The following is a 57,671-nucleotide window of genomic DNA, read 5'->3' on the forward strand; positions in this document are numbered from 1 at the left end:
CCATAAGTAATATTCATGCGTTTGAAGCTGGCTTGCTCCCCCTGCATCACAAAGATCCTTTTGACAGAATGCTGATTGCACAGGCACGCACCGAATCAATGATTATTTTATCCTCTGATTCATGTTTTAATTTTTATGAAGTTAATGTGAAGTGGTAATCTTGGAAAGTTCAAGGAAAGATGATCTGTCAGGCATACAGCGAAGCCCCCGGAGTTTGCAGAGCATCCTCAAAACATAAGGCTTGATAAAAATTGTGGGGAAAGCCCAGCCCCTTTTATTTCATGCCTTTTTTGCTTGACAAGCCAAGCTCGGCACTGGGTTCACACCGTTCCAAGCAACAAAAATTCCACAATATGTGGTGGCTTGCTGGCAATTAAAAGCACACGATATTGTATGCCGGAATGGTATGAGCCCAGTGCCCGGATAGAGGACTTGCACCTCCAATCTCATGACGGCTTATCTTTATCTCGGCGCACTGGGTATCCGATGGTTTCGTTTCAGTCTGCTTGTGGTGTTGTACACGATGGTTTGATAAAATGATTTGGCTCACTTATCCAGCAACCCGCTTGTGGTATATACCCGCCCCCCCCGCATAATCAGCTCACCACCATAGGGATCTTTCGGCAGCGTCTCCAGAAGCCCTTTTACCACCATCCCTTCCCAGCTTTCCGGGTATTTTTTATACTTCCCATAATAAATTTTTATCTGCTCTTCCAGGTAATCCAAGAGCTCCAAAGCCTCAAGCCTTTTTTTCATATGCTGCAAGAGGCTGGGATGCCGTGTTTCTGCAATGGACTGGCGCAAAAGAAAAATGGCGGGTTTGTAGGTTCCCGCATCCGCAGCCAGACGTGTCGCCAGCATGGGAAGGTAAGAGGGCGATCCCTTTTTGTCGGAAGCAAGTCCCATGTAATGGGCACCGCAGGCCGTATCCCCAAGGAAATAAAAACAATTGAAGCCAAGAAAATAGGGAGGCCGCCAGTCCGTATCCTTATGTTTCATGGCCTTTTCAAGAAACATTCTAGCGGTATCAAAATCTTCAAAATCCCAGGTGAGTGTCATTACCGCAAAAAGGTAGGGGTCCCAGAAGCGCGGGTCAAGGTCTGTGACGGTATGGATGGAGGAAACCAGATAATTATGATGCCTTTCTCCAAAGGGAACCTGTTTTCCGATTTCTTCTCCCAAAGTCATAATGGTCTGAAGAAAAACAAAGTTCGACACCAGTCCTTTAAAGCGAAGGCTCATGGGATACAAAACCCTGGAGGGGAGGGTATAGCCCACGGGGGTGTCATGAAGCACACCCGCTCTCTGGCTGTGGCTCCACTGCCATGCAAGGGAAAAGAGAAAAATCAAACAGCAGAATAAAGCCCCCTGCATGAAAAAAGCCCTGATCTTCATGCAAGCTCCCTTCTTTTGAAAAAAAAGGAGGCCAGAAAGAGCAGAATAGCGATGTAGCTTGCCGCATAGACACTGATGGAAGCCACATAGGAAAAGGGCAGGAGAATGCCGTGGGCAGCCTGGGCTTTCAAATCAAAGAGGGCCATATTGGGAAAAACATAACGGGAGATTTCAATGAGAAAATGAACGGGGCCAGACAGGGGAATTTCTGCCGTTGCGGTCTGAAGGTAGCGGTAAACAGTTTCCACATTTTCGCCAACAATATAAATGGATACACTGAAAAGGAGAGTCAAAAATCCCGATGAGCTGAAGGAGGCAAAAAAGACCACAAGGCCGTTAATGAGGGCAAAAACCAGCCATTCGCCCAGAATGGCCAGCAAAAAGGCATCCATCCGGAAGGCCTGGAAATAAGCACTATACATGCTTTTTGCCAGAAGCATACCAGCCAGGGCAAAAAAGGCCAGAATGGCCGTGGCCACTGTCACCAGAAGAAGGATACCCGCATATTTTCCAAGGATGTAATCGGAACGGCTGAAGGGTTTGGCCAACACCACATAGATGGTTTTGCGTTCCAGATCTTTGGCCAGAAGCTGGGGACTGATGAAAAAGGAAAGCAGTAGACCGGCAAAGGCGATGGCCGAAAGCATGAAGTCGCTGGCCACCTTTCCAAGTTCCCGCATGAAAAAGCTCAGGACAATCAGCCCCAGCACCATGACAAAAAGGGAAAAGAGAAAGATACCGTACAGCGCACGGTCCCGTACGCCTTCTTTAAACGTGATGCCCGCCAGTGCGGCAATGCCCCTGATCTTCTCCATGCTTATCCTGCCATTTCTGCGCATGCGTACGTTGACGTGCTTGCAATCACCTGTGAAAAAACAGCTTCCAGGGAGGATTCGGGGCTTTTAATTTCGAGCACCTCCAGACCTTCCCGCCTACACAAATGCAGGAGGTCAGGAAGAGTTTCCGGCAGGCAGCGAACAAGGGAATGTCCGTTTTGAAGGGCCTCAATGGAAGCCCCCTCTGAAGGCGGGAGCTTTCCAGATACAAGTACCCTCAATTCCCCGGAAAGCCCTGCCATTTCTTCTTTTCGGATTTCCTTTGCAATCCGTCCCTGATGCAGAATAACAATGCGATCCGCCATGCGCTCCACATCATTTAAGATGTGGGAACAAAAAAGGATGGTCTTTCCCTTTTGTTTGAGATCCAGCATGAGATCCGCCACCATTTTACGTCCAAAGGGATCAAGGCCGGACATGGGTTCATCCAGAATGAGAATATCCGGATCACTCACCATGGCAAGGGCAAGGCCCGTGCGCTGCACCATGCCCTTGGAGAAGGTACGAAGGCGTTTGCGCGCCGCATGAGCCATACCCACGGCCCTGAGGCAGGAAACGATGCGTTCTTTTTTCTCACTTCGGGAAAGGAATTGGTGGCAGAGGCCAAAGGAAAGGAGTTCTTCAGGGGTAAGGTGATCGTAATAATAGGGATTTTCAGGGAGATAACCCAGGTGCTTTCTGGCTTCGGGCTGGTCTGCTGGAATACCTGCAATGGAAACTGTGCCACTGCTCTGGCGGGTCAGGCCCAGAATGTGTTTGACCAGGGTGGTTTTGCCTGCTCCGTTGAGACCGATGATGCCCAGGACTTTTCCCCGTGAAACGGCAAGGGTGATATTGCTGAGTATGGTGCGCTCATGACGTATCAGAAACTTTTCCTGTGACCGAAGTTTTTTGAAAAGATTTTTAATCTGGATTACGGGGTGAGGCTGGGTCATAGGAATCTCCGGGACTGTATAAAGTACAGGGAATGTTTCCTTTGGGTCAGGAGACATTCCCTGTGGGGATTTAATACTCAGCAGATTTTTAAAAATCAGGAGGAAGAGCCACCCATATATGTCCACTCATCTTCATCTTCAAACACGTCACCTTCTCCATCGAGGTCACCAACTTCACCAGAAGGAGCTTCGTCGTCTTCATCTGTTTTTGCTCTTTGATAGTAGCCTTGTGTATCCGAGAAGATGCCATATACCATACCCTGGGGTACTTTGGCAGAAACGGACATTGCAGTAAGGGCAAAGTAGTGACGCTCTGCATTGACGGACATTGATACGGAGGGGGATGGCTGAAACTCAAAGTCGGCATTTGCTATGCCATCATCATCAGCGAAATGCCCCGCTCCTATTTCAATTTTTTCACCTTCTCCTGTCGTAACTGTATCAGCATAAGCCATGCCTGACAGGGCAACAGCTGCAAAAGCGGTAAGCATATAAAGCCATATTTTTTTCATGTGATCCTCCAGTGTAGAAACTGTCAGTTTTGATAAAATTTAGTTGCCGGGGTAGGTGTTCCAGGTAGCGTGGAAACCTTCCATGTCTGTTCTGAGGTTGCGGGCATCGCTTAATGCCTGGGAATTGTATCCCCTTGCCCGATAACTGGCAAACTGGGGGATGGCCACTGCGGCCAGAATACCGATGATGGCAATAACAATCATCAGCTCGATCAGTGTGAAACCCTTCTGGTCATGTCTGATTCTTACTTTACTGAGCATAGGAAACTCCTTTCATGAAGCCGTTTGGTGTGTATGGGGGAACCTTGCAAGGTTCCTCTAAAAACCCTTTTTTTAAGGATTGTACTGCCTGAAAAAATAAGAAAATTTACTTTTTAGGTTTATGTGCGTAATTTATCCACTCATCACTGCTTTTTCCAGAGGTCGTTTTCTCTTGGTATTCTATAAAGATGTCCGCATCTTTTTCATCCCGTATGTGCTGCACCTTTTCCGTCATTTTTTTAAGATGCTTGCCAATCTGGCTATGCACTGCCTTAAAAAGGTTTGGAGCTGTTATGCTAAGCATAAAGGGCTTCAATATAGGCCCTCTGGTTTTCCTGCGCCATTTTGAGAATCAGTTCATGGGTGGTGAATTTTTCATCCATGGCTGGCAGGGTGTGGCTGAGCGTTTGTAAAAGATCCTGCATCTGAGCTTTCCTTTTATGCTTGGGTGTCAGGTGATTGTTTCTTTCACCTGCTTGCCGAAAATCTTGAATTTAGCTTAATGCATCTTGTGTGCCACAACTTTCATAAATATTGTTTTTCCAATTCTGTCGCAGTCCTGAACCATTTTTAAAATCTTGGGGGCATCCTACAGAAAAAGCTTTGACAAAAAAAGTCATTTTTATGGGGCCGTTTGTGACAAAAAATGGCAAAGCAAAACCGCAACGAAGGAAAACTTCAATCTGAAAAAAGCAGCGTGAACATCAGTCTGAGGCCGGGAACCACCTTGAAGAATCCGGACCCATCCAACCCTACTGATTATCAGCATTCCAGAAAGAACAGAACCAAAACAAAGGATGGTCCCCGTCAAATCGGCAATGATTGAACAATACTTTTTTAGGGGCTGCTTCTCAAAAACTGCCGTGCAGAACATAAAACAAGGCTCAGGCAGTGCCCCCATCTGCCGAAAGAAACTCCGGCCTGATCCCCATTTCCGCCAGCACCCTGTCCCAACAGCGCTCCACAGGTAAAGAAAGAAGGGTCTCCGCAGAAACCGGATGCACCAGCCAGACATTCTCGCATATTTCATTTTCAAGCTGCCCCGGACTCCATCCGGAGCAGCCAAGCATCATTCTATACTGCTGCGGCCCTTCCCCTTCGGCAAGGGCTTCCACAATATCCCTTGAAAAACTAAGGGCAATGGACGAGGTGATGGGAAGACAGCTCTTCCAGTCAAAGGGCGGACCATGGAGAATAAAAAGGCCGTCTTCCCGCACGGGGCCTCCGCAGAAAACCGGAGAAAAACCCCGGCCTCCCTTTGGAAAGATCCCGATGGAACGCATGACATCCGCTTCGGACACCCCCTCCACGGGGTTGTTCACCACAATTCCGAAACTTCCGCCTGCATCGTGAATGGCCATGCATACCACAGCCCGTGTAAACCAGGGATCATCCAGTTTCGGCATGGCCACCAGAGACTGCCCTGCAAAAGGATTGTCCATCACCACCACCTCGCATCACACCTGAAGTCATCCACCTTCATTAAATCCTGAAACGCTGCACCTGAGACTGCACCTCTGCCATCTGTTTTCTCATGGAAGAAGCCTGCTGATTCAGGGTTCGGCTGCTCTGTACCACATCATCGGTGGACCTGTGTACCTCCACAATGTCCTTTGCAATCTCAGAAGCAGCTATGGAAGCTTCTGAAACATTGTGGTTCATTTCCTGAATCCCCTGGGATGCCTGAACCACATTGTCCGCTATTTCCCTTGTGGTATTGCTCTGCTCCTCCACCGCCGTTGCAATGGAAACCACAATGGCATTCACATCCTGTATCACCGTAAGAATTTTTGCAATACGATCCACCGTAAGGGAGGTGGACTGCTGAATGCCGTCAATCTTCTCCCGGATCTCTTCGGTGGCGTTGCCGGTCTGCCTTGCCAGCTCTTTGATTTCATTGGCAACAACCGCAAATCCCTTGCCCGCATCTCCGGCACGGGCAGCCTCTATGGTGGCATTCAGGGCCAGAAGATTGGTCTGGTCAGAAATGTTGTTGATGGTTTCCGTGACCTGCCCCACTTCCCTTGCGGCATTGCCAAGGGTTTCCATCTGACGGGAGGCCTCTTCTGCCTGGGCAACGGCATCTTCGGTGATGGCACGGGCCCGCTCAGAGTTGGAAGCAATCTCATTGATGGTTTCTGTCATCTGTTCTGCGGCCTGAGCCACCATGGAAACATTGGTGGTGGTCTGCTCCACTGCCGCAGCCACGGAATTCATGTTGCTGCTCATTTCCTCACTGGCCGCAGCCACGGAATTGGCCCTTGAGGCGTTTTCTTCGGCATTTTCATTGAGAAGTTCCGAAATCCGGCCAAGGTCATCGGTCATGGACTGCAGCTCAACACCGGATTTTCCAATACTTCCCATCATGGTCCGCAGCTCCGAGGACATGGTATTCATGGCCTTGACCATGCGTCCGAATTCATCTTCTGAATCATATCTTTCCTGACGGGTCAGATCACCGGAAGCAACGGCCTGGGTGATGGATTCTGAAAGGTTCAGAGGCCTCAGAACATTCCGCCGGATCTGCCACCAGCCAAGGCCCACAACCACGGAAAGAATCCCCAGCACCCAGAGGGCAACGGAAATCCTTGCCCGGGCCACGGCCCTGTGGGCATCCTCCAGAGAAGAAATAATCTGAAAGGCACCATGCACCTCACCAACCTTCCATCCCTCACGGATACCGCCCACGGGATCTCTGGTTCCCTTTGGATCGCCATGACAGGCCATACATTCCTGAGTCAGGGTAATGGCCTTGAAATAACGCACCTGATCCTTTTCAAATATTATCTTTTCACTGATCTGCCCTTTTGCCAGCTCCCGGAGTACGGCTTCCTCCACGGCATCCGGTCTGTTTACAGGGTTCCTTGGATTGATTTTAGGGGCCCGGAAACGATACCCCGCTTCTTCGGCATTGCTTGCCGCCATATTTAAGGCTGTAATTACAGGGACAGCCTCCATGATCTGATGGCGCTCCAGTTCTTCATAGGGACGCATGACGCCCATTTCCAGCTTTTTGGCCATCTCGTTCCTTGCGGCTTCCGCCATCAGAACAATGGCCCGGCTTTTCTCAAGAATCCCCTCCTCTGCGCCCCTGCGGATATCTCCCACCCGCATGACAGCCAGAATCAAAGCCACAACCAGAGGGCCAGATGCCACAATGGCCAGAATCTTCCAGCGCACGCTTAAATCCTTAAATTTCATGAAAAACGTCTCCTTGATGGGGTAAAGGCAGGCGGACTCTTTATTTTGGTATCCGTCACCGGATGACAAAGACATCCTTTATTTATACGTGAAAGCCAGCTTCTTGCAAAGCATCAATTCACTCCTTGACAAGCATCCCTGCAAATGTTCTCTATTTCCAGAGAATGACCATCAGCCCAAGCGGTATGCAGTCCGTGAACTGCAAAAACAGCCATCTATCTTTACGGCGGAGAAAAACATGCCCGTTTTTGAATATTCAGCCCTCAATGCCAAAGGAAAGCGCTGTCAGGGCATTATTGATGCCGACAGCATGCAGGTGGCCCGTACCCGCCTCCGGGAACGCAGCCTCTACCCCACAGAAGTACGGGAAGCCCACAGCCGCATTCAGGAAAAAAAAAATATTCTTCACTTTTTTTCCCATGGCAGGCTCCGGCCAAAGGATATCAGCCTGATAACAAGGCAGCTTGCCACCCTGACGGGAGCAGGCTTTCCCCTTGTGTCGGCCTTAGGCTCCGTCATCAGCCAGACCCGTTCAACGCCTGTGAAACGAACCCTTTCCCGCATCAAGGATGCCGTGGAAGGAGGAGCTGGCTTTGCCGATGCTCTGGATGCGGAATCCGGTACCTTTTCCCCGATTTATGTCAATATGGTGCGGTCCGGAGAAAGCTCCGGCACACTGGAGCTGGTGCTGGAAAGGCTTGCGGATCTTCTGGAAAATCAGCAGGCCCTGAAATCAAAGATACAGTCTGCTCTGGCTTACCCCATTCTCATGGCCCTTTTTGGCGGTCTGGTTCTCTTCGCCCTCATGACCTTCATTGTACCGGGGCTGGTGGCTATTTTTGCGGACATGCAGCAGGAGCTTCCCGGCCCCACAAAGCTTCTGCTCAGCACCAGTGAATTCCTCAAAGCCACCTGGTGGCTGCTGCTGCCCCTTCTGATTGCCTTGCCTTTCATTTTCAGACAGGCCCGGAAATCCCGGCGGCTGGGAACACAGGTGGACGCCTTTATCCTGAAAATCCCCATTGCCGGAAGTCTTGCCACCAAGCTGGCCGTCACCCGCTGCTGCAGAACCCTTGGCTCCCTCTTGGCCAATGGTGTTCCCATTCTGACAGCCCTTGGCATCGTGGAAAATGTGGTGGGAAACAAGCTTCTTGCAAAAAGCATTGCCCAGGCAGCGAGGGCCGTGGAAAGGGGGGACGGTCTGGCCGAGTCTCTGGCAGCAGGCAGGGGATTTCCTGACATGGCCCTGCAGATGATTCAGATTGGCGAGCGCAGCGGCAGTCTGGAGGCCATGCTGGAAAAGGTGGCAGACATCTACCAGAATGAAAGCCAGAATACGGTAACGGCCCTCACCTCCATGCTGGAGCCCATTGTGATACTGGTCATGGGAATCAGTGTAGGGCTGATTGTACTGGCCATCTGCCTGCCCATCTTTGAAATGAACCAGCTTATCCGATGACCATTCCACAGGCTCAGGCTTCGGAATCTGTGTTTTTCAGGTAACGGTTCCTTCGTCGCAGGTACCAGAACCCGATGGCAAGCAGCGCCAGTGCAAACATTACGGCTGAAAGCATGCCCCAGTCCTTCTCCAGAAGGGATTCCCCTAAAAGGACAAAGGATGCGGCATAGGCCATGCTGATGGAAAAACTGATGCCGAAATAAATACGGAAAGGCACGCCGCTCAGGGCAATTAAATAATTTTTGGCAAAGGCCGGTACACCGGGTACCAGCTTGGCACCAATGGTAAAAGCAAGAAATCGTCCGGGCTTCACTTCCGGCAGATGGAATGAGGTCCTGTTCAGCATTTTTACCAACAAAGGACGCAGCCCGCTTCTGGATACCCAGTGGCATAAAACCAGATTGGCTGCAAGGCTGAGCCCCGAACCCATAAGACCTGTGGCCCAGCCAAAGGTTGCACCTGCCAGTATATAAAAGGGCGTTGTGGGAAAACCAAAAAGGGGAAGAAGGGTCAGGGCAAGAAAAAAGGGAAAAGGGCCTGCCTGTTGCTTCCAGACAAAAAAAAGTTCCCTGTCCCAGGAAAACCACAGCCATAGCAGCAGCAGGGCCAACAGAAAAAATCCAGCCACACGCAAAAAAAGACCGATCTTCTTATGAACCGCCAACATATCTCTAACCTTTCACATCCCGCACAATAAAAGAACCTGTTCCCCTTCCGGAAAGATCCTGTTTCTGAAAGATCCCCATGCCAGACACAATCCTTGCCTTGACGCAAAGAAAAAAGAGGGTATAAATAGGGCCGGACTTAAAAAAATCAGACCGTTTTGTCCAGAGGGCAGAAAACTTTGCCCTCGTGACGGTATAAAATCTGAAAAACATGCCCATGGCATACCAGCAACCGCATCAGTCCATAACATTTTAACTGGAGGATTACCCGTGAAAAACCTTTTCTATGTTGCCCTTGCCGCATCCGCCCTGATGTTCACCGCCTGCACCGCAGAAAAAAGCACCCCTGAAATTGCCGCAGACAAATATGTCAAAGGCCAGATTGTCATTGGCGAAGGCCTGAAGGCAGATACATCCGGACTTACCTTCACCCTGATTGAAACCATTGAAGAAACTGCCCTTGTGGAAGTTGCCGGAACCATCAGTGTAGAAGGTCAGGTTCAGGCCGTGAAGAACGAAAAAGGTCAGTGGGAAATCAAATAAGACACCCGTGCAGGATGGTCTTTTCAGGCCGTCCTGTCTTTTGTCCTGAGAACAACCCAACTATTCAACATATTTTATCTAAAATTCCAGCACTATATTCTTTAACAGCTTCATACTGTTGCAAGGTACCTTGGCTATTTGCAAGTGACGTTGCAATCGTTTCGGATCAGAGCTTTGAAGCCCTGTGCGAAAGAAGCGGCAAACTGTCTGAGCCGCCACAAAGGCAGCGTGCTGAAGTCTGCCATGGCAATCAAAAAGCTTATCCTGCCTGTGGCGGGGAGTTTTTGCCGCTTCCGCACAGGGCTAGAAGCTCTAAGAATAAGATTGCGTCACGGGCAAATAGCTTAGGTGCCTATGCATATACCTGACAGGCATGAGCTTTAGCAAACTTTAAAAGTACAGAGGAAGTTACAGCACAAGCTCCATATCCGAAAAACGAAGAGTCCTTTTCTCCCCTTCCAGAACAAGCGTAATCCTTTCTTCCGTCCCGCCCTGCAGTTGGGGATACTTCCCCCTCAGACTTTTCAGATCCACGCTTTCAAGGATTTCCTTGAGCACTTCTGCCCGCTCAAACACCTTTTCATCGGCTCTGCCCTTTAAGGCCAGTGCTACGGCCCTTTCCTGCTGCCTCCGGATTTCCGTAAGAACACAGTGCCGGGAAAGATCCAGTTCCACTTTTTCAAGCATTTTTTCCATCCCTTTTCCCATGCCCTTTACCATCAGCTTCCCCCCCTTCCACGGATTCAAGGTGCTGCATGCGCCAGTAGAGTCCTTCCATGGCCAGAAGCTCCCCATGGGTGCCGCTTTCCACAATCCTTCCCTTCTGCAGCACAAGAATCCTGTCCGCATGGCGGGCCGTGGACAGGCGGTGGGCAATGAGAAAGGTGGTTCTGCCCCGCATCAGCCGGGAAAGGGCTTCCTGCACCACACCTTCGGATAAGGAATCCACATAGCTTGTGGCCTCATCCAGAATCAGAATCTCCGGATTCCCTGCAAAGGCTCTGGCGATGGAAACCAGTTGCCGCTCTCCGCTGGAAAGGGGTCTGCCATCCTCCTCCAGCACCGTATCCAGCCCTTTGGGAAGCCTTGAAAGGAGCAGCTCACACCCCGCATCTTTAAGCAGAGCCTCCAGTTTTTCGTCGGAGCTGGCATCTGCCCCATGCTGTATGTTTTCCCGAAGGGTGCCTGCAAAAAGAAAGGGATCCTGCATGACCATGGCAAGGCGGCTGCGCCAGGTATGCAGGCAGAGATCCCTCAGATCCACCCCGTTCACAAGGATGCTTCCCGCAACCGGATCCCAGAAACGCACCAGCAGACTGACCATGGATGTCTTGCCTGCCCCCGTCGGCCCCACAATGGCGATGGTCTGCCCGCGCTCTACCCTGAAATCCAGATCCTTTAAAATCAGCACATCTTTTTCATAACCAAAGGAAAGCTTTGAAAAGGTAAGGCTTTCCACGGGTCCGGGATTCACACCGCCCTTTTTCCCTTCAGCACCCATGGGTTCATCCAGAATCTGAAAAAGCCGTTCCGCACTGGAAAAGGCATTCTGAAGGGAATTGTATTTTTCAGCGATATCCCGTACCGGCCTGAAAAACATCCTCAGATAGCTGATATAGGCCACAAGCACCCCTAAGGATATCCCCTCGGATACCACCCGAAGTCCCCCATAATACAGAACCAGAGCCAGTCCAATGGAGCTTAAAACTTCCATGGCAGGCATGAATACGGCAAATATTTTCACCTGCCTCATTCCAGCATCATAATGACTGCGACTGACCCCGGAAAAAACCCTCTCCGTTTCCCTTTCCCAGCCAAAAAGCCGGATCACCGTCATGCCGCCGATGGTTTCGGAAAAACGGGAGTTGATTTCTGCAATGAGAACCCTGAGCTGCCGGAAAGCTTTTCTGGAACTTTTCGCAAAAAATACCGCCGTCAGGATAACAGGGGGCAGAATCATCAGGGTGACCAGCGCAAGGCGGACATCCAGAACAAAAAGCATGATGACAATGCCCAGCACCAGAAAAAAATCCTTGAACACAAAGGTCACCACGGAAGTAAACATCTCACTTAAGTTTTCCACATCGCCTGTCACACGGGTGACCATGCGGCCCAGAGGCGTTTCATGGAAATAGGCGATGGAGAGGCTTCGCAGGTGGGCAAAGATCGCCAGACGGATATCATAAATAATACGCTGCCCGCCCAGCTCCAGCAGCAGGGTATGGGCAAAGGCAATGCTCCCGTGGCAGATGGCCACCGCCAGCATGAGAAGGGCCAGCCAGACAACGCCCTGCCTGTCTGCCTTGCGCAGGGCAAAGGCGGTTTCTCCATCGGCAAGGCTTAAGGCCTCACGATAGACATAAAGCCCTTCCTTTTCCCTGTCGATGGCTTCGGGATAAGCCCTGATAAAGGCTGCCACCAGCGGATTTTCCGGGTCCACGGCAAGGCTTTCACCGGCAAGGGAGGGTGTTGGCAGGATGTGCCGGTCCACGGCCTGTTTGGTAAGCCATGGAATGGCAAGGTCCAGGGCCGTCAGGCCAAAAACCAGAAAAACGGCCAGAGAAAAAACAGCCATGTGGGGACGCATGAAAGGAAAGAGACGGCGGAAAAGGCCCATATCATCCTTTTTGTCCAGAGCCTTTTCCTTAAAAGTCTCCATGGCTATCCTCCATCAGGGCCGCTTCCATGGCCTGAATACGCCATGTTTTTGCATAGTAATCATCACTTTGCATTAAACGCTGATGGTCCCCTGTGGCCCGGATACGACCATTTTCCATCACCACAATGAGATCCGCATGGGATATGGCAGAAAAACGGTGGGATGCCAGAATCCTTGTATTTCCTTCAAGGCTGTCCAGCGCCTCCAGCATTCGTCCTGCGGTCACCGTATCCACCTGACTGACGGGATCATCCAGCAGCAGCAGGGGAGCAGGATTTAATAAGGTTCTGGCCAGAGCCACCCGCTGTTTCTGCCCGCCGGAAAGGGTCACGCCCCTTTCGCCCACAAGGGTTTCCAGTCCCATGGGAAAGGAGGCAAGGGTTTCTTCCAGCTGGGCCGCCCTGCATGCCGCCCCAAGCTTTTTTTCATCCACAGCTCCAAGACCTGCTATGTTATCCCTCAGGGTGCCGGAAAAAATCCAGGGTTCCTGGGGCAGAAAAAGAATCTGACGCCTCAGATCCTCCAGCCGCAGAGAGCTAACATCCCTGCCATCCAGAAGAATTTGCCCGGAATCCGGATCATAGAGCCTTGCCATCAACTGCAAAAGGGCGGTTTTGCCACTGCCCGGCGGCCCCGTAATACCCACCCGGCTTCCCGGAGGAATAACAAGAGAAATATCCGACAAAACCTCAGGCCCTTCCCGGCGGAATCCAAAACAGACATTTTTCAGAACAAGCCCCCCCTCAGAGGATAAAAGGGGCCTTGCATCCGCAGCATCCCTGATCCGGGGCGCTTCACCCATGACGGCAGCAAGGCGTTCAAGGGAGGCCCTCCCCCGTTGAATGAGGTTGGTCATCCAGCCAAGGGCCATCATGGGCCAGGTCAGCAGGCCAAGGTAGGAGAGAAAGGCCACAAAATCCCCCGTGCTGATGCGCCCTTCTATCACCATCCAGCCCCCTGCCCCCACCACAATGGCAAGGGCCAGATTGGTAAAAAGCACCATGGCAGGCATCATGAGACCCGTTGTCCTTGCAAGGGACATGCGGCGGGCAAGGTAATCATCGGATAAACGCCTGAGTCTTGTATCCATCAGTGGTCCCATACCAAAAACCTTCACCACCCTTATGCCGGAAAAGGCTTCTCGGACCATTTCCGTCATGTCTCCAAGGCCTTCCTGAACAGCGGTATAATTTTTGTGCATCCTTGTGCTCATCAGACGTGTGGTGAGGACAATGAAGGGCATGGGAATCAGGGCCAGCAGGGTCAAAGGCCCGCTGATCCAGAGCATGAAACCCACGGCAGCACCGCCCAGCAGGATGGCATCGGTCATGGCAACAATTCCCATACCTGTGGCCATGCGCACATTCATGATGTCACTGGTGGCTCTGGACATGAGATCGCCCGTTCGGTTCTGATCAAAAAAAGGGGCATCCAGCGTCAGAAGGTGGGCATAAAGCCTGTCCCTGAGCCCCCTTTCGATTTTTCTGGACGTACCGATCAGACAATGACGCCAACCATAACGGAAAACCGCAATGAAAAGGGCAAGCACCACCACAGTCAGGCCGTAGCGCAAAAGATCCCCATGCCCGGCCTCACCGGTGGAAAGGCCATCCACCACATGCTTCACCACCCGTGGAATCCAGAGCTGCAGGCCGTTCACCATCAGAAGAAATAAAAAACCAGCAAGGAACAGGTGGCGGTTTTCCACAATGTGGGGACGTAAAAGTGCATAGGGTTTCATGGACGTTTCTCTCATTTTGCAAGCTGCACTGCCTGTTTTTATCCGTTTTCCTCCGAATAAAAACGGCTGCCTTCCTTCTCCATGGCACCATGCACCCCAGTGCCCTGCAGGTCAAGATGAACTTTTTGCCGTCATCCTTCCTTGTATACCCGGATGGCATGAATTATATTAAGCGCATTTCAGCGAAGAGTCATTGCAACCCTCTGCCCCGGCAGATTATTTTTTAGGAACATAGCCACCATGCCCGAATCACGACCCACACCCCGGCAGATTTTCGACAGCCTGACGTCAGAAGATATCAGCGCCACAGGTCTTCTGCGGCAAATTGCAAACTGGCTTAGACCCGGACCCGACGAAAGCATAGAAGCTGTGTGCCAGCGCATCGATCTTCTGGAAAAAGCCCTTGAAGAAAATCCGGATGCCAGCGATGCCATTGCCCGCATTCTGCAGGACTGGCTGGGTACAGCCAATTATTTTCTCGCCTTTGCCGTTCTGGGGCTCTTTCCCCGTCAGGGATTTCTCCGGGAACTGGGCAGAAGGTTCTACGAACATATCAACCCGTCTCCCTTAAATCCGAACAGCCTCTCCGATGCCCTGCCCCTGATTTTCAACAAAAAAACGGACCCCCAGTGGGTGAATGAGCTGTCCGATGAAAGCTGGATGAAGCTTTTCAGAATCCTTTGGAATGCGGAAAGCGGAGATGCACCTAAACTTTTATGGAAAACCATCAGCGAGCTGCTCTATGCCCTTGAAATGCTTTCCATATGGGTGGCAGGCGAGGAGCTGGAAGCCGACCTTGTCCGGCTGGAACCGCGCATCGTTTCAAGGGACTCGGCCTTTGTGGCCCTGCAGCGGGAAGTTTCCCGCTACTCCCGCTGCTACGAGGCATGGATATCGGGAGAAAAGAGTACACTGGAAGATGACGCCCATGCCCGGGTACTTCTGGAGCAGTGCATGGATGCTGTGACGGCTTTCCGCAAAAAATCCGTGACAAAGGGAACCAGCATTCCCCTTTCCTACCTTCTGGAGCGGCTGGATCAGACCCTGAAAAGAATTCAGGACATTCTCAACATCCTGGATCCCAAAGATCCGGTCAGTGCAAGGCAGACCGCCATTCCCCTTTTCAAGGAACTGGTGAGGGCCAGCAGGCAGCGCCGCAGTGTCCGTGCCCTCTTCCAGCGCAATCTCAGGCTGCTTTCCCGGAGCATCACAGAAAACACCAGTGACCACGGGGAACACTATATAACAGGCAACCGCAAAGAATACCTTGCCATGCTGCGCTCCGGTGCCGGTGGCGGCATCGTCATCGCCCTGATGGCCCTCATCAAAATCCGCATCATGGCCATGGCATTGAATCCTTTTCCTGAAACCGTCCTTGTGAGCCTCAATTATGGCCTCGGCTTTATGCTCATCCACATTCTGCACTTTACCGTTGCCACCAAACAGCCTGCCATGACGGCAGCCCGGCTGGCAGAGGCCGTGCAGCAGGGCGAACATGGAGGAGCCAATCCGAAAATGATTGCCGACCTCCTGATACGGGTATGCCGGTCCCAGTTCATCGCCATTGTGGGCAACGTGAGTGTGGCCCTTTCCCTGGCCTTCGGCATCGGCTGGGCCTTCAACCTTTTCTGGGGAACACCCATCCTCAGCCAGCAGGCGTCAGAATACCAGATCTATGAGCTCAAGCCCTTTGAAAGCCTTGCCCTGCTCCACGCCTGCATTGCGGGGGTCTGGCTTTTTGTCGCCGGTCTTACGGCAGGCTTTTTTGACAACCGGGCGGCCTATATCGGACTCAGTGCCCGCCTTAAAAACCATCCCCTTCTCCGCCGTCTGCTGCCCCCAGGGGCAAGGGAAAAGTTTGCTGACTATATGCACGAAAACTACGGCGCCCTTGTGGGAAATTTTTTCTTTGGCATTCTTCTGGGCAGCACGGCCTATATCGGACTTCTGCTGGGACTGCCCTTAGGCATCCGCCATGTGGCCTTTGCATCGGGCAATCTCGGTTATGCCATGTCCTTTTCTTTTCCGGGATTTCCCCTTTTTTGCCTCTACTTCCTTTTTGTCTGCCTCATTTCCTTCTGCAATCTCTGGGTCAGTTTCGGTCTGGCCCTTTCCGTGGCACTGAAAGCCAGGGATACAAAAATAAAAAGTTTTCCCAAGGTTTTATCCGCTCTGGGCCAGCAGGTGAAAGCTGCACCCTTTTCCCTTTTGTTTCCACCGGCGGATCCCATAAAGAAAGACCCTGAAAAAACAGAAAAATCCTTAAACGGCCAAACCAAAGAACAGGAAAAAAACCAGACTGGTTAACTTTTATTAAAAAACCATTAAAACAGCACTTGTTTTTTTCCCATGAATGCCTTACTGTGTAATCAAGCTTTTTGGCTTTTTAAATAAAGCCGGATGCCCTTAGTCATTTAAAGAAAGGAGCAACCATGGAAAAAAGCACAAGACAGGCAGAACGCAGACATCACAGGGCCAGAGTAAGAAGAAAAAGAATGGATGTGGTGGCCCACTGGAAGGCAGGAAACCCACGGGCCCACGGCGTAGCTGTAGAAACCCCCACAGCCGTTGCCGGATACAAGGAAAAAGTGCCAAGCCTTCAGGCCCTGCGGTATAAAAACTGGAGAAAAGTCGCCAGAGAAGCCTGGGATCTGAGTTTTGGTCAGGGCAACCGGACAGTCATCTTCCACTAAAAAACATGGAGAAGAGACAGCTGAAAAAGTTTTCTGATGCTGCCTGATCCATCTGAAGCATAAAAAGTTAAAGGAATCCCGGCTTTCGGGATTCCTTTTTTTATGGGGATTCTAAAGATAAATTCTAGCGTGTCAGGGTCACCCTGCCCTGCTGTGCCGTTTTAAAGGGAATACTTTTCAATGCAGGCAGGCTGCTTCCCATCTCGCTCTCAAAGCCGAAACGATAATCCAGCTCCCCACTCCGGCGCAGTACATTGTAGAGGGCAAGCCCCGCCTCGCTGAATGAAAGGCGCAGGGGAATTTCCAGCTCCCCTTCCACACCGGCATCCCATGCCAGTTTCCGGTCCACCTGACCTCCTGCAACGGGGCTGCCATTCAGAACCAGTGAATAGGAAAACTGTTCCAGCATCAGAGTAAAGTTGTTGGGATTTTGAATAGCCAGCCGCAGCTTCATTTCAGCACCACCAAGGGTTAAATGCTCAAGACTCATGCCCACGACACGGATACCCGGAAATTCGGGAACGGGTATTTCCGTCTCCGCACTCAGGGGTACCCGTATCATCCCTGCCACAGGAATCTCAAAGCGCATCCCCCCTGCAAAGCGGCAGGTGACACTTTGCATATCTTTGAAATTCTGCAAAAGCTTAGCCAGCTCTCCGAATTCCAGTTCCAGCGGCAATATGAGCTTGCGGCGCTGCCCCGCATCCAGACGGGTACCTTCGGTCTGCTCACCGGAAAGCACCCTTGCTTCCTGAATGTCAAGGGAGTAGTCCAGGGCCCCCAGATGAATGCTGTATGGATTGGGGTTAAAGACCTCCATCTCCAGACCAAGACTTGCACCCTGCATGGTAAGACCCGTCAGACGCATATCCGTAACCCGGGCCTCGGGCTGCTGCCAGACCCCAGTATCCTGCAACAGGGCACAACCGGATACGGAAAGCATCACAAAACCAGCAACAACCATGTATTTAAAGACTTGCTTTTTCAAAATTATTTCTCCTTACAGGAGTCTAAGTCCCTTAAGTGCCGGAGACATCACAGCCCGGTGGTCCGGGGGATATCCTGATAAAGGGCGGCCTTTCAAGGAATATTTTCAAGGGCAAAATCCCAGTTGATGAGCTTCTCAAGAACAGCTTTCACATAATCCGGTCTTCTGTTCTGATAATCCAGATAATAGGCATGTTCCCATACATCAAGGGTCAGAAGAGGTTTGAGACCTGTAGTCAGCGGAAGATCCGCATTGGCTGTTTTGACGACCTTCAGGCTCTCCCCGTCCAGTACCAGCCAGGTCCATCCGCTGCCAAACTGTGTAAGGGCTGCTGCGGAAAATACCGTTTTACAGGTATTCACACTGCCAAATTCCGCTTCCATTTTCTCCTTCAATGCTGCAGGGGGTTCGCCCCCGCCTCCGGGCCTGAGGCTTTTCCAGTAAAAGGTATGGTTCCATATCTGGGCGGCATTGTTGAAAATACCGGCTTTGTCTGCCTTGCCGGATGTTGCTCTGATAATGTCTTCCAAAGACATATCAGCATATTCCGTACCGGCAATGTGCCTGTTCAGATTATCCACATAGGCCCTGTGGTGTTTTCCGTAATGAAATCCAATGGTGCTGGCTGTAATCACCGGATCCAGTGCATTGTCAGCATAGGGAAGGGCGGGCAGGGTGTGGGGGGATACCTGCTGATTCATGGAAACCTCCTTTTTGGATTTAATAATTCTGTAAAATTTCAGACTCATGAATACCATGGACCCATAAAAAGGCAATCTGATTACTACCGTCTTTCAGCCATACAAACCTTCATCATGGAAATTACATGACCAGATTTTACGCATGTTAGCGGGCACCCGTAAAGGGTGCCCCTACACAAAACGGGGTCGTAAAAACCATTCGTAGGGGCAGGCCTTGCGCCTGCCCGTATTAAAGCCCGCACCATAGGCCTGGCAACAACCTGACCTGCAGGCTGTGGCTGAGTCAGGGTAGTAATCAGAAAAGGTAAAGCCTGTACCGGGCCAGAGCAAAGGATTTTTCACCAAACTGAATGCGCCCTAAAGGGGCTGCTGCTCCTTCAAGGCTTTGACGGCACCTGCAATTCCGATGACCACCAGACGGTCTCCGCCCAGAAGATGCTCTTCGGGCTGAATGGTAGTTATCCTCTGCCCTCTCCGCAGAATACCCAGCAGGGTAACGCCATACTTCTGCCTGAAACGGATCTCGCCGGGAGATTTTCCGGAAAGAGCCGAATTCTCGGCAACCAGCACCTCAGCAATTTCAAAATGATCAATGCCTTCGGAACCTTTTTGCTTTTCAAGCTGATTGAGTACCCTGCCCGCATCCTTAAGACCGGCCGGTGGCCCCACAATGAGCAGCCGGTCTCCCGGAAAAATCCTGAAATCGGGACCGGGATCATAGTGAACACTGCCTCCCCGGCTTACGGCCAGAATGGAAACCCCGGTTAAGGCCCTTAGGGGGATATTCTTGATCCTCTGCCCTGCTGCCGTGGCATCGGACTGAATCCGCACTTCAAGAAAGGAAACGGGCCAGTCAATATTTTCCGGAAGAAAGTCCATGGCATAGGTCAGGGCATCCGCAGCCTGCTCCGTTGCGTCCATATACGGGCGGAAAACCAGATGCGCTCCGGCCTTTTCAAAATCCATAGCTTCGTCCGCATCGGTAGCTGTCAGGGCCAGCTTCCCCCCATATCCTGCACCTGCCAGATTCTGCGCCAGAGTCAGGTTCATTTCCCTTGACCGGACCGTACTGATCACCCACCGGGTTTTATGCAGGGGCAGATGTTCATGGATATCCGGGTCCGCCATATCCCCATAAAGCACAGAAACTCCGCGATCCCGCCATCTGTCCAGGGCTGCGGGATCAAAGTCCACGCCCAGCACCGTTTTTTCCCTCCTCAGAAGATAATCCGCAAGACCACTGCCGTAATTGCCAAGCCCCACAAGAATCACATCCAGATCTTCCGTACGATTTTCCGTATCCGCAGCGGCTTCTCTGTAGGGTATGGATCTTTCAAATATTCTCAGGGATTCAGACAGAAAATTATAAAGCTGGCTGGAATAAAGGATCATGTAAGTGGATAAAAATATGGTTATAACCCCCACAAGGGTTATCAATCCTACGGTTTCATTGGTAATATGGCCAATGCTCAGGCCAAGGGCCGCCACAATCAGAGAAAACTCGCTGATCTGCGCCACGGTGAGACCCGCCAGAAGCCCCGTACGCCGCCGATATCCCATAAAACCCATGATCATCAAAACAATCAAAGGATTACCTATAAGAACAAAGATGGAAAAAACAATGGCAGGCCCAATCTGTGATCCTACTGTGGACCAGTCCAGGCGCGCACCCAGATCAATGAAAAAGAACAGAAGCAAAAAGTCCCTCAGACTGGTAAGCCTGGCTCCGATGGAATCCCTGTATTCCGTGGGCGCCAGCGAAATACCGGCCAGAAATGCCCCCACCTCTTTACTGAATCCGAGAATTTCGCTGGCCGCTCCCAGAAAAACCGCCCATGCAATGGCAAAAAGGGTAAGCATCTCAAGGGAATAGGCAAGGCGTTTCACAAGACCCGGAAGAATGAACTTCATGACAAGGGCCACACAGCCCAACAGACCAAACCCCTTGATAAAAATCACAAGGGTGGAAATCCATAGATTATCCCCATCGCTGCCTGCCGAAGAACCAAAGGTTGTCAGGACAACGAGAGCCAGTATGGCGGCGATATCCTGAATAATCAGAAAACCAATAGCTATCTGACCGTGGAGGGAATCAATTTCCTTTTTATCGGAAAGAAGCTTGACAATGATGATGGTGCTGGAAAAGGTAAGGGCCACAGCCACATAGGCTGCATGGAGCCAGTTCATCCCCATGGCCATGGCAATGATAAAACCCACAAGGGATGTAAAGACAATCTGCCCCAGACCCGTTGCCAGAGCCACAGGCCCGGTTGTGCGTATCAGGTGCAGATCCAGCTTCAGGCCAACAATAAAAAGCAGAAGTGCAATGCCGATTTCTGCAAGAAGGTCAATCTGCTCATAGCTGTGTATGATGCCCAGCATGGACGGGCCAGCAATAATACCCGTTGCCAGAAACATGATGATCAAGGGCTGGCGCAGCTTCTGACCAATGATGCCAATGACTGTGGCAAGACTCAGAATGGCTGCAATTTCTACAAAGGCACTTCCCTGAAACATGATTGATCTTTTCCTTTATCCATGGGGCATCATACATTAAAACAGCTCATAAAACCTGCATTAAAACAGCTCATAAAACCTGAAAGCCCCTGTTCAAACCAGATCCTTCAGGTAATTTTTGACATCTGCAATCTGAATCTCACCAAAATGAAAGACAGAAGCCGCAAGCAGAATGGTAGCCCCCGCTTCCACGGCCTCACGGAAATGTTCCAGCTTTCCTGCACCGCCTGAAGCAACAATTTCCGCAGAAACAGCCCCTTTCATGGCACGGATTACCGGCAGGTCATACCCTGTCTTTGCCCCGTCTCCGGCCTTGCTGGTGGGAAGAATCACAGGCACACCATAAGCGTCCACCCGCTTTGCCCATTCCACCGCATCCGTACCCGTGGCGGTACGGCCCCCATTGATATACACCTCATAACCCGAAGGCATGGAAGGATTCTTATCCACGTCAATGGCAACGGTCAGCCTTTGGGCACCAATGGCCCGGATCAGATCCGGAATCAGGTCCGGATTCTTAAAGGCTGCACTGCTGACGGAAATTCTGTCTGCTCCGGCCTTCATTACGGCCTCTGCGGAAGCAGCATCCGTTATTCCCCCTCCCACGGTAAAGGGAACGGTGGTGACGGCGGCAACACGGCTGACCACATCCAGCATGGTTTCCCTGCCTTCCACCGTGGCTGTGATATCCAGAAGTGCCAGCTCATCGGCACCGTTTTCGCAATAAGCTCTGGCGCAGGCTACGGGATCTCCCGCATCTTTGATATCCACAAAATGAACACCCTTCACCACACGGCCATTCTGCATGTCCAGACAGGGCATGATACGAATTTTCTGCGTCATTCTTATTTTTCTCCCATAGTATTGAATAAGATTCATTTTCGCAACTTCTGCTGTAAAAACATTCATGAATCGAGGGCTTTCCGGACACTGGCGGCCATTTCTTTCATGGAAAAAGGCTTCTGTATAAAGTGAACCCCCTCATCCAGCACACCATTTTCTGCAATATAATTGGCCGTATAACCGGACATAAACATGCACTTCATACCGGGGTAGCGGGAGCGCAGTTCAGAAGCAAGATCCCAGCCATTCATCTCCGGCATCACCACATCCGTCAGCAGAAGATCTATTCCTGAGTGGTGCTCCGCCGCAAGGCGCAGGGCCTCAGCGGGCAAACCCGCCTCCAGTACCTTATACCCCTGACGCTCAAGCATAATCCTTGCCATTTTCAGCAAAGCAGGTTCATCTTCCACCAGAAGTATGGTTTCGCCATTTCTGTTTTCTTCCCTCATTTTCCGGCCTGCCGGTACATCTTCTTCATCGGGGTGACGGGGAAGATAAATGCGGAAAGAGGTTCCATCGCCGGGTTCACTGTAAACATGGATAAAGCCCTTATTCTGTTTTACGATACCATACACCATGGCAAGCCCGAGGCCGCAGCCCTTTGCCACATCTTTGGTTGTGAAAAAAGGTTCAAACAGATGTAAAAGCATCTCCTGTTCCATGCCACAGCCATCGTCACTGACCGCCAGCATCACGTAATCGCCGGGAATGAAATCCGCATGCCTTGTACGGACATCCTCATCAAACAGCACGCAAGCCGTCTCGATGATCACCCTGCCCGCACCTGTGATGGCATCCCTTGCATTGGTACACAGGTGCACCAGAATCTGGTCGAGCTGGGAAGGATCCACCTTTACCCTTGCGGGTTTTTCAGCAGGACACCATGAAAGCCTGATGTTTTCTCCCATCAGCCGCTGAAGCATGTGAAACATGTCCGCCACAAAGGCGTTCATGTCCACAACCCTGGGGGATGCGGGCTGCCTTCGGGCAAAGGCCAGAAGCTGTTTTGTGATATCCGCCGAGCGGCCGGCAGCCTTATGGATACTCTGCAGATGCGAATACAGGGTATCCGATGGCCCAAGCTGATCCATGGCAAGCTCCGCATGACCGATGATCAGCCCCAGCATATTGTTGTAATCATGGGCCACTCCCCCTGCCATCCGTCCGATGGATTCCATCCTTTTGGACTGATGCAGTTGCTCCTGCAGGGTTTCCCGTTCTTTCTGCGCCTGCACCTGTGCCGAAATATCCCGGATAATCCCAAAAAATCCCAAAAGCTCCCCGTCCGGCTTACGAAGGGAGGCCACCCGTGTTTCCGAAGGAAAAATTTCCCCATTTTTTCTCAAATGATTCAATTCTTTTACAAAGTGAAGTTTTTCCCCGTTTTCTTCCATCATCTGGCCCACATGAAGAAAATCCTCTTCATTTTCATAAAGGAATCTCGACTTTCTGCCCCTGATTTCCTCCGTGGAGTATCCGAAAAGCCTTGTGAAAGCCCCGTTTGCATCTATGATTGTACGGCTGGCATCCACCACAACAATGGCATCCTGTATGCACTCAAAAAGACCATGATATCTGGCCTCACTTTCCTGAAGCTTCGTCAGCACCCTTTCCTGCTCAAAGAGTGCATTGGAAAAACGTATGCCGGAGAAACTTAAAGAAGCAATCATCTCCGCAAGCCTGACACAAAACCCCATGGCCCCGTGGATGGCTTCCTTTTTCCAGCGGGGAACCCGCCCAATGGCTTCAAGATATGCCTTTTCATCAAAACCGTACTTGCGGGCCTGCTCCCGGAAAAAATAAGGGTCCACCACATCCTCTTCATAGAAAAACTGACCCAGATAAAGATTTCCAAGATGCCTGCCTTCCACCTCTATGGGTGTAACCATATCCCAGAGATGATTTTTACACCTGTAGGCCTTAAAACTGCCCGAGGAGACATTTCCAGCCAGAAACAGATCGCTTTCCTGACAGTTTTTCAGGGTTTCAGGATGCACCCTGTGGAATTTCCTGCAAACATCCTGCCACCCGAAGGAAAGAAGGATTTTGCCTGATATATCAAGAATGGCACCCCCGATGCCCGTCACCCGGTGAAATTCATCCATCATGGACTGAAGGGTCTGCTGATCACAAAGAACATCACTGAGGGTCAGGGTATCCATATCTTTTTTATCCATGGCATTTTCCAGATTGCGTGGCCTCAAATCAGGGCCGGATTCAATTTTGAATGGTCAGTAAAATACCCATATGAGGTATCACAGGGTCATACCACTGGCAACAGTCTGCTTTTAAAAAAGGCTTTCCTTGCCAAAAAAAGCGTCTGGGGCTATAAAAAGCCACCAGCGATCAGGGGTTCTGGCACAGATGATCTGGAAAAAGCCTGAATACAGAACCCATCCATGTCCAACTTCCGGCCCTGTCCGGGTACCCTGTTGAGGTTTTCCTTGCATTACTCCTGCGTTGACATAAAAGCCATTGCCTATGAGCTGCCTTCCCATGTGCTGACTTCCGAAGATATTGAGGAACGTCTTGCCCCCCTCTACCAAAAACTCCACATCCGGCCGGGTCAACTGGAAGCCCTTACCGGGGTAAAGGAACGCAGGCAGTGGGAAAGGGGGATGCCCCTTTCAGAAGGTGCCATTGCCGCAGGCAGGAAAGCGCTGGATCTTGCTGCCATGAAACCGGAAGACATAGATATGCTCATTTACGGAGCCGTATGCCGGGAAAATCTGGAACCTGCCACGGCCTGCGCCGTTGCCTGCGGCCTCGGCCTGCCGGACCATGCCCATCTCTTTGACCTTTCCAACGCCTGCCTTGGTATGATGAATGGTCTTCTCCTCATCGCCGATGCCATTGAATCAGGCCGCATCCGAAGGGGCATGGTGGTGGCCTGTGAATCCTCAAGACAGATCATGGACATCACCATGGATGCCATGCTGGCCCAACCCACCATGGCATCCTTCACAAAAGGCCTTGCCACCCTCACCGGAGGCTCCGGCGCAGCAGCCATTGTCCTTGGCAGAAAGGACGAGGGGAACCGGGGCCATGCCCTGCTGGGCAGCGTTTTAAAAAATAAACATGCCTGCCATGATCTCTGCGTCTGGGGGCCAGACACGGGCATACCCGCATCCGCTCCCATGGCAATGCGAACCGATGCTGCAGCCGTGCTTCGCCACGGGGTTGAGCTGGGCAGGGAAACCTTCCAGCTTTTTCTTGAAGAGACGGGCATGGGGGAAAAGGATCTGGATCGCATCATCTGTCATCAGGTGGGAGCCGCCCACAGGGAAACCATCCTTTCTGCCATGGGCATTCCCATGGAAAAGGATTATGCCACCTTCCCTTTTCTGGGGAACATGGGCACCGTTTCCCTGCCCATCACCGCCGCCGCAGCCTTTGAACAGGGATTCCTTCAGCCCGGTCACAGGGTGGGCTTTTTCGGCATTGGCTCCGGACTCAACTGCCTGCTGCTGGGTCTGGACTGGTAATCCTTGTCAATCAAAAGAATGAGAACCCTTCATACCTTCCCCGCCAAAAACACCCCAAAGAACTAGTACTTTCATTCATCCATTTTTACAAAAAATCCATCCTTCAGCGGATTGCGTTCAATGCTTAAATCCCATAGTGTTCATCTAACATTAAAGAAAATAGCAATACATGAACATAATCCCAAAAGGATGGACTCTCCATGCTGAAAAACAGACAAACCGGAAAACCGGGCTGGAAACTCCTTACGGTTTTTTTAATGCTGGCATGTTTCTGCGCCCATGCAGGCCATACGGATATCCCACATTCTGCCCCAGAAATAGAAATGGAAAAAGCAGAAATTCCATACACAGAAAATCTGGGCACACAGGATGAGGCCATGGAAGCCCTTATTTTAGAATATACATCCATTCGCGACAGAAGACCGGAAAACAGCTTTTACCTCGACATGGGTGCTGCCCATTCCGCCTCCCACATCGTAACCATTCAGGAGGGAATGGAAAACACCATCCTTGCCCGGCAGACCGGCACCGGCATCCTGTATGTTCACCAGTATGGAAACAGCAATTATGCAGAAATCCTTCACGAAAGCGGTATTCATATGGTGCATCAGCTTGGAGACAGCAATTATCTCCAGTGGCATCAATCCGGTAATACCAACATGAGAATCACCCAGACAGACGGTGCCCGAGCCATAATAAGGAATGATGCGGATTGATGACAAGACACATGGAAGACCCAGCGATTTTCCAAAAGAAAATCCTAAGAAACCATAAAAACAAAGCTTTAGACAAGAGATATTAAAAAAAAAACACCCAAACCCAAAAAGGAAGAAAACGAATGAAAAAAAAATTTGCCATCCTCGTCATCAGTGCTGCCATGACCATGGCCACCTACGGAACAGTTATGGCCGGGGACGAAAATGTCCAGATCACACAAACCGGGGACAAGCACATTTCTGATGTTACCCAAACAGGCCTGAATACAGGAATAATTAATCAAGAAGGCATTGCCAATGAAACAGAGCTGACCCAGGATGGAAATGGAAATATTGCCACTATTCGTCAGGTACAGACAGGGGAAAATTCTACAATCAGAACAGGAATGCTTACCGGCGCAGTACACGCAACATTAACTCCAGCAAATGGGAACACAGCCAGTGCCACCCAAAGAGGTGAAAATAACAGGATTGACACTAAACAGACCGGGAGTGCAAACACTGCGGCCATAAATCAAGAGGGTAAAAACAATAGTGTAACAACCCTACAAACCCAGACAGGTTATACGGAAGAGAGCACAACCTCAGGCTTGATCAGAACAACAACCAAAAACACAAAGCCCGGCAATGAAATAGAAACCGGCCAGACTGGCAAGGATAACGAAATCACTGCCACACAGGTCGGCAGCAAAAACATAGCAACAATCACCCAAGATGGGGACAACAATGCTGCTGAATTGATCCAGGATGGTGACAACAATACTTTCACCTCTCTTCAGGATGGTAATAACAACCTTATCAAAGCGACCCAAAACAATATAAACAACACCGCCAAAATCACCCAAGAGGGAAACAGTAATACCGCTGAATTGGGCCAGGATGGTGAAAAAAATACGTTCACCTCTCTTCAGGATGGTAATGCCAACATTATCAAAGCCGCCCAAAAAAATATAAACAACACCGCCGATATCACCCAAGAGGGAAACAGAAATACCGCTGAATTGGGCCAGGATGGTGAAAAAAATACGTTCACCTCTCTTCAGGATGGTAATGCCAACATTATCAAAGCCGCCCAAAAAAATATAAACAACACCGCCGATATCACCCAAGAGGGAAACAGAAATACCGCTGAATTGGTTCAGTCCGGAAACAATAACAAATTCACTTCCACTCAGACAGGCATCAGCAACGAGATAGATGCCACACAATCAGGCCACAGTAACAAAGCAACAATCATACAGACCGTGGAAGGCCTCTTCAATGGCCGCAATACTGCGACCCTGCTTCAGTCCGGAGATGAAAACGAATTCACTTCCACACAGACAGGTGTTTTTAACATCATAAATGCTGAACAATCAGGCTCCAATAACATGGCAAGACTCACGCAGACCGAGGGATTCCTCAATGCCGGCAATACTGCGACCCTGCTTCAGTCCGGAAATGACAACACCTTTACTTCCACACAGACAGGCATCAGCAACAAGATAGATGCCACGCAATCAGGCAACAGTAACAAAGCAACAATCACCCAGACCGTGGAAGGCCTCTTCAATGTCGGCAATACTGCGACCCTGCTTCAGTCCGGCAATAACCACACAGCGGATATTAACCAGAACGGCTTCAATAACAGTGTCAATCTTCAGCAGGATGCAGACGGCGGTGAAGCGAAAATTACTCAAACGGGATCACGCAACAAGGTCACAGGAATCAACACTGATGCTGCCCTTGCCAACGGTACTCTTGATGTCTTCCAAAATGGCGAAGCCAACATCCTGAACCTGAATCAGGATAACGCCAATGCAGGTGCCTGGATTGTTTCTAAGGGCAATGCCAACTTCGTCAACCTTACCCAGCTTGGCAACCTTGCCCACACCGCCAGTATCAACCAGATCGGAAACAGCAATACAGCAACGGTTGTTCAGCAGCAGTAAAAAGGATAAGAACTTCCTTATCCTTCATGCAGCAAAGGTCCCGGCAGACAGGCTCCCTGCCGGGACCACTTTATTCATGGCAGATTTTTATCAACCTTCGGCGTAAATTGGAAAAATAATATTTTTCAGCTTGAATTCATCGACTAAAAAAAATATATAAAGTGCATTCACTTTTTTGGGCTGAGGCCAAAGCACCCCTTAACGCCCGACCCATAAGAAAGCCGCAACCATGTTTCCCATGGGATTAACCAATAAAATAAAGATCTTTTGCGCGATCAGCCTTTTCATTTTCTGGTTTATACCCTGCGCCTCCCCACAGGATGTGGAGCTGGATAATCTCATCATCCAGAAAACCATGACGCCAAGGGGACATGAGTTTTACCGCCTGTTCTCTTCCCGTTGGAACCAGAGCCTGGGAACGGATCTGGGATGGCTCCTTGTGCAGGAAAGGGCCAGCGCCAGATGGGGTTCACAAATTTTTATCCATATCAATGACAGACCCATTTACAGGCTTCAGCTCAGCCCGAGGAATCAGGCACTGACAGAAGATGCAGATAAAGCTGTGCAGGCTGTACAGATGATTCTTTTGCGTATGCAGATGGAAGAAAGCTCCGGGAACTCGCCAGATCTTGTGGGAAATGGTTACTGACCCTGATAAAAATGGCTACTGACCCTGATAAAAATGGCTACTGACCCTGATATATCAAAGGATTTACAATGATTAAAAAACGACATTTTTCAATCTTTTCCCTTTTATTTCTTTTTGCAGGAAGCAGTCTTGCAACGGAACTGGTTTATACCCCCATAAGCCCCTCCTTTGGAGGAAACCCCATGAACGCAACTTTTCTTTTGACCATGGCAGAAAAACAAAATGACACCAAAGCACCCCCGACACCACGCAGAGATCCTCTGGAAGACTTTGAGGCGAACCTAAACCGTATGGTTCTCAATCAGTTAAGCCGTAAAATCGTCAACATGGCCTTTGGCGGATACAATGATGATCTTGCCGGTGGAACCTATCACTTCGGACAATACGAAATTGACATCACCATCATGGAAGGCCAGAGCATCGGCGTCAGTATCATCGACAGTCTCACGGGAGGGACCACCAAAGTTGAGGTACCCTATTACGGAGATATGCAGAATCCGGGAGACTGGTAGCTCGATGGAACATACAATCAAAATGTCACCCATAATTTTCATCAGAATTATTTCAGTATGCATACTTCTACTGCTGCTGCAGGGCTGTGGCATAAAGGGCCCTAAAACAAGTCCCATGAGCCTTGCCACACTGGGATATGAAACACCTTCCGGAAAAATACTCAGGCAACTTCCAGAACCCAAGGGGAAAATTACCGTCGCCGTCTATAATTTCAGGGATCAGACAGGACAATACAAGCATCATCCCACCACATCGTCCTTTTCAACTGCTGTCACGCAGGGGGCCACCACCATGATGGTGGAATCCCTTCTGGCATCAGGCTGGTTCGTTCCGGTGGAAAGGGAAGGCCTCAACGACCTCCTGACCGAAAGAAAAATCATCCGGGCCAACATCGCCAATCCGGGAAGTGGCAATGACATTCCCAACCTCCTCCATGCACCGCTGATTCTTGAAGGCGGAATTGTGGCCTATGAAACCAATGTTTCCACAGGAGGAATGGGGGCCAAATACTTTGGAGTCGGTGGTTCAACCCAGTACAGAAAAGATCAGGTAACCCTTTACCTCAGGGCAGTGGATGTAATGCAGGGAAAAATTCTCCATTCCGTGTCCACATCCAAATCCATCCTTTCCATGGAAGTCATGGCTGGTATTTTCCGTTATGTGGATTACAGAAAACTCCTGGAAGCTGAAGCTGGGTATACCACCAATGAACCGCCCCAGCTGTGCGTACTGGAAGCCATTGAAAAAGCTTTGCTGGCCATGATTGTAGATGGAATTATTTCAGGATTGTGGGAGCTTAAAAATTATGAAGATATTAATAACCCCATTATATATAATTACCTGAGAGAAAAATATGGCAGAAAAGAAGCACGCGCCACTATTGCCCGTTACAAACAACGGTACATCATAAAAATGGATGTTAAGGGATGAAAATGGAACTGATGATTTTAAGCCTGAGCCTTGTCATTATCTGCACCATGAACGCATGGGCATTTCGTAAGGATGAAATCCAAAGCAAGGCAACAATCCATATGGAGTCTACGCATAACGGCATTTCTGTATCTGCAAAAGCCATGGTACAGGAAACCGGAATTTATGAATACATCCTCACTTCCTCAAAAAAGGGGAACACTGGCAATGTTCAAAGTTCTCAAAAAGGGAAAAAACATATTTTTAAAAATGAAGAAACGGTGCTGACAACCATCCAGCTCTCCTGTGCTGAAGAAGATTACTGGAGCTTTCGGCTTATCATCATGCAAAACGACATCATTATGGCAGACATCACCCGAAGCAACAGGTAATTTTACATTCCATTGCCGTCTGCACTGATCAAAAAACAAAGAATCAAATACAGAGGTATTCCATGTTTCTTGCGGAAATGGACAAAACAAGTGCTTCCGTTTCAACCAAAGTCTCTCAGATAATAGCAGTTATTATAAGTCCGCTGGAACTTCAAAGTGAACTTATCAGTGAAAAAATCCTACAGGTCATGGGTCATGCAACCCTTATTATTTCGAAACCTTCATCTAAAAAAATCCGCCCATATCTGGATCATACACTGGTCTTTCTGATAGATTGCCATCGCATGGATTTTCAGGAAATTATGCTCCATCTCGCCTCCACCAATGAGGCTATCAGTGAATTTTACCCCACAAAATACTGGGCTTCATTCAATCTTCGCACCGATCTGCAGGGATTTATTGAAAAGGAACTGATGCAGGCAGGATGTAAGGGAGTTTTTTTTGAAAAGGATGGTATCGAATATTTCATCAAAGGAATTCAGGATATTTTGAAAGGTAACCTCTGGTTCTCCCGCCAGGCCATGAATGATGCCCTCACCACAACAAGATTACCGACTCCAGTTTTTGAAGAAAAGCGTATTACAAAACGAGAAAAAGACATACTGATTCGCCTCATAGCCGGAGAGTCCAATCAGAAGATTGCAGAAGGTATGGGGATCAGTATTCACACCGTAAAAAGCCACCTCCACAGTGTTTATAAAAAAATTGGTGTTACAAGCCGAATTAAGGCTGCAAACTGGGGTGCTAAAAATTTTTCTTTGCTTTAAAAGAAACATCCTTAGTATTTAAAATATATATTCAATTAAAAAACTTAGAACAAAATTTTTATCCATCACTGCTCGAAACAAATTTGAACCCAGTAACAAGTTGTTCCCCGACAGAACGACGCAACAGTGCGCAGAGTTGCTTCTGAGAAAAACTACGTGCTGCTTTATTATTCCATCCTTTAGGCTTTCATTGCTCTTTATTAAGATAGCTCATGCATAAAATATCTTTCACACCTACCTTCTGATTCCCGTCGAAATCCAACCCGTTTTCCAAACGCATCTCCTCTGAGTATAAAAAATGCAAAAATATGCCACAGATCTTTTTTTAACATAGTGTGGTAAGAACTGCCTTGAAAGATATTATTATTGGCTGTACTTTCTCCTTTGAACAGTGGCTTTTTGATTCCAGGCCATTATTCTTTATGTGTCGGCTTCTTTATCTGCCTATTAATTTTCATTCCATGAAAAAACAACTGAATCCATGACCAGTCAGCCATAAACCAATTAAAATACATCCGAAACAGCTCTCCGATGGGACGGATACTTATAAGGATCTCAATGCCCCGGCCAAACGAAAAACTACCTTTTCCTTTCCCCTTTCAGTCAAAATATATTCAAATCAACAACCATGCCATGCATTATATTGATGAGGGTAAAGGCTCCCTTGTCCTCTGTATCCACGGCAACCCCACCTGGAGCTTTTACTTCAGAAATGTCATAAATTCCCTGTCACCGAATTTTCGTGTGCTGGCTCCGGATCACATGGGCATGGGCCTTTCCGCAAAACCCCAAGCTGACCCATACCCCCACACCCTCATGCAGCGGGTTATGGACATGGAAGCCTTCCTTGATGCCGTGGCACCGAAAGAGCCCTTTCATCTGATCGTCCATGACTGGGGTGGAATGATCGGCACCCTTCTGGCCCTGCGCCAGCCGGAACGGATTTTAAGTGTTGTCATTACCAACACCGCAGGCTTTTTAAAGCCAGCCCATAAAAAACTGCCCCTGCGTATCCGCCTTGCAAGGGATATTCTTCCGGTGGCCGCTCCTGCCATTTTAGGACTCAATCTTTTCTCCAGAGGCGCTCTTTTCTTCTGTGCAAAGAAAAGGCTTTCCCCGGCCATCCGCAAAGGGTATCTTTTTCCCTATGGCAGCCCTGCAAAAAGAAAGGCCCAGCTTGCATTTGTCAGGGATATTCCCCTTGGCCCGGATGATCCGGCCTATGATGCCGTGAACTGGGCGGAAAACAATCTTCACAGACTTAAGGATATCCCGAAATGTATTCTGTGGGGAGAAAAGGATTTTGTTTTTGATACGGATTACAGAGACCTCTGGAAAAAGCATTTTCCCGATACCCCCTGCCACAGTTTCCCCGAAGCGGGCCATTACCTTTTTGAAGACGAAACAAAAGCCTGCATGGAAATCATTCAGCGTTTTCTCAAATCCGGATAAGACTCCATGGCAGGCATGCTTTACTGGCAAGCCGCCGCTACTCATAAGCTGTTAAACATAAAGAGGTGTCCTCCTTGGAAAAAAAACAGGCCGAAAGAAAAACATCCCCTAAAAAAAAAGGAAAAAAAAGCGAGCCTGAACCACCGCCGCCGCCACCTCCACCCAAAAAATCCCGGAAAAAAATTTTTCTGATGGTATTTATGGCAGGCGTCCTTGCCATTGGCGGTGCCTTTGCCCTTCTCTACCTGCTTGGCGGCGAAAAGGAAGAAAAACCGGCTGTGTACCCTGCCCTTGCACTTCCCCATATCCCCATGGACGATGAGCTTCTGGCCTTCACCTGGCAGCATATTCCCCAGAGCTACGAAGCCCTGACTGGACTGAATGCTGAAATCTCTGTCATCACAGAAGAAATGGAACGCATTGAATCCATTGCCGCCCGCTTTCCAGAACAAAGGCGCATCACCCAGACGGAAATCCGGGAATGGGAAAGCCTGAAGAGGGAGCTTGAAACAGGACTGTCAAGGTCTGCGACTGCCCTTCAGGCCCTGCATGTGACCTTGCTCGTCAATCCTGAAAGGGGAAAAACCGCCATAGCCTCGGAAGCCGGAGCCATCACATCCGGCCTTCAGGCCATGCATGAAGGATCGCGGGAAAAAACCCTGCGCCTGAATCCGGACCCCCTCCGGCGGCCCCCCTCATTCTTTGAAAAAATCACCCAATGGCTGCCCTGGTAAACTACCTGAGGCCTTTTTTCACCAACCTTTTCCCAAGGTGCCACCATGGAAAATGCCAATATCGCCTGTCTTCTCACAAAAAATGCAGCAAAAAGCCCGAACAGACGGGCCGTTGTCATGCCCGCAGGCAAAGATGCCATGGGACGCTTAAAAACCACCCAGCTTTCCTTTGCCCAGCTTGATGCCTCCAGCACAAAGGTTGCTGCGGGTTTTTCTGCCATGGGCATGTCTCCGGGCACACGGACGGTACTCATGGTTCCACCGGGGATGGATTTTTTCATCCTCACCTTTGCCCTGTTCAAGGCCGGTCTCATTCCCGTGGTGGTGGACCCCGGCATGGGAGTCAAACGCATGGCAGACTGCCTGGCCTCCACCCGTGCCGAAGCTCTGGTGGGCATACCCAAGGCCCATCTGTTCCGTAAGCTCTTTCCCAGGGCCTTTGCCCATGTCCGGCATACGGTCAGCACCCGTCCCCTGCCCCTTTTACGCACAAAAACCTTAAAAGAGCTGCTTTCAAGCGATGCCACGGGTTTTGAAACCCTTTCCTGTGAACCTGAAACCACCGCAGCCATTCTCTTTACCACGGGCAGTACGGGTCCGGCCAAGGGTGTCATTTATACACATGCCAATTTCCATGCCCAGATTCAGGCCATCCAGAATCATTTTGACATCAAAGAAGACGACAGGGATCTTCCCACCTTCCCCCTTTTTGCCCTCTTTGATCCGGCCTTAGGCATGACAGCCTTTATTCCGGAAATGGACCCCACAAAACCGGGCAAGGCAGACCCCCGCCCCATCCTTGAAGCCATTGACCAGCATGCCATCACCACCATGTTCTGCTCACCGGCCCTTCTGGACCGCCTTGGCCGCTATGGCAGCCGGGAAGGTATCCGCCTGCCGGGCCTCAGGCGGGTGGTATCCGCAGGGGCTCCGGTACGGCCGGATATTCTCCAGTCCTTTGTGCCGGTAATCGGCAACCCAAAGCGCATCCATACTCCCTACGGGGCCACGGAAGCCGTCCCCCTCATGAGCCTGACTGCGGGTGAAATCCTCTCGGAAACCCGTTCCTTTACGGATCAGGGCATGGGCATCTGTGTGGGACGCCCCCTGAAAGGCGTGGACATATCCATCATCCGTATCACGGATGCCCCCATCGCAAGCATGGAAGACGCCGAAGAGCTGCCCGAAGGAGAAATAGGAGAAATCATCGCAAAGGGCCCCATGGTGACATCTGCCTATTATGAAAACCCAGAAGCAGACAGGTTGTCAAAAATAAAGGATCAAAAAGGCTTCTGGCACCGCATGGGGGATCTTGCATGGAAGGACAATTCAGGCAGGTTCTGGTTCTGTGGCCGCAAATCCCACAGGGTATGCACGGAAGAAGGGGAACTCTACACCCTGCCCTGTGAGGCCATTTTCAATACCCACAAAAAAATACGACGCAGTGCCCTGGTGGGCATCGGCCCGGAAAAATCGCAGACACCTGTTATTATCATTGAACCCACGGATAAAATCAGCAGGGAAGAGAAATCAGAGCTTCAAAGCGAACTGCTGCAGCTTGCAGGTGCCTTTGACCACACATCGGGCATCCGCCACCTTCTCTTCCACAGGGATTTTCCCGTGGATATCCGCCACAACGCCAAAATCCACAGGGAATCTCTGGCTGCATGGGCTGAAAAAAAACTGACAGGAAAGACGATGTGAATCTGACAAGGCATCTTTAAAGTGTTTCGAGCAGCTTTCTGATCCCGACCATTCCGATATTCCGTTTCAGGCGGGCCATCAGGCCAGCAAAGACTCACTGGATATCTGGGCAAAGGCGCTGTGATTGTGAATGGACTCATAGTTTTCCGCACTCACGGAAAACCATGTGATGTTGGCATCTTCTTTCAGAGACAAAGCCACATCCCTTACAATATCCTCCACAAACTTGGGATTCCTGAAGGCCTGTTCCGTAACCGCCTTTTCATCCACCCGCTTTAAAACCGAAAAAACATCGCTGGAAGCGCATTTTTCAATGCGCTGAATCAGGGCCTCTATCCAGAAAAATTTACGGAAACGAACGGACACCGTCACCATCCCCCTCTGGGTATGGGCTCCGATCTCGCTGATCTCAAGGGAACAGGGGCAGACGGACATGACGGGAACCCGTACCGTGGAAAGCAGATCCGTTCTGCCTTCCGGAGAAATGGAGCCTGAAATGGTACAGGTATAATCCATAAGCCCCGGTTCTGCACTGACGGGTGCTTTTTTTTCCACAAAATAGGGAAAAGTCACATCAATGTGTGCCCTTTCCGCTTCCAGCAGGGTGCGCATCTCCTGAAGTATGGTTGAAAACGACCTTAAGGAAACCTCCTGTCTGAAAAGGTGCAGCATTTCCACAAACCGGCTCATGTGGGTTCCCTTGGCATCATGGGGAAGATCCACATACATGGAAATATCTGCGACGGTCTGCTGACGGCCCTGCTCCCGGTCCAGAACCGTGATGGGGTACCTCAGATTTTTTATACCCACCTTGTCTATGGGCAGATTGCGCTCATCGCGCTGGCTTTGCACATCTTTCATTCCCGGTCCTCGCCCGTGTCTGAATCATTGTCTGCTTCCCTCACGGGCGGATAAAGCATATATTCCAGCCGAACATTTCCCATTGATCTGAAAATATTGCTTTTTATTTTCCTGTCCTGACGATAGAGGGTCTGAAGAAAGTCCTTTATTTCCCTTCGCCTCGTCTGTCCCGCAGAGGGACACGGATTGCTGAAAACGGGGAAATATTCCGGAAAACTCCGGGTCAACTTTATAATATGCTGCTCATCCACAAGGCTTAAGGGCCGGATGATATGAAAGGTATCCTTGAAAAGACCCTGACGGGGCACCATGGTACCTATTTTTCCTGCATAGCACATATTTATGAAAAGCGTTTCTATAATATCATCTTTGGTATGCCCCAGAGCCAGGGTTTTGCAATCCAGCTCCCTGGATATGGAAAAAAGACGCTTACGCCGCAGCAGGGCACAGAGAAAACAGGGACTTTTTTTCCGGTTTTCAGGGCCATGGGCCATGGGGCCATGGTCTGTCTTTTCCACGGTCAGATGCAGCCCCAGCTCTCCGCACCAGCGGGACAGCTCGTCACTGAATCCTCCGTCAAAACCGGGATCCACATAGATGGGATGCAGGGTGTAGGGAATGGCTGAAATACGCTGGCGATCCTTAAGAATCCGAAGCAGTGTCAGGCTGTCCTTGCCGCCGGAAAGACCTACGGCAATCCGCTCTCCGGATTCAAACATCTGATACCGGAAAGCAGCCTTGCCCGTGGACTTAAAAATTTTATTGTAGTTTTTATTCTTTTCAAGCAAGCTTATTTATCACCTTTTTTACTGCCCGTGTCCTTAACCGTAACCACACGGCCGGCAGCAATTTCACGCAGAGCCATCACCACATCTTCATTCTTTGCCCGCTGCACAAGATACTCGGAACCTTCCCGGAGCTGGCGCACCCTTTTGGCAGCCATATGAACAAGCTGAAAACGATTGGGCACCTTACTCAGACAATCCTCAACGGTAACACGTGCCATAACACGCCCCCCTTATCATGGTAAATTATAAAATATCAACCAGCTCATAGCAGCGTTTGCCTCCCGGAGCATCAACCACAACCTCATCACCGGGAACCTTGCCAAGGATGGCCCGCCCCAGAGGAGAGGAAACGGAGATTTTCCCCTTGCTGATGTCCGATTCATCCGGCCCCACCAGCTGATAGGTCACCTCATCACCGGAATCCACATTCTCAAGCAGAATGCGGCACCCGAACACCACCTTGTCTCTGGCAACCCTGGATGTATCAATCACATCGGCATTGGCCAGTTTGTAGGAAAGCTCGGAAATCCTTCCCTCCAGAAAAGACTGCCGTTCCTTTGCGGCATCATATTCGGCATTTTCAGAAAGGTCACCATGGGCACGGGCCACCTCAATGGCCTCAATGTTTTTTGGCCTTTCCACGCTTTTCAGCTGTTCAAGCTCCTTCTTCAGGTGCTCATAACCTTCCTTGGTGATGGGAATGCGTTCCAATGAAAAAACTCCTGTTTTCTTTGTTTCATTACATAAGTAAAAGAAGATGAAGCTTCCAACCATAAAGATAAGAAGCCTCATCTTCCTGTATATTTTCCAACAAGCCTTGAAAAAGGCCATTATCCATTGTCAAAAACCACCCGGATGAACGGGCCATGCAGCCGGGCCGGTATTACAGATATTTTTCCGCAAGTATTTCTGCGATCTGAATGGTATTGGTGGCTGCCCCCTTACGGATATTATCCGCCACTATCCAGAGATTCAATCCATTCTCTATGGACTCATCCCTCCGGATACGGCCAACCAGTGTGTCATCCTGCCCCTGAGCATCAATGGCCATAGGATAAACATTGGCCGAAGGCTCATCCACCAGCCTTACTCCGGGCGCAGATGCCAGCATAGCCCGGATATCCTGAATGTCAAAGGGTGTTTTTGTTTCAACATTCACGGCTTCTGAATGGCCGTAAAATACGGGAACACGTACGGTTGTAGCCGTAACGCCAATGGTGGAATCCTCAAGGATTTTCCTTGTTTCATTCACCATTTTCATCTCTTCCTTGGTATAACCATTTTCAAGGAAAACATCAATATGGGGCAGGCAGTTAAAGGCAATACGATGGGGGTAAACACTGACGGCAGCAGACGCATCATGGATCATGGCCCTTGTCTGCCCGGACAATTCATCAATGGCTTTTTTTCCTGAACCGGACACCGCCTGATAGGTGGAAACGACAATGCGGCGCAGGCCGTATTTACGGTATATGGGATTTAAGGCCACCAGCATCTGTATGGTGGAACAATTGGGATTGGCAATAATCCCTTTTTTAACGTATCCGGCTACGGCATGGGGGTTGGCTTCGGGAACCACCAGAGGCACATCCGCATCCATGCGCCAGGCGCTGGAGTTATCCACCACCACACATCCGGCAGCTGCGGCTTTGGGGGCAAACTCAAGGCTGGGCCCACCGCCTGCGGAAAAAAGGGCAATATCCACCCCCTTAAAAGCATCTCCCGTCAACTCCTCCACGGCAATATCTTCCCCCTTAAATTTCAGGGTTCGCCCCACAGAACGACTTGAAGCCAGAAGCTTCAGGCTTTTAACGGGAAAATTTCGTGATTCAAGCCCCCGGATCATTTCATTTCCAACGGCACCGGTTGCACCGGCGACGGCAACGGTAAACAGTTTTCGGGACATGTGTTTTAAAACTCCTTTAAACCAATTGAATAGCAACCCACGCCGTGTTACGGCGTTTTGTCATCAAGCAACTTGTGAATTTACTCAAGAAGGCTGCAAGTATAAAAACATGCATTTTTTTAATCTGTCGGCAAGCTCTCACGCCACCGCAGGGATCTCAGCCAGCATTTCCTGCACAAGGGAACAGATAAAAATAAAGATCCATTCCCAATGCCTTCCGTATTGAAGAATGGATCCAGCAAATATCTGTTGTGTATGCTCCCTTATCAGGCGTCCAGCTTTTCTTCCTCCATGGGCGTTTCCAGAACCTCGCCTTTATTTTTTCTGAACATACCCAGAGGCCCGGATACCACGTAAACAAGGGAAATCAGGAAAAGGGCTGCGGGAGGCTCTGCTGCAATAAAGACAAAAATCAGAATACAGGCCACCAGCATATGGAAGTTGAAACGTCGGAACAGGCTGTGTTTTTTAAAGCTGCTGTACCGCACATTGCTCACCATCAGGAAAGAAAGCGCATAGAGCATAACCATGGGAATCACCGGCCACTGTTCCAGACTGACCATGGTACGTTCACACAGAAGCAGGGTGGTGGCTGCCATGGCAGCCGCACCGGGAATGGGCAGTCCTGTAAAATCACTGCCCGGTGCCGAATCCGCAGCGGCATTGAAACGTGCCAGACGCAGGGCACCACATACGGTAAAGAGAAAGGCCGCCAGCCAGCCCAGTCGCCCCATGGGCTGCAGGGCCCACATATAAATGAGAAGCCCCGGTGCCAGACCAAAGGAAATCAGGTCAGCCAGAGAATCATACTCCACGCCAAATCTGCTGGTGGTATTGGTAGCCCTTGCCACTTTTCCATCAAGGACATCAAAGACAATGGCCACAAAAATGGAAATGGCTGCTGTCTCAAACTGGGCATTTATGGCCGAAATAATCGCATAAAACCCACAGAAAAGATTCATGGAGGTCAAAAGATTGGGAAGTACATAGACTCCCCTGCGGGGCCGGGACATGCCTTTTGCTTTTTTCATTTCATGCTCCCCAGTGTTGTTGTACCAGCCTGCGTCTTTTCACCCACCTTCACGGCACATTCAAAATCCGCAGGCAGATAAAGATCCAGACGGGAACCAAAACAGATGACACCGAAACGCACCCCCCTTGACACACTGTCTCCTTCCCGGACACGGCAGATGATTCTGCGGGCCACAAGACCTGCAACCTGTACCGTCCAGAACTTTACAGAAGAAGGTGTTTCTATCAGAAGGGCATTGCGTTCATTGTCCTTTGACGCCTTGTCCAGGCTGGCATTCAGAAAACGGCCCGGCTGGTAACGGACTTCCCGCACCACGCCATCAAAGGGAATACGGTTGACGTGCACATTGAAGACCGACATGAAAATACTGATCTGAAATGCCGGGCCTTCCCCATAGGGATGGGCTTCCACCCTTTTTGCAACAATCACTTTACCATCTGCAGGGGACACAAGGGCAGAAGGATCTGAAGGAATCACCCTGTCCGGATCCCGAAAAAACCAGAAACAGAAAAGACTGAAGCACAGCCCTAAGCCAGCCAGCCAGCTCCATCCGAGAATGGCAGCAATGGCTGTTACAAAAACCGAAATAAAAATAAAGGGGTAGCCTGCCCTTGCAATGGGAAAACCGCTTTCTGAAGGAAGATCAGGTCTTGAAAAATCATTCATAATGTCTGTTTACAATCCATTTTCAGGGACAAATCCTGAAAAGAATTCCATACCCAGTGAAGGATACGTCTTTCCATTCCAGATATTTTCAGGAAACGTCATGTTTAAGGAAGAGTTCAAAATTTGAGATCAAAAAGCCGACGGGATTCTTTCTCATTAGACTGTTACCCATAACAAAAAACCACTCAGGTGTCAATAATGAGTATATTCAAGCTGAATATGCGGGCATGGCAACCCGTGGTTCCCCATGAAAAGGGAAAGCCCCATCCCCGCATACGGACAACCCGGGTTCTCAGGATGGCAGATCCCGGGGCAGCTCCCCCGGATGATACCGCCTCAGTACGCCTAAGGTTTTTGTACGGGGCAACTCTTCAAAAAGCCCTGATTTTTTTGCTGTTTCATACACATACCAGGGTGCCTGCCCCCCATCTTCCGGCTTTTCAAAAATATCATGAACCACAAGAAAGCCACCGGGCTGCACATGGGAAAACCAGCTCACATAATCCGTATACGCCGCTGCAAAGGTATGGCCTCCGTCAATAAAAACAAGGGACAGGGGTGTGGTCCAGAAACGCGCTATATGGGCCGAGCCCCCCACCAGCGGCACGACGGTATCCTCAAGCCCTGCATCCGAAAGGGCTGTGCGGAAGAAAAAAAGCGTATCCATCTTCCCCGTTCTCGGGTCTACGAGATCCGGATCATGGTAAAACTCCCCCGGCTGCTGTTCCTCATTACCCCTGTGGTGATCAATGGAGTAAAGGATGCCATTTCTGGCCCTGCAGGCAGGCCCCATGTACAGGGCAGACTTTCCGCAGTAACTGCCAATTTCAAGGCAGGCCCCTCTGCTGCTGGCATCAAGGGCCAGTTGAAACAGACGTTCCCCTTCTTCGGGATCCATAAAGCCCTTGGTTTTTTCAATCAGTTCTCCGTTATACACAAATTCCCCCTTCAATTGTTACCCGTCAAGGCCCTGCAAAAGGCCACTGAATATCTTTGCACATATTAACCAAAAAACTTCCGGACAAGGCAAATAGCCAGGGTGCCTTGCAACGGTATAAAGCTGCTGGAATTACAGCTTTGGAATTTCTAAATAAATTGTGCTGAGCAATTACAAATCAGGCAACATTCCCCGTATCCGGCACAAGAACCTCCCTTGGCCTTGCACCGTCCGCAGGACCGATGACGCCCTCCTGCTCCATGGTCTCGATGATCCTTGCGGCCCGGTTGTATCCTATGCGCAGGTGACGCTGCACCATGGAAATGGAAGCCTGCCGGTTCCGTGCCACCAGCGCAACCGCCTCATCATAGCGGGGATCAAAATCCCCTGCATCACCGCTGGCATCCTCCCCACTGTCCGCACATGCTTCTGTCACTTCCGCCACATAATCCGGAGCCCCCTGCTCCTTGAGAAAGGAGATCACCCGCATCAGGGCATCCTCGCCGATATAGGCACCGTGTATCCGCTGCAGCCGTGCCGTTCCGGGCGGAACAAAAAGCATATCCCCGTTCCCCAGAAGAGCCTCCGCACCCGAAGAATCAAGAATGGTTCTGGAATCAATGCGGGAAGAAACCTGAAAGGCCATGCGTGTGGGAAAGTTTGCCTTGATCACACCCGTCAGCACATCCACCGAAGGACGCTGGGTGGCCAGAATAATATGAATGCCCGCAGCTCTGGCCATCTGGGCAAGGCGGGCAAGGGCCACTTCCACATCCTTGGAAGCCACCATCATCAGGTCCGCAAGCTCATCAATAATAACAACAATATAGGGAAGCTTTTCAGGAAGATCTGCCCCCTCGTCCCCGTCTTCACCGGGGTTCTTTTCCTGAAAAAGAACACATTTTTCATTGTACTGGGTGATATTGCGGCATTTTAAACCCGCCAGAAGCTCATAACGTCTTTCCATTTCCTTAACGGCCCAGAAAAGGGCGGCAGTGGCCTTTTTCATATCAGTTACCACGGGCGTGATCAGGTGGGGGATACCATCATATACGGAAAGTTCAATGCGCTTGGGGTCAATCATGATCAGTTTGACCTCTTCAGGGGAAGCCTTGAATAAAAGACTTGTGATCATGACGTTCAGTCCCACACTCTTGCCTGCACCCGTGGCACCTGCGATGAGCAGATGGGGCATGCGGTCCATTTCAACGGCCACAGGAAGGCCGATAATATCCTTTCCGAGGCAGACCGTGAGGGAAGATTTGCTTTTCCGGAAGGATTCCGAAGCCACAATTTCCCGGAAATGGACCATTTCCCGGACGGCATTGGGGACTTCTATGCCAATGGCCGCCTTGCCGGGAATGGGAGCAATGATACGGATGCTTAAAGCCTTGAGGGCAAGGGCAAGGTCGTCTGCCAGGTTGGTGACCTTGCTTATTTTTACTCCGGGTGCAGGCTGGTATTCAAAGGTTGTGATGACAGGCCCCGGTGTTACGGTCACAACCCTTCCGTTCACACCAAAGTCCGCCAGTTTTTTTTCCAGAATATCAGACTGATCCCGCAGAAAACCTTCATCCACAGCCTGAATATTTTCCGGAACTTTTTCCAGAAGATCCAGCGATGGAAGCTGAAACCCGCCTTCGGGCCTTGTAACGGGGAGCTCTTCCTGTACGGGACAGGGTCGGCTTTTAAGTCTGACCGGCATGCGTGAGGCAATCTGGGGGGTACTTTTGTTTACGGATTCTGGTTTTTCATCCTGAAAGGCTGTTTCCACCAAGGCTTCAGGCGCCTGATACGCCAGTTGTTTTTTATCTTTTTTCCCGGAAGGCCTGATCTTATGCAAAAAGAAAAAAAGAAAACGCATACCTGAAAAAAAGGCCTGAATCCCCTTCCACAAAACGGACACAATGGCAGAGAGCAGTCTTTTCCAAAAATGAACAAAAACCTGCAGCACCCTGCCTACGGAAAGACCCGTTGCCATCATAAAACCGGAAACAAGCAGAAAGGAGAGTACCAGAAGGGCTCCCTGAACCTTGACATAGTGTTCCAGAAAATCCCTGAAAAGTCCTGCCACGAGGCTCGTAAGGTCAAAGCGGCCATCAATAACACCTCCCCCCGATACGATGGCACCCGTGGCCAGCACAAGAAGCATTCCTCCCATGGCCCGGACACCCGGAGCAAAAGGATGTGCCTTTTTTTTCAATACCCGCCAGGTACTTTCACCCATGAGAACGGGCAGCCAGAAGGCACCGATCCCGAAGCAGCCAATAAGAAAACCCGCGATCCAGGCCCCCACAATACCAAAACGGTTATGTACGGAAGCATCCCCCACGGAACGCAGAATGGAGGGATCATCGGGATGATAGCTGATGAGGCTCCCAAAAAGCAGAACTGCCATAAAAATAAGAAAAAGTGCCGTAAACTCCCGCCGCATGGGGCAAATCCCCCTACACTTCAAAAATCTGGGCAAGAATAATGGGCCGTCTCCGGATGGTGAAATAAAAATACTGCCTCAGGGCCTTCTGCAGCCTTGCCCTGATAATCTCCACCCGATTGGATACCTCAGGCCCCACATCCTCCACAATTTCAAGGATCACGCACTGTGCATCATCCAGTACATGGCCGGTTTCCGTCCAGAAAACAAAGCCCCTTGAAATCAGCTCCGGACCATAAAGCACAACCCCTGTCTCCTGATCAATCACCATGGTAACAACGGCAATGCCGTCTTCGGAAAGGATCCGACGTTCCCTCAGAACGCTGCGGCCCACATCCCCGATACCCTTGCCATCAATGAGAACCCTGCCCGACTGGACCACATTCCCCATGCGGGCTCCCCCCTCATCAAAAAGAACGGTCTGCCCGTTTTCCGCCAGCAGCACCCGTTCTTTCGGGATACCCGTTTCTACAGCCAGACGGGCATGGTGGACAAGGTGGCGGTATTCCCCATGGATGGGAATGAAATATCTTGGCTTTGTCAGGCTCATCATGAGCTTGAGTTCTTCCTGAAAGGCATGGCCGGACACATGGACATCGGCCATTTTATTGTAAATTACATTGGCACCGCGCCGGTACAGACTGTTAATAATGGCAGTAATGGCTTTTTCATTGCCCGGAATGGACTTTGAAGAAAGAATCACCGTATCCCCTTCACGGATACGTATCTGCTTATGATTGCCTTCCGCCATACGGGAAAGGGCACTCATGGGTTCTCCCTGACTGCCCGTTGTAATCATGATGACCTTTTCATCACAGGCCTGCCCCATCTCAACAAGGCCCATCTCCATGCCTTCGGGAAAAGAAAGATAACCCAGCTCCCGGGCCACCCGCACACTGAGCTCCATGCTGCGACCGTTGATCACCACGCGGGCATTCTTTTTCCGGGCAATATCCACAATCTGCTGAATTCTTGCCACATTGGAGGCAAACAGGGCGACAATCACACGGCCCGGCGCATCATTGATCAGCTGCTCCAGGGTCTGTCCCACGGATTCATCTGAGATGGTATACCCTTTGCTCTCAACATTGGTAGAATCCGACAGCAGTGCCAACACCCCTTCTTTTCCGCAGAGGGCAAAGGCATTTACATCCGTAATCATGCCATCAATGGAGTTATGATTGATGCGGAAATCCCCCGTATGAACCACAAGCCCCAGCGGTGTTCGGATTGCCAGCCCTACCCCATCCACGGTACTGTGACTGACGCGGATAAAACGAATGGAGAAAACACCGATATCCAGCGTATCTCCGGGACGGACGGTCCTCAGGTCCGCTTCGATGGGATAGTCAAAATCACTGAGCTTGTGCTGAATCATTCCGATACTGAAGGCCGTGCCATAGACCGGTACGGAAATCTCCCGCAAAAGATAGGGCAGGGCCCCGATATGATCCTCATGGGAATGGGTGATCACAACGGCTTTTACCCTGTGGGCATTTCCCTTAAGATACTCCATATCCGGGATGACAATATCTACCCCCAGCATGTAATCTTCCGGAAACATCAGGCCCGCATCCACCACAAACACATCGTCTCCGTACTCAAAGACCATCATGTTCAGGCCAATTTCTCCAAGTCCACCCAGAGGTATTATTTTAAGCATAGAAGCACATCTCCAGATTTGTTAGGGGTTCCAACCCCGGTGTCTGTGATCTGTTGAAAAAATCCGGAACTCGACTTCAGGAAACCGGTTACTGGCAGACTAACCGGAAGGAAGACTCTGCATGCCGGACAGGCCCGGCCCTCTTCCAGAGCAAGAGGGGGGACAAAGGGGATTTCTATTTGCAGGAAATCACCTTAAGGGTGATACATCAATGGCAGAAAATAAAAAATATCCATTTGAAAACAGGTAATTATTCAGCAGCTTCGTACTGTTGCAAGGCTCCGTGGCTATTTGCAAGTGACATTGCAATCGTTTCGGATCAGAGCTTTGTCCGGCACTCAAGCCATAAATCCAAAGCCAATAATTTAGAACAATACAACTTTATTGAGCTTGAGTGCCGGAGTGCTAATAAGAAGCGGCAAACTGTCTGAGCCGCCACAAAGGCAGCGTACCAAAGCCTGCCATGGTAATCAAAAAACTTATCCTGCCTGTGGCGGGGAGTTTTTGCCGCTTCCGCACAGGCCAAGAAGCTCCCGAATCCGGCACTCAAGATCCATAGGCATTTTTGTTCCCGTAAAGGGGCTTGAGTTTTTCAGCTTGAGTGCCGGATTGCGTCACGGGCAAATAGCCTGGAGCCTGTGCATCTGTCTTGCAGCTATGGTACTTGGAAAACTGTGCTGAACAGTTACGAAAACAGATAAAAAAGCATCAGGCTGTCACACAGGCATCCTCCAGAAGAGCATCCACCATATCCATAATCCATCGCCGCTGCTCGCCGCTGGCATATCCCATACAGGAACAGTGCATGGCCTTTCTTGTACGCACCAGAAACTCACAGGTAAGGCGGGTTTCTTCCAGATCCAGAGCAACGACATGGGGGCTGCAGGCAGCATGTTCCGACTGAATTGGCGTAGACAGTGCTTCGGGCAGCTCTGCCCAGTAAACCCCTCCCACAAGGGGAATGCCAAAGCGGGTATCCAGTGCTTTTTTCAGTCTGCGGTAGTCCTCGGGCTGCAGGGTGTCAACAACATATTGTCTCATAGAACAGATATCCGGATATATGAAATTACTGGCTTTTGGAATGAAAAGAAAAAACCTTCAGGAAGAGGTTCTCCGGGATGCAGTCACTGGCAGTGTTCCATATGCGACCCGACAGCGGACAGATCACAGCTTAACAAGGATTGATTATCACGCTTTTATTTTGCAGGCAAGCTTTGTGGGAAAACCAATCTTTCACCGACATCGGTCATCTCAGTTTTTATGATTGAACGCATCAAATGGTCTTTGTCGTTATGGGTTTCAATTTTCTAAATAGAAGTTACCCAGTTAATGTTTTTATCGTTTCCATTTAGGGTTTAAAAACAGGGAAAAACAAAAAAACCTAACAATTTAAATACCGACACAGAAACAAGAAACGTAACTGCTCAGTACCATTTTCCAGATACCATAACTGTAAGACAGATGCACAGGCTCCAGGCTATTTGCCCGTGACGCAATCCGGCACTCAAGCTCAATAAAGTTGTATTGTTCTAAATTATTGGCTTTGGATTTATGGCTTGAGTGCCGGACAAAGCTCTGATCCGAAACGATTGCAATGTCACCTGCAAATAGCCACGGAGCCTTGCAACAGTACGAAGCTGCTGCAACTACAGCATTGGCAGTTCAGAATAAATTGTACTGAATAATTACAAAGAAACAAAAAAAGGAGGTCATAAGCCTCCCTTTTTTACCATACATAAATAGACCCCCTGCTTCTTTCGTTGCAGGAGCTTTTTGTTGAATTCAGACAAGACCCACCCGGATATCAGATAACCGGGATTCAGGCAGCAGCAAAACCCTCCCGCCTTCTTCTTATGTTCTCCTGAATCCGTATATATTCTGCCTCATAGAAAAACTGCTGTTTTCCAAAGGCCGGTTTCAGATCATCAATCCAGTGGGCCTTGGGATTATGGGCCGCAAAGAAAATCCGGTTCACCCAGTCCGGATTGCGGGCCTGTATGAATTTTAAAAGAATAACCTGCTCTCCGCCCACTTCTGCCACACCATCCATGAGGATTTTCCCCGGACCCGCCGACATGGAAGGCCCCCGGACCGTACGGCAGAGGCCTGACACATTCCGGTAAGCTTCCGTGAAAATCCTGTGGGCCTCCACAAGGGGCACATTGAAGTATCCCCTCGGCCCGGTATCCCGTTCCATGAACATATAATAGGGTACGGCCCCCAGAGCCACCTGACGTTTCCACATGGCAGACCATACACCGGGGTCATCGTTGACATGGCGGATCAGGGGTGCCTGACACCGGATCTGGGCACCGGTGGAACGGATTCTGGCCATGGCTTTTTCCACCGCAGGCGTGGAAAGCTCTCTGTCATGGCTGAAATGGGCCATCACGGAAAGGTGATATCCCGCTTCCGTAATTTCCTCAAAAAGCCGGATAATGTCATCGGCGTCCTTATCTTCGGTGAAACGGTAGGGCCAGTAGGCAAGACTCTTGGTTCCAAATCGTATGCTGTGGAGATTGCCGGGCTTTTTTTCCAGAAGCGGAGAGAGGTATTTTCTCAAAAGCTTTGCATGCATGACAAGGGGATCTCCCCCGGTAAACAGCACATCCGTTACCTCAGGGTGTTCAGTGATATAACGGGGAAGCAGGGTTTCATCGCTGCAGGCAAAACGAAAAGCCGTATCCAGCCCCACAAACTGGGGCCAGCGGAAGCAATAGGTGCAGTAGCTGTGGCAGGTCTGTCCCTGGGTTGGAAAAAAAAGAACGGTTTCATCATATTTATGCTGCATTCCCGTCAGCACTTCACTGCCCAGAAAGGGCACATTCAGATCCATCTGACCGGCGGGATGGGGGTTCATGCCCCGATGAATCCTGCGGACGATATCCGAGGCTGCCCTTTCATTGCCTGCACGGACAAAGGTTCTCAGGCGGCAGAAATCCACCCTTGGAATCATTTCAGGCTGGGGAAAGGTCAGTTGAAAAACAGGATCTTCCGGTACACGATCCCAGTCAATGAGTTCATCAACCACATAATTGCTTACCCGAAAGGGCAGAACCCGAAAGGTAAGCTTCATATCTTCAATGCGTTTTGGGGAAATTTTATCGAGCTGGGGAAGGGTGTGAAAATTGTCCGGTGTATATGGACGATAGCGTGGTCTGGTGCTGGATGTTTTCATAGACCATCCTCCTTTCCGATTCATGAAAACGGGGACGAGCCGCTTCCCCCTGTTTTCCCGAAAGAACCGGAAAATATGAAATTGCAGCCCGCCACCTCAAAGATACAGACCAAAAAAAAGAAGAATTTTCAGACATAGGGAGATTCCGTACCGGTTGATGATTCATGCTGGCAGCCAAACCTTTGAGCCCATCCTTTTTTTTGATCCTGCTCATTTATTCAATTAAAAAATTTAAGCTTTATTTGAAGCTGTGTCAAGCCAGTCTTACCAAAAGTCGAAATCTACCCATTAAAATATTTTTTTCTCAAAAATCCTTCATTTTTCTTTGTTTTTCATAATTTTTCATTCCTAAAAAAATATCTTTCTTTCATCGGGCACATTCCATATGAAAAAAAAACTCCCTGCCTGCAGGCCTGACTCCGGCGCTTGCAATCCCTTCGGGTATAGCGTAAATTCCCGCCGTACATGGAAAGCCATACGGACCTATTTTCCGGGGAAAAAATGAAAACCATTCAGGAAAACATTGCAAACAGCCTTGCCATTGGTAAACATCAGGTTTTTGCCATAGAAGAACTGCTTGCCGAAGGGGCAACCATCCCCTTTATGGCCCGCTACAGAAAAGAAAAAACCGGGGGGCTGGACGAAGTACAGATCAGCCGGATCTGTGAAGCCCTGGAAAGCCATAAAAAGCTTGAAGCCCGCAGGGCAAGTATTCTGAATTCCCTTCAGGAACAAAATATTGAAGATGAAAAACTCCTTCATGCCATACAGCAGGCAGAAACCATGGCAGGCCTTGAGGATCTGTACCTGCCCTTCCGGCCCAAACGGCGAACCCGTGCAGCCATGGCAAGGGAAAGGGGGCTGGAACCCCTTGCCCTTGCCATCTGGTCTCAGCCGGACAGACTGAATCCTGTGGAAGAAGCTGCCCGTTATACAGGCAAAGATGTTGCGGACGCTGAAGCCGCCCTTGCAGGGGCAAGGGATATCCTTGCGGAAATGATCAGTGAAAACGCCGCCATCCGTGCAAAACTCAGGACACTTTTTACCCGGAAAGCCATCATAAAGAGCACCCTCATCAAAGGAAAAGAAAAGGAAGGCATCACCTTCAGGGATTACTTTGATCATGAAGAAATGGCGGCACGGGCCGGGGGCCACCGGATCCTTGCCATGTTCCGGGGCGAACGCGAAGGTTTCCTGCGCCTCACCCTCAGGCCCGACGGCGAAGAAGCCATGGCCCGCATCCTTAGCGAAACCATCCGCAGAAACAATAAAGCCAGTGATGAAGTGAAAAAGGCCGCCGAAGATGCATGGAAACGCCTCCTCTGCCCAAGCCTTGAAACGGAACTGAGGCAAAGCCTGAAGGAAAAATCCGATACAGAAGCCATAGATGTCTTTGCCACCAATCTGGAGGCCCTGCTCATGGCTCCGCCCTTAGGTTCCAGACCTGTTCTGGCCGTAGATCCCGGATTCCGGACCGGCTGCAAGGTGACTGTGCTGGATGCAAACGGAAACCTTGTGAAAGACACCCTCATCCACCCCCACGACAGGGAAACCGAGGCCGGAAATATCATTAAGGGGCTGCTGAATACCTTCAAGGTTTCTGCCATTGCCATTGGCAACGGTACCGCAGGCCGTGAGACGGAAAAATTTTTCCGGGAACTTGGTCTTTCCATTCCCGTCATCATGGTCAACGAGGCAGGGGCTTCCATATATTCGGCTTCGGAAATCGCAAGGGAGGAGTTCCCGGATAAGGATCTTACGGTCAGGGGCAGTGTATCCATCGGCCGCAGGCTCATGGATCCCCTTTCCGAGCTGGTTAAAATTGATGCCAAAGCCATTGGTGTTGGACAGTACCAGCATGATGTGGACCAGAACCTTCTGCGCCAGCGCCTCGACGCCGTGGTCTCTTCCTGCGTGAACCGTGTGGGCGTAAGCCTGAACACGGCCAGTGCTTCCCTGCTTTCCTATGTGGCAGGCCTCGGCCCGAAGCTGGCCAGGGCCGTGGTGCAGTACAGGGCGGAAAACGGGCCCTTTCCAGACAGAAAATCCCTTTTGAAGGTTCCGCGCTTAGGCTTAAAAACCTTTGAGCAGGCTGCGGGTTTTCTGCGGGTTCCCGAAAGCAGCAATCCCCTGGATGCCAGTGCGGTGCATCCGGAGCGCTATGGCCTTGTTGTACGGATGGCAGAGGATCTCGGGGCGGATCTCGGTGATCTGATGCGCTCTGGGGAGCTGCGGTCAAAAATCAATGCACACCGCTATATCTCAGAAGATGTGGGACTTTTCACCCTTCAGGATATTCTGGCAGAACTGGAAAAACCGGGGCGGGATCCAAGGCAGGGTTTTTCTGTTTTTTCCTTTGCCGACGTCCATTCCATGGAAGATCTGCAAAAGGACATGAAGCTTCCGGGGATTGTTACCAATGTCACAAACTTCGGCTGTTTTGTGGATGTGGGAGTGCATCAGGACGGCCTTGTGCACATCAGCCAGCTGGCTGACCGCTTTGTTAAAGATCCCCACGAAGTGGTAAGGGTCGGGCAGAAGGTGTCGGTGCGGGTCATGGATGTGGACATCCCAAGAAAAAGAATTTCCCTTTCCATGAAGACTGAATCCAGCTGTCAGGACAGGTGAAAAAATGTGCTGAATAATTACAAAAAAACAATGAACATTGACAATCTCAGGGCCATTTTGGGAATAACAGACAAAAGGAAGAAAACATGACAACAGGATTATATGATGTTCTGATCATCGGAGGAGGTATATCCGGCAGCTCACTGCTCTATGAGCTGGCAAGGTATACGGATCTGAAAAACATTGCACTGGTGGAAAAATACGGAGACCTTTCCCAGGTTAACTCCGCAGCCAGTAACAACTCCCAGACACTGCACTGCGGAGACATTGAGACCAATTATTCCCTTGAAAAAGCCATCAGGGTCAACCAAGCGGCCCAGATGCTGATCCATTATGCCAAGGCCCAGAAAAACATTAAAAAGCTGATGGCAAAGTATCCCAAAATGGTACTGGGCGTGGGGCCTCAGGAATGTGCCCTTCTCAGAAAAAGATTTGAAATTTTCAGCCCCCATTTTCCGGATATGCGCCTCTGGGAAGCCGATGACATCGCCCGCATTGAACCAGCCCTTGTAAAGGACAGAAAAGAAGAGATCGTTGCCATTGGCGTTGAAAACCAGTACACGGCCGTGGATTACTATGCCATGGCCCACTCCTTTGTGGAGAATGCCAGAAAAGAAAAGGAAAAAAATGTGGATGTCCGCCTCAATGAGGAGGTCATATCCATTCAGAAAAAAGATAATATCTTCCGGATCGAAACCAGCCGGGGGATTCTTAAGGCAAAGTTTGTTGTGGTTTCTGCGGGGGGCCATTCCCTTCTTTTTGCCCAGAGCATGGGGTATGGACACGAATTCAGCTGCCTGCCCGTTGGAGGCTCCTACTACTTCATCCCTGAGTATCTCAAGGGAAAAGTGTATACGGTTCAAAATGACCGCCTTCCCTTTGCCGCCATCCACGGAGATCCTGATTTTACGGCAAAGGGCATGACCCGCATCGGACCCACGGCCCTGCTCCTTCCCATGCTGGAACGTTACAACCCCAAAACGGTCTTTGACTTTTTTAAGGTTTTAAAGCTGGATCTTGCCGTCATCCGGGTCATGCTGAGCCTTTACAGTGTAAAGGATATCCGCAACTACATCTTGAAAAACTTCTTGTTTGAAATTCCCTATATCAACAGACGCCTCTTCCTCAAGGATGTGAAAAAAATCATCCCATCGGTAAAACTTGAGGACCTGACCTTTGCAAAGGGATTCGGCGGCCTCAGGCCCCAGCTCATCGACAAAAAAAACAGGGAGTTGCTGCTGGGAGAAGCAAAAATTGATACGGGAGAGGGCATCACCTTCAACATGACGCCCTCCCCCGGAGGCACGGTCTGTCTTGACAATGCCCTTAAGGATCTGAAAATCATCGTGGATTATCTTGGATGCTCTTTTGATGAAAAGCGTTTCAACGGGGAACTTCTGGAACAGGAATAATTTATTTTAAGGATAAAAACATACAGACTGCACCCTGGGGATGGGGTGCAGCCTGTACATTGGGAGGAAGTTGGGAGTAGGATGGTGGTGTATCAAATCATGAAATTCTAAGGAGTACAGAAGATATCAAAATAAACACCGTTCATCTTGGGTTTATTTATTTCACAACCGAACGGCCGTGTCAAGCATAAATATGCTGCCAGACTGAATGCAGTGATTTTTTTTGAATGCAGCAACAAGACAGAATTTTGAAGGGCCAGAAACGATATTTTAAAGGAAAAAGATATGGCTAAAATAAAAGTATCCCGCTACAGAGGCAGCAATGATGACCTTGTAGCCAAGGCTCTCACGGAGATGGCGGGTCCCATCCTTACCTTATGCAGCAGGGATCAGGAGCTGACGGCTCCCCTCGGAGAACTCATGGTCTTTGGATGGAACCTTTCTCTGGAAGCCCTTGAAGAAGAAGTCTGTACGGAGCGTATCCGAAAAGCGCTGCCGGAAAAACTGCCGCCTTCCCAGCAGGAAGCCCTCACATCCTTTGTCCTGAACCTGATCCGCCAGCGCCGGAAAGACTATCCGGACATTCTGCGGGGAATTACCCACCATGAGATAAGCATGGAACCTCAGCCTGCTTTCATGGTAAAGACCCTGCCCCTGAATCCTTTAAAGTAAGGCTTGCAGGCCTTCTGATACTGAAAAAGGTGACAGAAATGGTGCAAAGCGGGTGTACACCTTGAAAAATCAGATGACACCTGCCCTGTGCAGGGCAAGAAGCTCCCGAATCCGGCACTCAAGATCCATAGGCATTTCTGCTCCCGTAAAGGGGCTTGCGTTTTTTAGCTTGAGTGCCGGATTGCGTCACGGGCAAATAGCCTGGGTGCCTGTGCATCTGTTATCTGGCAGGTATGGAACTTGAAAAATTGTGCTGAACAATGACACGATTTTTAAAATTAGCACCATCTGAATTCAGGCATTTTTCTTGCATTTACTCTTTTTGCCAAGTTTTGAGAAACCCTCACCCCTGAATCAGGAAAGGTATGAAAAAATGGAAATCTTTTTCCCAGTATCCGAACTCAGCCTCAATCCCCTCTTTCCCGTATTGATCGGCTTCGTGCTGGCTTTTTTCTGCTCCATGGGCGGCATATCCGGGGCTTTTCTCCTTCTCCCCGTTCAGATGAGTTTCTTAGGCTTTACCAGCCCTTCCGTGAGTGCCACCAATCAGCTTTACAATATCGTGGCCATCCCCAGCGGCGTATGGCGGTTTTATAAAGAAGGCCGCCTGATTCCGCCCCTTGTCAAGGCCGTTGTCATCGGCACCCTGCCCGGTGTCTTCATCGGTGCTGTCATCCGGGTTTATTACATGCCCGATCCCGATCTCTTCAAGCTTTTTGTCGGCTGCGTCCTACTCTACATCGGCATACGGATGATCCGGGATCTTCTTGGTAAAAAACAGGCCACCGCAGGTGGTGGTGCACAGGGCAGCGGCCGTGTGGAAGTGCTGCCTTCCGGTTTTTTTGAAGTCCGCTTCATCTTCCGTGAAAAGGAATACCATGTGGGTGCTGCGGGCATCATGGCCTTAAGCGGTATTGTGGGAATCATCGGAGGGATATACGGCATTGGCGGGGGCGCCATCATCGCCCCCTTCTTTGTTTCTGTTTTCGGACTGCCCGTATATACGGTGGCAGGGGCAGCCCTCATGGGTACTTTCATCACCAGCGTTGCCGGTGTTATCTTTTATCAGATCCTTGCCCTGCTGAACCCTGAACAGGCCATTTCTCCGGACTGGCTTCTGGGTATTCTTTTTGGCATCGGCGGTTTTATCGGCATGTACCCTGGAGCCAGAACCCAGAAATTTGTTCCGGAACGCTGGATCAAGTGGGGCCTTTGCCTTGTCATCGCATGGACAGCGGGGAATTATATTCTGGGTTATTTCTTCTGATCCGGCCCTGAGGAAAGACGGGTAAGAACGGAGGCAAGGCCTGCATCCATTTCCCTGCGCTGTTCTTCCCCGACCTTATTCTTTCCTGCATCCTGAAAAAAGGCAGCCAGTTTTTTTCTCTCCTCACTGCCAAGGATCTGTAAGAGGCTCCTTTCCGCCGGTCTTTTTTCCTCATCCCGGGTGGCATGGGGCCTTGTTACCAGCGTATGAAAAAGAAGGAGGCAGCGATCCAGAACCATCCATGGAATCCTTGCATCCCGAACAGGCCCGATGCAGACCTCAAAACCGCTGACCCGTATGCCCGCAATGCGGCGGGCATCACCGCTGCGGGTACCGAGATAGCTCCAGGTGGCACCGGCCAGCCCCCCTGCGGCTGTCACCAGACCCAGGGCCGCACCGCCCAGAGCAAGGTCCACCCCTGCGGCCACGGCGGCTCCGGCACCTCCGCTGATGGCCGCAAGCTGCACCCGGGAAAGCCCGAACATATGGAAGGCCTCCTTTGAAAGGAGATCCGTTTCCACCAGCGCCAGAACATCCGGAGACGGGGCAAAAAAACGGTGGCGGAAGGTATCCCTCAGGCTGTCCCAGCAGACTTCCTCCTGCCTGCGGATGGACTCCTGCCACTGAAGAACCAGTCTGCGGGAAAGGTCCTCCACCTTTTTTGCATCCGAAGCCTCCTCCTTCAGGGAAAAAGAAGACACGCTGTAAAGAAGATCCGTAATCTGACTGGCAGACCGGGCAATCCTGTCTTCCCAGTCCTGCTCCAGCTCACGGATAACAGGATGCAGCACGGGCTCCACATCCGGGTCCATGGAGCGCAGGGCCGAAAGCAGCCGCATACGCTCCCTGAATCCGGCGGTCAGGGCATTGAATACGTGGACGGCATTAAAGGTTTTACGCAGGGCGGTCTTCCAGTCTTCCAGAGCCTCCGCCGTTCCCTTGGGATTGATGATGGCCATGCGGGAAAGTCCCACCAGACGCAGAATCTCCATTTCCGCAAGATCGCTCTTACGCACGGGCCGGGCCGCATCCACCACGTAGAGAATACCGGCCCCCCTGGAAAGGGCGGAAAAAATCTCGCATTCATCCTCAAAATCCGGGTTGCCTCCATGCATGGCAACAAAGGCACCGGCAAGATCCTTACCCGTAAGATTTTTTTCATGTTCCTGAATCCATGCAAGGGTTCGCTTCGGCGACTGAAAACCCGGCGTATCCGTGAAAAGAAGCCGGACCGTATCTCCGGAATGCACAGGGTAGGCACGGCTTTCACGGGTTTCCCCGGGCCATGGACTGATGCGGATGGTATCATCTTCCACAAGGGTGGCCACAACCGATGACTTGCCCTCATTGGGATGACCCACCACGGCAAATTCCAGATGAAGGGAATCAGGCTTCATGGCGCACCCCCCTATGCATCACAGGGCGGGGTTCAGAAAGACCCTGCAGCCTGAGATCCCATATGCGGATATCATCGGCGCTTGCCTCTCCCCCGTTTCTGTCCGGCCTGCCCACGGGCCAGATCCATAAAGGGGCTTCGCTTTTTTCTGCCATGCCTTTTAAAAGCTTCAGATCCTCCTTCACAGGCGGCATAAAAACCTCCAGAGCCAGCACCCGGCTGCAGGACGAATCCGCATTTTCCGGCAGATTTTCCGTATCCATATGAAGAATACTTCTGGGAGACGAACCCATGGCAGTACCGGTATTTTCAAGGATTTTTCCATGCAGATTTTCAGGGATCTCATCGCTGATCCACAGATCCCACACCATGGTGGAAGATGTTTCTTTATCCTCCTGTTTCATCTCTATGGATGAGATTTTTTCCTCAAATATAAGAGGTTTTTCTTTCCCTTGATCCTTTTTTGGGGAAGGAATGGAGCGCCTCAGAAAAAAACAGAGCTCATGGATGCGGGAGTCAGTTATTTTTGTTTCCATGGCGGTTTTATGGAAACGCCACCGGGCAAAAAAAAGAAAAAAAAGCCTTGGCAAAAATCCATAAACCAGAAGTGCCATGGACAGAAAGGACCACCATGCGCTCAGATGGCGTGCTTCCAGATGGGCGATGCCTTCCTTTAAAACCAGACGGGAACCTTCTACATAGGCGGTATCCGGAAGGGCCTGTGGAAAAAACCAGCTCCAGGGCAGAGCCAGCAGGGTCATCAGTCCGTGGATGGCCTCTGCACCGGGATTCAGGGTGCTCTGCCATGCAAAGGCCAGATCACTGGCTGCAACCTTGAGAAGAAAACCGGACAAAAGACCCAGCACAAGAAAAAAACCCGCTACCTGAAAGGCAAAAAAAACAAAGGAAAAAACCAGTGGCCGGTATCGCCCTGAAAACCTGTCCATGTTTTTTGCCCGGACCTGAAGAAGATCCTTGATTTCAGAAGACATTCTGTTTTCGGCTCCCTTCTGCACACGCAGGAACAGCCTGCGGAATCCGGAAAGAAACAGTCTGTAAGCCAGAGGCATTTTACGATTACGGAACAAAATAACCAGAAGGGTAAGGACAAGGCTGATCAGCGGCAGTCCCACCAGCACAAAAAGTGCATGGAAAAGATTGACAGGGGTAAGACCATCATAGCGTAAAACGCCTGCAGCCATGGAAAAACCAGCAAGAAAGCCCAGCAAAGCCAGCAGGACAATGCCCGTCTTCATGAGAGAAACCACACGGTCTCCGGCCAGAATGCGGCCCGCATCCTTTCCCGCCTGCTTCCGGCGTTCGTTCAGCCAGAAGTGAAGACAGGCATCATCCGTATTTTCCGGCTGGATGAAAGCAGCAATGCGTTTATTGCGGAGCCTCGCCCCTTCACCTTCCTGGGCATCCTGTGAAAGAAACCACTCCGTATCTGCAAGATCGCTAATTTTTTCATAGGTTTTATACCTTCGTGTCATTATTTTTCACTTATCCCCGTTTTACGGTATGTCAGAATTTACTTGTCCGGAAAATAGGCTCAGGCTAGCCTGTATCAGGGGAAAGGCTGAGCTGTCCCTGATTCAGACCCTGTACTTTAATGTTGAAACGTTCTTT

51 protein-coding genes are annotated in these 57,671 nt (G+C 50.3%); 20 read left to right on the forward strand and 31 right to left on the reverse strand.

Annotation, left to right across the window (positions count from 1 at the left end; translation table 11 throughout):
* Positions 1-546: 546 nt before the first annotated feature.
* From LZ24_RS00005 to LZ24_RS00035, 8 genes are all read right to left on the reverse strand, one after another.
* Positions 547-1,395, reverse strand: a complete 849-nt coding sequence (locus LZ24_RS00005) for a hypothetical protein (protein WP_144681031.1) — start codon at positions 1,393-1,395, stop codon at positions 547-549.
* Positions 1,392-2,210: an ABC transporter permease gene (locus LZ24_RS00010; RefSeq protein WP_144681033.1), complete on the reverse strand. Its 819-nt coding sequence runs from the start codon at positions 2,208-2,210 to the stop codon at positions 1,392-1,394. Before LZ24_RS00010 ends, LZ24_RS00005 begins: the two co-directional genes overlap by 4 nt.
* 2 nt (positions 2,211-2,212) lie before the next feature.
* Positions 2,213-3,166: an ABC transporter ATP-binding protein gene (locus LZ24_RS00015; protein ID WP_186442835.1), complete on the reverse strand. Its 954-nt coding sequence runs from the start codon at positions 3,164-3,166 to the stop codon at positions 2,213-2,215.
* Positions 3,167-3,261: 95 nt separating this feature from the next.
* Positions 3,262-3,678 carry a hypothetical protein gene (locus tag LZ24_RS00020; protein WP_144681037.1) on the reverse strand — a complete coding sequence of 139 codons (417 nt, stop codon included), beginning with the start codon at positions 3,676-3,678 and terminating at the stop codon, positions 3,262-3,264.
* Between the two features lie 39 nt (positions 3,679-3,717).
* Positions 3,718-3,939, reverse strand: a complete 222-nt coding sequence (locus LZ24_RS17900; protein ID WP_144681039.1) for a pilin — start codon at positions 3,937-3,939, stop codon at positions 3,718-3,720.
* Between the two features lie 296 nt (positions 3,940-4,235).
* Complete coding sequence (locus LZ24_RS17905) at positions 4,236-4,364, reverse strand: hypothetical protein (protein WP_281282263.1); 129 nt, start codon at positions 4,362-4,364, stop codon at positions 4,236-4,238.
* Positions 4,365-4,823: 459 nt separating this feature from the next.
* Positions 4,824-5,381 carry a YqgE/AlgH family protein gene (locus LZ24_RS00030; protein WP_144681041.1) on the reverse strand — a complete coding sequence of 186 codons (558 nt, stop codon included), beginning with the start codon at positions 5,379-5,381 and terminating at the stop codon, positions 4,824-4,826.
* A gap of 40 nt (positions 5,382-5,421) precedes the next feature.
* Entirely contained in the window at positions 5,422-7,140 is a 1,719-nt protein-coding gene (locus tag LZ24_RS00035; protein ID WP_144681043.1) for a methyl-accepting chemotaxis protein, read from the reverse strand.
* 238 nt (positions 7,141-7,378) lie between these two features.
* Here LZ24_RS00035 and gspF point away from each other — a divergent pair, with 238 nt between their 5' ends.
* Positions 7,379-8,599 (forward strand): type II secretion system inner membrane protein GspF, encoded by a 1,221-nt coding sequence (gspF, locus tag LZ24_RS00040; RefSeq protein WP_144681045.1) that lies wholly within the window; start codon positions 7,379-7,381, stop codon positions 8,597-8,599.
* A gap of 13 nt (positions 8,600-8,612) precedes the next feature.
* Here the strand turns inward: gspF and LZ24_RS00045 are convergent, their stop codons facing one another.
* Positions 8,613-9,266, reverse strand: a complete 654-nt coding sequence (locus LZ24_RS00045; RefSeq protein ID WP_144681047.1) for a TVP38/TMEM64 family protein — start codon at positions 9,264-9,266, stop codon at positions 8,613-8,615.
* Positions 9,267-9,534: 268 nt separating this feature from the next.
* On the opposite strand from LZ24_RS00045, the gene LZ24_RS00050 reads away from it, so the two are divergent.
* Positions 9,535-9,807, forward strand: a complete 273-nt coding sequence (locus LZ24_RS00050) for a hypothetical protein (protein WP_144681049.1) — start codon at positions 9,535-9,537, stop codon at positions 9,805-9,807.
* Positions 9,808-10,215: 408 nt separating this feature from the next.
* Here the strand turns inward: LZ24_RS00050 and LZ24_RS00055 are convergent, their stop codons facing one another.
* The 3 genes from LZ24_RS00055 to LZ24_RS00065 are packed head-to-tail and all read right to left on the reverse strand — an operon-like array spanning position 10,216 to position 14,207.
* Positions 10,216-10,494, reverse strand: coding sequence for a hypothetical protein (locus tag LZ24_RS00055; RefSeq protein WP_222427475.1), 279 nt, complete (start codon positions 10,492-10,494; stop codon positions 10,216-10,218).
* Positions 10,487-12,466 (reverse strand): ABC transporter ATP-binding protein, encoded by a 1,980-nt coding sequence (locus tag LZ24_RS00060; RefSeq protein WP_144681053.1) that lies wholly within the window; start codon positions 12,464-12,466, stop codon positions 10,487-10,489. The genes LZ24_RS00055 and LZ24_RS00060 overlap by 8 nt, the downstream gene beginning before the upstream one ends.
* The gene (locus LZ24_RS00065; protein ID WP_144681055.1) at positions 12,453-14,207 is read right to left on the reverse strand and encodes an ABC transporter ATP-binding protein; all 1,755 of its coding nucleotides are present in this window, start codon (positions 14,205-14,207) and stop codon (positions 12,453-12,455) included. Before LZ24_RS00065 ends, LZ24_RS00060 begins: the two co-directional genes overlap by 14 nt.
* Positions 14,208-14,447: 240 nt before the next feature.
* Between LZ24_RS00065 and LZ24_RS00070 the strand changes: the two genes are divergently transcribed.
* Together LZ24_RS00070 and LZ24_RS00075 are read left to right on the forward strand one after the other, a co-directional pair.
* Positions 14,448-16,514, forward strand: coding sequence for a site-specific recombinase (locus LZ24_RS00070; protein ID WP_144681057.1), 2,067 nt, complete (start codon positions 14,448-14,450; stop codon positions 16,512-16,514).
* A 125-nt stretch (positions 16,515-16,639) separates the two neighbouring features.
* Complete coding sequence (locus LZ24_RS00075) at positions 16,640-16,900, forward strand: hypothetical protein (protein WP_144681059.1); 261 nt, start codon at positions 16,640-16,642, stop codon at positions 16,898-16,900.
* 124 nt (positions 16,901-17,024) lie between these two features.
* On the opposite strand, the gene LZ24_RS00080 is transcribed toward LZ24_RS00075, so the two are convergent.
* From LZ24_RS00080 to LZ24_RS00100, 5 genes are all read right to left on the reverse strand, one after another.
* Positions 17,025-17,888: an LEA type 2 family protein gene (locus LZ24_RS00080; RefSeq protein ID WP_144681061.1), complete on the reverse strand. Its 864-nt coding sequence runs from the start codon at positions 17,886-17,888 to the stop codon at positions 17,025-17,027.
* Between the two features lie 92 nt (positions 17,889-17,980).
* Positions 17,981-18,589 carry a superoxide dismutase gene (locus LZ24_RS00085; RefSeq protein ID WP_144681063.1) on the reverse strand — a complete coding sequence of 203 codons (609 nt, stop codon included), beginning with the start codon at positions 18,587-18,589 and terminating at the stop codon, positions 17,981-17,983.
* A gap of 357 nt (positions 18,590-18,946) precedes the next feature.
* The gene (locus LZ24_RS00090) at positions 18,947-21,106 is read right to left on the reverse strand and encodes a cation:proton antiporter domain-containing protein (protein ID WP_144681065.1); all 2,160 of its coding nucleotides are present in this window, start codon (positions 21,104-21,106) and stop codon (positions 18,947-18,949) included.
* A gap of 93 nt (positions 21,107-21,199) precedes the next feature.
* Positions 21,200-21,985 carry an imidazole glycerol phosphate synthase subunit HisF gene (gene hisF, locus LZ24_RS00095; RefSeq protein WP_246118481.1) on the reverse strand — a complete coding sequence of 262 codons (786 nt, stop codon included), beginning with the start codon at positions 21,983-21,985 and terminating at the stop codon, positions 21,200-21,202.
* A 26-nt stretch (positions 21,986-22,011) separates the two neighbouring features.
* A complete protein-coding gene (locus LZ24_RS00100) occupies positions 22,012-24,126 on the reverse strand; it encodes a PocR ligand-binding domain-containing protein (RefSeq protein ID WP_144681069.1) in 2,115 nt (704 codons plus the stop codon).
* A 222-nt stretch (positions 24,127-24,348) separates the two neighbouring features.
* Here LZ24_RS00100 and LZ24_RS00105 point away from each other — a divergent pair, with 222 nt between their 5' ends.
* From LZ24_RS00105 to LZ24_RS00155, 11 genes are all read left to right on the forward strand, one after another.
* Complete coding sequence (locus LZ24_RS00105; protein WP_222427476.1) at positions 24,349-25,434, forward strand: 3-oxoacyl-ACP synthase III; 1,086 nt, start codon at positions 24,349-24,351, stop codon at positions 25,432-25,434.
* Between the two features lie 200 nt (positions 25,435-25,634).
* The gene (locus tag LZ24_RS00110; protein ID WP_144681071.1) at positions 25,635-26,150 is read left to right on the forward strand and encodes a hypothetical protein; all 516 of its coding nucleotides are present in this window, start codon (positions 25,635-25,637) and stop codon (positions 26,148-26,150) included.
* Positions 26,151-26,272: 122 nt separating this feature from the next.
* Positions 26,273-28,081, forward strand: coding sequence for a beta strand repeat-containing protein (locus LZ24_RS00115; RefSeq protein WP_144681073.1), 1,809 nt, complete (start codon positions 26,273-26,275; stop codon positions 28,079-28,081).
* A gap of 229 nt (positions 28,082-28,310) precedes the next feature.
* Positions 28,311-28,730, forward strand: coding sequence for a CsgE family curli-type amyloid fiber assembly protein (locus LZ24_RS00120; protein ID WP_144681075.1), 420 nt, complete (start codon positions 28,311-28,313; stop codon positions 28,728-28,730).
* A 68-nt stretch (positions 28,731-28,798) separates the two neighbouring features.
* Positions 28,799-29,242 (forward strand): curli assembly protein CsgF, encoded by a 444-nt coding sequence (locus LZ24_RS00125; RefSeq protein ID WP_144681077.1) that lies wholly within the window; start codon positions 28,799-28,801, stop codon positions 29,240-29,242.
* 115 nt (positions 29,243-29,357) lie between these two features.
* Positions 29,358-30,173 (forward strand): CsgG/HfaB family protein, encoded by an 816-nt coding sequence (locus LZ24_RS00130; RefSeq protein WP_144681079.1) that lies wholly within the window; start codon positions 29,358-29,360, stop codon positions 30,171-30,173.
* Positions 30,174-30,175: 2 nt separating this feature from the next.
* Entirely contained in the window at positions 30,176-30,544 is a 369-nt protein-coding gene (csgH, locus tag LZ24_RS00135) for a curli-like amyloid fiber formation chaperone CsgH (protein ID WP_222427477.1), read from the forward strand.
* Between the two features lie 62 nt (positions 30,545-30,606).
* Complete coding sequence (locus LZ24_RS00140; RefSeq protein WP_144681083.1) at positions 30,607-31,311, forward strand: response regulator transcription factor; 705 nt, start codon at positions 30,607-30,609, stop codon at positions 31,309-31,311.
* Positions 31,312-31,869: 558 nt separating this feature from the next.
* Entirely contained in the window at positions 31,870-32,763 is an 894-nt protein-coding gene (locus LZ24_RS00145) for an alpha/beta fold hydrolase (protein ID WP_144681085.1), read from the forward strand.
* Between the two features lie 74 nt (positions 32,764-32,837).
* Positions 32,838-33,497: a hypothetical protein gene (locus LZ24_RS00150; protein ID WP_144681088.1), complete on the forward strand. Its 660-nt coding sequence runs from the start codon at positions 32,838-32,840 to the stop codon at positions 33,495-33,497.
* Between the two features lie 45 nt (positions 33,498-33,542).
* Positions 33,543-35,201, forward strand: coding sequence for a fatty acid CoA ligase family protein (locus LZ24_RS00155; RefSeq protein ID WP_144681089.1), 1,659 nt, complete (start codon positions 33,543-33,545; stop codon positions 35,199-35,201).
* Positions 35,202-35,279: 78 nt separating this feature from the next.
* Here LZ24_RS00155 and folE2 read toward each other — a convergent pair whose 3' ends face one another.
* The 10 genes from folE2 to LZ24_RS00205 form a co-directional block, all read right to left on the reverse strand.
* Positions 35,280-36,062, reverse strand: coding sequence for a GTP cyclohydrolase FolE2 (gene folE2 / locus LZ24_RS00160; RefSeq protein WP_144681091.1), 783 nt, complete (start codon positions 36,060-36,062; stop codon positions 35,280-35,282).
* The gene (locus LZ24_RS00165; RefSeq protein WP_246118482.1) at positions 36,059-36,850 is read right to left on the reverse strand and encodes a tRNA lysidine(34) synthetase; all 792 of its coding nucleotides are present in this window, start codon (positions 36,848-36,850) and stop codon (positions 36,059-36,061) included. The genes folE2 and LZ24_RS00165 overlap by 4 nt, the downstream gene beginning before the upstream one ends.
* Positions 36,851-36,852: 2 nt before the next feature.
* The gene (rpoZ, locus tag LZ24_RS00170) at positions 36,853-37,068 is read right to left on the reverse strand and encodes a DNA-directed RNA polymerase subunit omega (protein ID WP_144681093.1); all 216 of its coding nucleotides are present in this window, start codon (positions 37,066-37,068) and stop codon (positions 36,853-36,855) included.
* 25 nt (positions 37,069-37,093) lie between these two features.
* Positions 37,094-37,561 carry a transcription elongation factor GreA gene (gene greA, locus LZ24_RS00175; protein ID WP_144681095.1) on the reverse strand — a complete coding sequence of 156 codons (468 nt, stop codon included), beginning with the start codon at positions 37,559-37,561 and terminating at the stop codon, positions 37,094-37,096.
* A gap of 172 nt (positions 37,562-37,733) precedes the next feature.
* Positions 37,734-38,756, reverse strand: coding sequence for an aspartate-semialdehyde dehydrogenase (locus LZ24_RS00180; RefSeq protein ID WP_144681097.1), 1,023 nt, complete (start codon positions 38,754-38,756; stop codon positions 37,734-37,736).
* A gap of 266 nt (positions 38,757-39,022) precedes the next feature.
* Positions 39,023-39,787: a CDP-diacylglycerol--serine O-phosphatidyltransferase gene (gene pssA / locus LZ24_RS00185; RefSeq protein WP_144681099.1), complete on the reverse strand. Its 765-nt coding sequence runs from the start codon at positions 39,785-39,787 to the stop codon at positions 39,023-39,025.
* Positions 39,784-40,455: a phosphatidylserine decarboxylase family protein gene (locus LZ24_RS00190; protein WP_144681101.1), complete on the reverse strand. Its 672-nt coding sequence runs from the start codon at positions 40,453-40,455 to the stop codon at positions 39,784-39,786. Before LZ24_RS00190 ends, pssA begins: the two co-directional genes overlap by 4 nt.
* Positions 40,456-40,747: 292 nt before the next feature.
* Positions 40,748-41,392 carry a class I SAM-dependent methyltransferase gene (locus LZ24_RS00195; RefSeq protein WP_246118483.1) on the reverse strand — a complete coding sequence of 215 codons (645 nt, stop codon included), beginning with the start codon at positions 41,390-41,392 and terminating at the stop codon, positions 40,748-40,750.
* 178 nt (positions 41,393-41,570) lie between these two features.
* Positions 41,571-43,826, reverse strand: coding sequence for a DNA translocase FtsK (locus LZ24_RS00200; protein WP_144681103.1), 2,256 nt, complete (start codon positions 43,824-43,826; stop codon positions 41,571-41,573).
* Between the two features lie 13 nt (positions 43,827-43,839).
* Positions 43,840-45,489 carry a ribonuclease J gene (locus LZ24_RS00205; RefSeq protein ID WP_144681105.1) on the reverse strand — a complete coding sequence of 550 codons (1,650 nt, stop codon included), beginning with the start codon at positions 45,487-45,489 and terminating at the stop codon, positions 43,840-43,842.
* Between the two features lie 179 nt (positions 45,490-45,668).
* On the opposite strand from LZ24_RS00205, the gene LZ24_RS17460 reads away from it, so the two are divergent.
* On the forward strand, positions 45,669-45,920 hold the full coding sequence (locus LZ24_RS17460) for a hypothetical protein (RefSeq protein ID WP_222427478.1): 252 nt from the start codon (positions 45,669-45,671) through the stop codon (positions 45,918-45,920).
* A gap of 277 nt (positions 45,921-46,197) precedes the next feature.
* Here LZ24_RS17460 and LZ24_RS00210 read toward each other — a convergent pair whose 3' ends face one another.
* On the reverse strand, positions 46,198-46,530 hold the full coding sequence (locus tag LZ24_RS00210; protein WP_144681107.1) for a hypothetical protein: 333 nt from the start codon (positions 46,528-46,530) through the stop codon (positions 46,198-46,200).
* Positions 46,531-47,308: 778 nt separating this feature from the next.
* A complete protein-coding gene (locus LZ24_RS00215; RefSeq protein WP_144681109.1) occupies positions 47,309-48,667 on the reverse strand; it encodes a KamA family radical SAM protein in 1,359 nt (452 codons plus the stop codon).
* 501 nt (positions 48,668-49,168) lie between these two features.
* Here LZ24_RS00215 and LZ24_RS00220 point away from each other — a divergent pair.
* The 4 genes from LZ24_RS00220 to LZ24_RS00235 all read left to right on the forward strand — a co-directional run bounded on the left by LZ24_RS00220 (position 49,169) and on the right by LZ24_RS00235 (position 54,646).
* On the forward strand, positions 49,169-51,295 hold the full coding sequence (locus tag LZ24_RS00220; protein ID WP_144681111.1) for a Tex family protein: 2,127 nt from the start codon (positions 49,169-49,171) through the stop codon (positions 51,293-51,295).
* 86 nt (positions 51,296-51,381) lie between these two features.
* A complete protein-coding gene (locus tag LZ24_RS00225; RefSeq protein WP_144681113.1) occupies positions 51,382-52,707 on the forward strand; it encodes an FAD-dependent oxidoreductase in 1,326 nt (441 codons plus the stop codon).
* A 285-nt stretch (positions 52,708-52,992) separates the two neighbouring features.
* The gene (locus LZ24_RS00230; RefSeq protein ID WP_144681115.1) at positions 52,993-53,379 is read left to right on the forward strand and encodes a hypothetical protein; all 387 of its coding nucleotides are present in this window, start codon (positions 52,993-52,995) and stop codon (positions 53,377-53,379) included.
* A gap of 373 nt (positions 53,380-53,752) precedes the next feature.
* On the forward strand, positions 53,753-54,646 hold the full coding sequence (locus tag LZ24_RS00235) for a sulfite exporter TauE/SafE family protein (RefSeq protein ID WP_281282264.1): 894 nt from the start codon (positions 53,753-53,755) through the stop codon (positions 54,644-54,646).
* On the opposite strand, the gene LZ24_RS00240 is transcribed toward LZ24_RS00235, so the two are convergent.
* Positions 54,634-56,043 (reverse strand): GTPase/DUF3482 domain-containing protein, encoded by a 1,410-nt coding sequence (locus tag LZ24_RS00240; protein WP_144681117.1) that lies wholly within the window; start codon positions 56,041-56,043, stop codon positions 54,634-54,636. The two genes, LZ24_RS00235 and LZ24_RS00240, sit on opposite strands and share 13 nt — an antisense overlap.
* Positions 56,033-57,535 carry a DUF2868 domain-containing protein gene (locus LZ24_RS00245; protein ID WP_144681119.1) on the reverse strand — a complete coding sequence of 501 codons (1,503 nt, stop codon included), beginning with the start codon at positions 57,533-57,535 and terminating at the stop codon, positions 56,033-56,035. Before LZ24_RS00245 ends, LZ24_RS00240 begins: the two co-directional genes overlap by 11 nt.
* Positions 57,536-57,671: the final 136 nt, after the last annotated feature.

Origin of the sequence: Desulfobotulus alkaliphilus, from assembly GCF_007830435.1 — a bacterium.
Classification (GTDB): domain Bacteria; phylum Desulfobacterota; class Desulfobacteria; order Desulfobacterales; family ASO4-4; genus Desulfobotulus; species Desulfobotulus alkaliphilus.

Excerpts from the sequence above, each read along its gene's own strand:
- LZ24_RS00005 (WP_144681031.1), bottom strand. The coding sequence starts at position 1,395 with ATGAAGATCAGGGCTTTTTTCATGCAGGGGGCTTTATTCTGCTGTTTG.
- LZ24_RS00010 (WP_144681033.1), bottom strand. The coding sequence starts at position 2,210 with ATGGAGAAGATCAGGGGCATTGCCGCACTGGCGGGCATCACGTTTAAA.
- LZ24_RS00015 (WP_186442835.1), bottom strand. The coding sequence starts at position 3,166 with ATGACCCAGCCTCACCCCGTAATCCAGATTAAAAATCTTTTCAAAAAA.
- LZ24_RS00020 (WP_144681037.1), bottom strand. The coding sequence starts at position 3,678 with ATGAAAAAAATATGGCTTTATATGCTTACCGCTTTTGCAGCTGTTGCC.
- LZ24_RS17900 (WP_144681039.1), bottom strand. The coding sequence starts at position 3,939 with ATGCTCAGTAAAGTAAGAATCAGACATGACCAGAAGGGTTTCACACTG.
- LZ24_RS17905 (WP_281282263.1), bottom strand. The coding sequence starts at position 4,364 with ATGCAGGATCTTTTACAAACGCTCAGCCACACCCTGCCAGCCATGGAT.
- LZ24_RS00030 (WP_144681041.1), bottom strand. The coding sequence starts at position 5,381 with ATGGACAATCCTTTTGCAGGGCAGTCTCTGGTGGCCATGCCGAAACTG.
- LZ24_RS00035 (WP_144681043.1), bottom strand. The coding sequence starts at position 7,140 with ATGAAATTTAAGGATTTAAGCGTGCGCTGGAAGATTCTGGCCATTGTG.
- gspF (WP_144681045.1), top strand. The coding sequence starts at position 7,379 with ATGCCCGTTTTTGAATATTCAGCCCTCAATGCCAAAGGAAAGCGCTGT.
- LZ24_RS00045 (WP_144681047.1), bottom strand. The coding sequence starts at position 9,266 with ATGTTGGCGGTTCATAAGAAGATCGGTCTTTTTTTGCGTGTGGCTGGA.
- LZ24_RS00055 (WP_222427475.1), bottom strand. The coding sequence starts at position 10,494 with ATGCTTGAAAAAGTGGAACTGGATCTTTCCCGGCACTGTGTTCTTACG.
- LZ24_RS00060 (WP_144681053.1), bottom strand. The coding sequence starts at position 12,466 with ATGGAGACTTTTAAGGAAAAGGCTCTGGACAAAAAGGATGATATGGGC.
- LZ24_RS00065 (WP_144681055.1), bottom strand. The coding sequence starts at position 14,207 with ATGAAACCCTATGCACTTTTACGTCCCCACATTGTGGAAAACCGCCAC.
- LZ24_RS00070 (WP_144681057.1), top strand. The coding sequence starts at position 14,448 with ATGCCCGAATCACGACCCACACCCCGGCAGATTTTCGACAGCCTGACG.
- LZ24_RS00075 (WP_144681059.1), top strand. The coding sequence starts at position 16,640 with ATGGAAAAAAGCACAAGACAGGCAGAACGCAGACATCACAGGGCCAGA.
- LZ24_RS00085 (WP_144681063.1), bottom strand. The coding sequence starts at position 18,589 with ATGAATCAGCAGGTATCCCCCCACACCCTGCCCGCCCTTCCCTATGCT.
- LZ24_RS00090 (WP_144681065.1), bottom strand. The coding sequence starts at position 21,106 with ATGTTTCAGGGAAGTGCCTTTGTAGAAATTGCAGCCATTCTGAGTCTT.
- hisF (WP_246118481.1), bottom strand. The coding sequence starts at position 21,985 with ATGAATCTTATTCAATACTATGGGAGAAAAATAAGAATGACGCAGAAA.
- LZ24_RS00100 (WP_144681069.1), bottom strand. The coding sequence starts at position 24,126 with ATGGATAAAAAAGATATGGATACCCTGACCCTCAGTGATGTTCTTTGT.
- LZ24_RS00105 (WP_222427476.1), top strand. The coding sequence starts at position 24,349 with ATGTCCAACTTCCGGCCCTGTCCGGGTACCCTGTTGAGGTTTTCCTTG.
- LZ24_RS00110 (WP_144681071.1), top strand. The coding sequence starts at position 25,635 with ATGCTGAAAAACAGACAAACCGGAAAACCGGGCTGGAAACTCCTTACG.
- LZ24_RS00115 (WP_144681073.1), top strand. The coding sequence starts at position 26,273 with ATGAAAAAAAAATTTGCCATCCTCGTCATCAGTGCTGCCATGACCATG.
- LZ24_RS00120 (WP_144681075.1), top strand. The coding sequence starts at position 28,311 with ATGTTTCCCATGGGATTAACCAATAAAATAAAGATCTTTTGCGCGATC.
- LZ24_RS00125 (WP_144681077.1), top strand. The coding sequence starts at position 28,799 with ATGATTAAAAAACGACATTTTTCAATCTTTTCCCTTTTATTTCTTTTT.
- LZ24_RS00130 (WP_144681079.1), top strand. The coding sequence starts at position 29,358 with ATGAGCCTTGCCACACTGGGATATGAAACACCTTCCGGAAAAATACTC.
- csgH (WP_222427477.1), top strand. The coding sequence starts at position 30,176 with ATGGAACTGATGATTTTAAGCCTGAGCCTTGTCATTATCTGCACCATG.
- LZ24_RS00140 (WP_144681083.1), top strand. The coding sequence starts at position 30,607 with ATGTTTCTTGCGGAAATGGACAAAACAAGTGCTTCCGTTTCAACCAAA.
- LZ24_RS00145 (WP_144681085.1), top strand. The coding sequence starts at position 31,870 with ATGCCCCGGCCAAACGAAAAACTACCTTTTCCTTTCCCCTTTCAGTCA.
- LZ24_RS00155 (WP_144681089.1), top strand. The coding sequence starts at position 33,543 with ATGGAAAATGCCAATATCGCCTGTCTTCTCACAAAAAATGCAGCAAAA.
- folE2 (WP_144681091.1), bottom strand. The coding sequence starts at position 36,062 with ATGAAAGATGTGCAAAGCCAGCGCGATGAGCGCAATCTGCCCATAGAC.
- rpoZ (WP_144681093.1), bottom strand. The coding sequence starts at position 37,068 with ATGGCACGTGTTACCGTTGAGGATTGTCTGAGTAAGGTGCCCAATCGT.
- LZ24_RS00180 (WP_144681097.1), bottom strand. The coding sequence starts at position 38,756 with ATGTCCCGAAAACTGTTTACCGTTGCCGTCGCCGGTGCAACCGGTGCC.
- pssA (WP_144681099.1), bottom strand. The coding sequence starts at position 39,787 with ATGAAAAAAGCAAAAGGCATGTCCCGGCCCCGCAGGGGAGTCTATGTA.
- LZ24_RS00190 (WP_144681101.1), bottom strand. The coding sequence starts at position 40,455 with ATGAATGATTTTTCAAGACCTGATCTTCCTTCAGAAAGCGGTTTTCCC.
- LZ24_RS00200 (WP_144681103.1), bottom strand. The coding sequence starts at position 43,826 with ATGCGGCGGGAGTTTACGGCACTTTTTCTTATTTTTATGGCAGTTCTG.
- LZ24_RS00205 (WP_144681105.1), bottom strand. The coding sequence starts at position 45,489 with ATGCTTAAAATAATACCTCTGGGTGGACTTGGAGAAATTGGCCTGAAC.
- LZ24_RS00210 (WP_144681107.1), bottom strand. The coding sequence starts at position 46,530 with ATGAGACAATATGTTGTTGACACCCTGCAGCCCGAGGACTACCGCAGA.
- LZ24_RS00215 (WP_144681109.1), bottom strand. The coding sequence starts at position 48,667 with ATGAAAACATCCAGCACCAGACCACGCTATCGTCCATATACACCGGAC.
- LZ24_RS00220 (WP_144681111.1), top strand. The coding sequence starts at position 49,169 with ATGAAAACCATTCAGGAAAACATTGCAAACAGCCTTGCCATTGGTAAA.
- LZ24_RS00225 (WP_144681113.1), top strand. The coding sequence starts at position 51,382 with ATGACAACAGGATTATATGATGTTCTGATCATCGGAGGAGGTATATCC.
- LZ24_RS00230 (WP_144681115.1), top strand. The coding sequence starts at position 52,993 with ATGGCTAAAATAAAAGTATCCCGCTACAGAGGCAGCAATGATGACCTT.
- LZ24_RS00235 (WP_281282264.1), top strand. The coding sequence starts at position 53,753 with ATGGAAATCTTTTTCCCAGTATCCGAACTCAGCCTCAATCCCCTCTTT.
- LZ24_RS00240 (WP_144681117.1), bottom strand. The coding sequence starts at position 56,043 with ATGAAGCCTGATTCCCTTCATCTGGAATTTGCCGTGGTGGGTCATCCC.
- LZ24_RS00245 (WP_144681119.1), bottom strand. The coding sequence starts at position 57,535 with ATGACACGAAGGTATAAAACCTATGAAAAAATTAGCGATCTTGCAGAT.